Source organism: Rhizobium mulingense (assembly GCF_029194105.1).
Taxonomy (GTDB): domain Bacteria; phylum Pseudomonadota; class Alphaproteobacteria; order Rhizobiales; family Rhizobiaceae; genus Rhizobium; species Rhizobium mulingense.
In genome coordinates, this window is the sequence record NZ_JARFVE010000010.1 from 171,114 (window position 1) to 213,595 (window position 42,482).

Here is a 42,482-nt window from a genome sequence, read left to right on the forward strand (position 1 = left end):
GGCTTATTATGCGCCGCTCGTCTCGGTGCGCGGCGCCGAGTTCGAGTGGACACGGGGGAAGCGGAAAAAGTTCCGCTCTTCCAATTTCGTCGAGCGCGGCTTCTGTGGGGACTGCGGCACGCCGCTGACCTATGAAGCGCCAGACGGAATGGCGATTGCGGCGGGCGCCTTCGACGATCCGTCGTCCGTGCCGCCGACTATTCAATGGGGCGTGGAAGGCAAGATCGGCTTCGTCGATCACCTGCACGAACTGCCGGGAGAGCGGACCGAGGCCGATCCGACGGCAGGCTCCTTCCTGCACGAACTCGCTTCCTATCAACATCCCGACCATGACACGCAGGTCTGGCCACCGGAGGATCGCGCTTGAGCGAAACTACGAAGCAGACCGGCGGATGCCAATGTGGCGCGGTTCGTTATCGCGCCCGTGGCGAACTCGGCTATCCCCATATCTGCCACTGCCGCATGTGCCAGAAGGCGGCCGGCAACTATTTCCTGCCGCTTGCGGCCGCCATGCGCGAGGACTTCAAGCTGACGCGCGGCGCACCGAAATGGTTCCGATCCTCGGACCTAGTGCGGCGCGGTTTCTGCGGCGACTGCGGCACGCCGCTGTTTTACGACATCCCGGGCGCTGACTTCATCAATATCACGCTCGGCTCGCTTGATGAGCCCGATGCGGTCAAGCCCGTGATGCAATCGAGCACCGGCCGCAAGATGTCCTGGTTTCACGTGATCGACAATCTGCCGGTGGAGCCGCAGCCTGAAACGCCCGACCGCGAGAACGCGATCGCTGCAAGCAATCATCAGCACCCGGATCACGACACTGAAAGCTGGCCACTCGGAGAACGCCCATGACGGACAGGATAAGAACAGGCGGATGCCAGTGCGGCGCCGTGCGCTTCCGCATCTCAGGCAAGCTGGGGCGACCCTCGATCTGCCATTGCCGCATGTGCCAGAAGCAGTTCGGCGGCTTCTTTTCCGCGCTGGTCACGGCACCCGAAGAAGGAATGGAGTGGACGCGCGGCGAGCCGAGCTACTTTCAGTCCTCCGTTAATATCGCCCGCGGCTTCTGCAGCAATTGCGGCACGCCGATGACCTATCGTCATCCTGGTGGCCTGGAGCTTGCGATCGGCACGTTCGACGACCGCGGTGATCTCGCGCCGCAGATCCAGGTCAATTACGACGCCCGCCTGCCCTGGGTCGAGACGATCTTCGAGGCGCCGGTGCTGAAAGACCCGGATTTTTATGCCCGACAGGAGGCGATCATCTCCTTTCAGCATCCCGATCACGACACCCAAGTCTGGCCCGGAAAAGGCGTGAAGATATGACCGAAATCCTGCGCACTCTCTATCCCGAAATCGAAGCCTATGAATCCGGCCATCTCGATGTCGGCGACGGCCATGTCATCTATTGGGAGCGGTCGGGAACACCCGGCGCCAAGCCCGCCGTCTTCCTGCATGGCGGCCCGGGCGGGGGCTTCTCGCCGGCCCACCGCCGGCTGTTTGATCCGGCCCTCTACGACGTCATGCTGTTCGACCAGCGCGGCTGCGGCCGGTCGACGCCGCATGCCGAGCTGAATGCCAACACGACCTGGGACCTCGTCGCCGATATCGAGCGGCTGCGCGAGATGGCCGGCGTCGAGACCTGGCAGGTATTCGGCGGCTCCTGGGGATCGACGCTGGCGCTCGCCTATGCCGAAAAGCATCCGGAGCACGTCTCCGAGCTCATCCTGCGCGGCATCTATACGCTGACCAAAGCCGAACTCGACTGGTACTATCAGTTCGGCGTCTCGGAGATGTTCCCGGAAAAATGGGAGCGCTTCATCGCTCCGATCCCGCCGGAAGAGCGGCATGAGATGATGCATGCCTACCATCGCCGCCTGACGCATCCGGACAGAAACGTGCGCCTTTCGGCCGCGCAGGCCTGGAGCATCTGGGAAGGCGAAACGATCACGCTGCTGCCGGAACGTTCGACAAGCGGCAAATTCGAGGAGCCGGAATTCGCCTATGCCTTCGCCCGCATCGAGAACCACTTCTTCGTCAATGCCGGCTGGATGGACGAGGGACAGCTGATCCGCGACGCCGACAGGCTCAAAGATATTCCCGGCGTCATCGTGCATGGCCGCTACGACATGCCCTGCCCGGCCAAATATGCCTGGCTGCTGCACAAGGCCTGGCCGAAGGCGGAGTTCCACCTGATCGAAGGTGCCGGCCATGCCTATTCGGAACCCGGAATTCTCGATCGGCTGATCCGGGCGACTGACAAGTTCGCCGGGAAGTTGGATTGATGCGACACGCCGTGGCAATCCCCCTCTGCCCTGCCGGGCATCTTTCTCCTTATGGGCAGGGCCGAGGGGGAAAGCCCGGCATAAAAACAGTCAATGCCTGGGAGGCATTTTGGTGACCAAGGAAAAAATCTACCTCTTCGACACGACGCTCCGGGACGGGCAGCAGACGCCCGGCATCGATTTTTCCGTCGAGGACAAGATTGCGATCGCCGCCATGCTGGATGAGTTCGGCCTCGATTATATCGAGGGCGGTTATCCCGGCGCCAATCCGACCGACACCGCCTTTTTCGGCGAGAAGCGCACCAGCCAGGCGACCTTCGTCGCCTTCGGCATGACGAAGCGGGCGGGCGTTTCGGTCTCCAACGATCCGGGCCTTGCCGGGCTGCTGCAGGCGAAATCCGACGCCATCTGTTTCGTCGCCAAGAGCTGGGATTACCATGTCGCGGTGGCGCTCGGTTGCACCAATGAGGAAAACCTCGAAAGCATCGCCGAAAGCGTCAAGGCGGCGGTCGGCGCCGGCAAGGAGGCGATCGTCGATTGCGAGCACTTCTTCGATGGTTTCAAGGCCAATCCGGCCTATGCGCTCGCCTGCGCCAAGACCGCCTATGAGGGCGGCGCCCGCTGGGTCGTGCTCTGCGACACCAATGGCGGCACGCAGCCGCCGGAAATCCGTGCCATCGTCGAGGCGGTGATCGCAGCCGGCGTTCCCGGCCGCTATCTTGGTATCCATGCCCATAACGACACCGGCCAGGCCGTCGCCAATTCACTGGCAGCGGTCGAAGCCGGCGTCCGGCAGATCCAGGGCACGCTGAACGGCATCGGCGAACGCTGCGGCAATGCCAATCTGGTGACGCTGATCCCGACGCTGGCGCTGAAGAGTGCCTACAACACACGGTTCGAAACGGCGATCGACGAGGAGCGGCTGCTCAACCTCACCCGGCTGTCGCATGCCTTCGACGAGCTGCTCAACCGCTCGCCCGACCACCAGATGCCCTATGTCGGCGCTTCCGCCTTCGCCACCAAGGCCGGCATCCACGCATCGGCGCTGCTGAAGGACCCGAAGACCTATGAACATGTGCCGCCGGAAAGCGTCGGCAACTTCCGAAAGGTCATGGTCTCCGACCAGGGCGGCAAGGCGAACTTCATCAATGCGCTGAAGCGGCGCGGCATCACCGTTGCCAAGGACGATCCGAAGCTCGATCTCTTGATCTCGATCGTCAAGGAACGGGAATCCATCGGCTACGCCTATGAGGGCGCCGATGCGAGCTTCGAGCTCTTGGCGCATCGCACGCTCGGCACCATCCCGGAATTCTTCACCATCGAAGGCTTCCGGGTGATGATCGAGCGCCGCTTCGACAGTCTCGGCCGCGTGAAGATCGTCTCGGAGGCGGTGGTCAAGATCACCATCGACGGACAGACGCTGATGTCGGTTGCCGATGCCGAAGGCCCGGTCAACGCGCTCGACCTGGCGCTGCGCAAGGATTTCGGCAAATACCAGCACGAGATCGACGATCTAGTGCTCGCCGATTTCAAGGTGCGTATCCTCAATGGCGGCACGGAGGCGATCACCCGCGTGCTGATCGAATCCACCGACAGCGACGGCGTGCGCTGGTGGACGGTCGGCGTCTCGGAGAACATCATCGACGCCTCGTTCCAGGCGCTGATGGATTCCGTCATCTACAAGCTGATGAAGAACCGCCAGCTGGCGGGCAAGATCGCGGCGGAATAAATCTGTTCCGCCGGTTCTGCGAGGCGGCGGATGCCGTCATCTTCCGCCCATGCCGCGTTTCCGCTTCAAATCCTCTCACTCTTCATTCAACGAAATGAATTGGCCTATTCACGGCGCTTAAGCTAGGCCGGATCAGAAGAAGAACAAAGATGGAAACACGCCGATGTCGACCGATATATCCGTTCCGCTGGCCAAGAACGAAGACAGTCCGCGCGGTTTCGCCTTCGCGCTGACGGCCTATCTGCTCTGGGGCTTCCTGCCCTTCTACATGAAGGCGGTCGCGCATATCTCGCCGGCCGAGGTGATCGCGCATCGCATCATCTGGTCGCTGCCGCTGGCGGGCATCGTGCTGATCGTACTCGGGCGCACTGGGGATATCCGCGCAGCGCTCAGTTCGCCGCGCATGTTGGCGATGGCGGCGCTGACGGCGTCGCTGATCACCATCAACTGGGGCACCTATGTCTGGGCGATCGGCGCCGGCCATTCGCTCGACGCAGCCCTCGGTTATTTCATCAATCCGCTGTTCAGCATCTTCCTCGGCGCAGTGTTCCTCAAGGAAAAGCTGCAGCCGCTGCAGATCGCGGCGATCGCGCTTGCAGCACTTGCCGTCGCCATTCTCGCACTGGACAGCGGCGGCATCCCTTGGGTAGCGCTGACGCTGGCGATCAGCTGGGGTTTTTACGCCCTGCTGCGCAAGACGCTGCCGCTCGGGCCGAACCAGGGTTTCTTCCTCGAAGTGCTGATCCTCAGCGGGCCGGCCCTCCTTTACATCCTCTATCTCGAATTCGGCAGCGGCCAGGGCCACCTCTATCGCACCAGCCTTGCCGACACGATCCTGCTGCTCGGCTGCGGCGTCATCACCGCCGTGCCGCTGATGATCTATGCGAACGGCGCCAAGCTCTTGAAACTCTCGACGATCGGCATCATGCAGTATATCGCGCCGACGATGATCTTCCTGATCGCCGTCTTCGTCTTTCACGAGCCATTCGGCACGGCGCGCATGATCGCCTTCCCGCTGATCTGGGCGGGGCTGTTTCTCTATAGCTGGTCGATGCTGAAGGGAAGCCGAGGGCACTAGATGCGAGCTTTTCCTGGCCACAACCCGAAGCATGTAGTCGGTGATCCGTAACGATCGATCCATCAAAGCAGGAGCGCGTTGGCTCAAAGCCAGGACAGCAGCGCTGTGCGGACAAGGATTCCGGCCAATGCGCTCACGATGGCGATGGCTGCCACCGACCGGAGCGCTGGCACCGAAGCGATAAGGATGGAAAGACCGGGAAGGTCGAGAGGGTTTAGCAGAAATGCCGACCCGCGAATGATTTTCTCAGGCGGAATGCTCAGCTCCTTGTGGACGTCGAGTAACAGCGTGACCGCTGCACTTGATCCTGCCAGGCACTTTGTGAGGAAGAACAGGACATCCTGCTGCGAGGCGCCGAGCAACTGAAGCAAGGGCAGCGCGACGGACGTAAAGGCCGAAAGTGCACCTGTGCTTTGGATAAGCCTGACCATTGCAAGTGAGATCACCAGCACCGGCAAGATTGCAGAAATGACCCGAACGGCATCTACGCCACCGCGGTTGATCGCCGTCAGCAGATCGAGCCTTACGGCGACGGACTCATCCACCTTGTAACAGGAACAGATCTTTCCAGACAGGGAGCGGCGTCCAACCATCCAGCAGGCAAGAGTGGAGGCCACAAGCGCTCCGCAAATACCGTTCACGATGATCAAGCCGGGATCGACACCGAGACTTGCTAGCGGAAAACTGGCATTTGCCGGCGCGGCCGCAAGCACCGCGGCAAAGGCAGCGGCCAGGCATCTCTCCGACGTTCTTTTGTGTGCCATGAGCGACAGGGCCGAGACCGGGGCAGCCGAACTGACGAGGCTGAGCTGGATAACCGCCAAGGCTCCGAAACCGTCCAGACCGAACAATCTGAAGAGCGGATTGGCCTTCCCGCCGATCCATCGCAATGCGCTCATGCCTTCGAGATAGCGCATCAGCGAGAAGGTCACGATCATCAACGGCAGAAAGGTGAATATCGCTATGTCGACGGCACTTCGTCCGGCATCCAGAATGGCGGTGATCAGAATTGTCATGGGAACGAGTGGCTTGATGGCCGCGCCGGACTTGCGGCGGACTTAACGGAGGAAGCGGGCTCCGAAATCCGATCCCGGAGCCCGTTGGTTCGAATTCTATTCCGGTTGGAAGGATTCATCGAAAAAGCGGGCAACCTCGGAATAGGCCTGCATGCGGTTGGTTTCCATGAGAGCGAGGTGCGTCGCCTCCCCGATTTCCACCCATCGCCTGTAGGAGGCGCCGGTCAGCTGCTCGAAATAGGTCCGCGCCAGATCAAGCGGAACGTCGATGTCCCATTCGCCGTGCAACAGCAGCACCGGGGCGCAGATTTCGCTCGGCTGATAATAGGGATTTCCCGCTTTCCAGTAGGTGCGGATGTCCTGGATTGGCCCGTTGGTGGCTCGGAGTTTTCCTTGCTCCCTGTCAGCTTCCGAGGTCTCTTCTGAAAGCGTGAATTTTGCCCAAAGATCGAACCAGCCCTCGGGAACCAGACGTTCACGCGCGTATTCGGGTGCCGTGCTCAACCAACGCGCCAAGGCGGCATGAACTGGAACAAGCCGATAGGAACCCAGGGGGCCGCCTTGGTCGATCGGGATGGGAATGTCGCTAAGCCATTGCGGCGCGAGCAGCGCGAGCTTGACAACCTTGTCGCCGTTGCGCGCAGCATATGCGCCCGCCACGGTACCACCCCATGACATTGCGAAGACGTTGACGGCGTTGAGACCACGAAGTCGGAGGACGAAATCGACCGCCGTAGCGAAGTCCGCAACACCAGTGTCGGTGGCGACAAGCGGCGGGTTAAGATCGGGCTCCGCCTGCATTTCCGGCGGGCGGGTCGACTTTCCATAGCCCCGGACATCAACCGCAAAGACATCGAAGCCTTGATATGCAAGGAAGTCAATGAAGGAGATCCCGTTGAATGGAACATCGTAAAGACTTCCGGATGAGAAGGTCGCCCCGTGCACCATCACGATTGTTTTCTCCGCGAGAAAGGCTTTGTGATCTCTCCTTCGCTTATTGCGGAGATAGAGCTTGATGCCGTCGGTTCCGCTGTCGACGTAATGCTCGTCGAATACGATCTCGCCTGCGTCAAAAGCTGAAGATGCGAGTTTGTTCTCAGACATAGGACCACCTGAATTTTTCGCCGTCGCGGGTCACATAACCAGCAGACGAGCCGGGGAAATGCGTGGAGAAGTAAATGGCGCGATTATCGGCTGCGAACTCGAGGACACGCCGTCTGGACTGGGCAGCCTGATCCAGGAATTCGCAGAACACCGTGTTGAGGTCGGGACGCTCCACCTGGATCGGATGGTGCATAACATCGCCGGCAAAAATCGCCGCTTCATTGTCCGATTCCAGAAGAACGGACATATGGCCGATGCTGTGGCCAGGTGTCGGCAAGAAGGTGAATCGATCCAGGAAAGGACCGCCTGCGCTGTCGATGAAATCAGCAAGCCCTGCCTCGATCACGGGTCGCACGCTGTCTTCATAGACGCCGGAACTGGGAATGTTGACGTCGTTGTGGCTTGCCGTTGACGAGTAATATTCCTGCTCGGCGCGGGGGAAGATGTAGCGCGCATTTTTGAAAGTGGGGATCCATCTTCCGTCCTCAAGCACGGTATTCCAGCCGGAATGATCGACGTGGAGATGGGTATTTATGACGAAATCGACGTCTTCCGGCCCGACTCCGGCCTGGCGCAGCCTGTCGAGAAACGGGATGGTCTGATGGTGGAAGCTGGGATTACGTGGTCTTTCCTTGTCGTTGCCCGAGCCGGTATCGATGAGGATGATGTGGTCGGGCGTCCTTACGAGCCAAGTGTGTATACTCACCACAAGGGCATCGCGGCCCTCTTCCATATCGACGGCGGAAAGCCGCGGCTCGATCGCCCTGAGTTCCTCAGAAGCGGCAGCCGGATAGAGAAACGAGGGCGGGACGTTGTGCAGATACTGCTCCTGCACCTTCCTCACCGTCACGCCGGCAATACGATACTCCTTTCCAAGATCGCTCATGGAATTTCCTTTCAAGTTGAACTGGAACCGGGGACAGCGCTGTCTGATGCCTATGGACAATAGGGAGATTTCGTGCAACGATCAAATCGATGAATGAAATTGTCTCCATCGATCATTTCAATTTGTGGTCTTTTGACTTGAACCTGCTCGTCGCGTTCGATGCGCTGATGAAGGAGCGGAGCGTAACGAAAGCTGCTGTTCGTCTGAAAATCCAGCAGCCTGCCATGAGCCACAATCTCGGAACTCTTCGCACACTGCTTCAGGATGAACTGTTCGTGCGTGTCGGCCAGGTCATGCAGCCGACCCATCGCGCGCTGCGTTTCGCCGAGGCGGTGGAGCAGATACTCAGCCGTACGCAGCAGGCGATCGTAACGCCTGCTGCCTTTGAGCCCGGCCAGGCCGAGCAGATTTTCCGTATCGGCTTTTCCAGCGAGCTTGAGGTGCTGCTCGTGCCGCGTCTCGCCGCTATGTTGAACGAGGCGGCGCCTGGCATCAGAGTGCTCGCCCGTGCGGTCAATCCCGAGATGGTCCACAAGCTTCTGGACGACAACGTCATCGATCTCGGCGTCGGCTGCTACGATGACGGCAACAACAGGCATCGGCGCAGCCTGCTGTTCGAGCAATCACTGATGTGCTGCTACAATCCGAAGCTTCTCGATCTTCCCCAAACATTGGACCGCGACAGCTATGTCGGGCTGAAGCATGCACTGGTTTCACAGAAGGATGCCATCGAAGGCTGCATTGATGATGCGTTGAAGCGGATCAACGTGCGGCTCGACGTGTCGGTGGCAGCGCCGGAATTCCTGACTGTGCTGACTGCTGTCCTGGAAGCGCCCTTGATCGCGACGCTGCCGACCAGAATTGTGAAGCGGTATGCCGGCCTGTTTGGCTTGGCAGTCGCCGACGTTCCCCTCGATTTAACGGTAAGCCCAATATCGATGGTCTGGTCGGCGGCAAGCGACAATGATCCCGCCAATCGATGGATGCGATCTCAGGTGACGCAGCTTGTTTCGCCTATAGCTGAATTCGCTCGCAACATAGCTTGACCGCGCCAAGGCCGCCTGCCCCGCCTACATTTTCGAGATCACCTCGTCCTCGCCGTCGCGATCGGCGGCGAGTTGGGCTGCCTGGGCCATGATCGCCGGAATGATGCCGGACACGTCATCGACGATGAGCGGCTGCACCCGGTGGGCGGTGTGCAGGAAACCTTCTTCGGTCATATGGCGCAGCAGTTCCATCATCGGATCCCAGAAACCGTTGATGTTGGCAAAGACCATCGGCTTCTCGTGACGGCCGAGCTGCGCCCAGGTCATGATCTCGACGATCTCCTCCAGCGTGCCGATGCCGCCGGGCAGCGCGACGAAGGCATCGGAGCGCTCGAACATCGTATGTTTGCGCGCATGCATGTCAGGGGTTACAATGAGTTCGTTGAGCTGACCGAGCGAATGGCGAGTCGCTTCCATATCGATCAGGAACTCCGGGATGATGCCCGTGACCTGACCGCCGCCTGAAAGCACCCCGCTTGCAACCGCGCCCATGATGCCTTTGGTACCCCCGCCATAGACGAGGCGCAGGCCGTATTCGGCGATCTCTCTTCCGAGAGCGCGCCCGGCCGCCATGTGGGAAGGATCGCGTCCGGGCCTTGAGCCACAGTAAACGCAGATGGATCGAATCGATACAGATTGTTCGGTCATGGAGGCGAAACAACTATTTCATTTCAATGCAGTCAAGAAAATTGACTGAAAAGCACCGAGCCTAGCTTGCCTAATTGCTTTGAATGCTTGTGAAAAGCAACGGGAATCGCTAGCAATTTTGGATACTACGGCAAATTGCCGTCTTGGGAGACATAATGATGAAGAACCGTGCCGGCTTGCTGGCCCTTGCAGTGCTCGTATCCGCAATCCTACTGATGGTGCTCTTTGTCATGCCGCGCATCAGCGGCGATGCAAGCAAGGTCGGCGACGCCATCAATCAGGCTAGCACGGACCTCAAGAACACGGTTAATGAAGCGGCAAAGACATCACGCTCCCCGGCTGCGGTAGCTGATCAGCTGGGCCGTCTTACGGCCGATGCCGGCGTGGCGCTCGGCGAGCTCAAGGCGCTGTTTGCCGACGGCAAAGGCCCGGCCGTCGAAGTCTTCACCGCCGCCAAGACTAAGACGATCAATGCGCTCACCGCACTTGCCGGCTTCACCATTCCCGAGGGCGTCGATCCCGCAACTCAAGCCGCTGCCACGAAGGCCAAGGAAGGTGGCGCCAAGGCGCTCGCCATCGTGCAGTCGCTGCCTGAAAACATCACCGATGCGCTTGCCGCAATCGCCAGGGCCGAGGCTGCGCTGACCGGCGCGCCCGAGCCCGCCGCTGCGGCGGCGAATGCCGGCCCGAAACTTCCCGCCTTCGACGTCCTGCGCGTCGAGCCTGACGGTTCGACCGTCATCGCCGGTTCCGCCGAGCCGAACGGCAAGCTCGAAGTGCTCGACGGTGAAAAGGTGGTGACGACTGCCGATGTCGGTCCGAGCGGCGATTTCGCCGCCGTCCTCGACAATCCGCTTCCGGCGGGCGACCACCAGCTCGTGCTGAAGGTGACAGACAAGGATGGTAATACCACGCTTTCCGAAGAGGTCGCGACCGTTTCGGTGCCAAAGGACGGCAATGGCGCCAATCTGCTCGCCATGGTCTCCAAGCCGGGCACCGCAAGCCGCATCATCACGGCGCCGACGGGCGGAACCGAAGTCGCCGACGCCTCCAATCCGGCGCTGCCTGCGGACAAGCCGGCAGCGGGCGATGCTCCTGCCGGAACCGCTGCCCCGACCGGTGAGCTGGCGTTGCAGACGCCGGGCTTGCCCGATGCCTCCGCAGGCGGCGCGGACACAGCCGCGGCCGTTCCCGGCGCGGCACAAGCCGACAAGGCCACGGCGCCTGATGTGATGGTCAACGCCGTCGAGATCGAGGGCAACAAGATCTTCATCGCCGGCACGGCGCGCGCCAACGCCAAGGTCCTCGGTTATGCCGACGACAACCTCGTCGGCCAGGACACGGCCGGTGCCGACGGACATTTCATTATCGACGGCGTGATGGCCCTCTCGGTCGGCGACCATAAGATCCGCGTCGACGTCGTCGATCCCACGGGCAAGGTGATTGTTCGCGCCGCGGTGAACTTCAATCGCCCGACGGGCGACCAGGTGAGGGTTGCCGCTCAAGTCGGCCCCGCCGATCGAAATGGCGCTTCCTCGATGGTGCCGCTCGACGAAGGCGAACTCGGCAAGCTCAAGGCCGAAGCGGGCAAGGCGTTCGGCCTACTGAAGGGACTGTTTGCCGATGGCAAGCTGCCTAGCGCCGAACAGCTTGCGGCGGCGCGCTCGGCGACGGAATTCGCGCTGCGCTCACTCGTCGACTTCCGCCCGGCCGCCGATGCCTCCGACCCCCTCAAGCAAGCCTCCGGCGCTGCCTCTGAGACTGCTTCCAATGCGTTGAAAATCCTGCAGGTGCTGCCTCAGGACGCGAAGTCGGTCGGCGCCGCGCTCGACCGGCTCGGCGCGCTGATCGCCGAACTCACCGCAGCACCAGCGCCGGCCGCACCCGCATCCACGGCACCGGCTGCCAACGAGGCTGCCGGCAACCAGCCGAAGACGATCGAACAGGCGCCGCTGACAGCCGACAACGCCGCGGTCATCATTCGCCGCGGCGACACGCTGTGGCAGATCTCGCGCCGGACCTATGGCCTCGGCGTGCGCTACACGACGATCTACATCGCCAACGAGGACAAGATCATCGATCCCGACCGCATCCGCCCTGGCCAGATTTTCGGCCTGCCGAAGGATGCCTTGCCGAATGCCGAGGAACTGCACCGCAAACGTCTTTCCAACCGGCATCTCTAAACATGGCAGAACAACATGATCGGGCCGGGCGGGATAACCGCCCGGCCTAATGCATGTCCCCCGGAAGTGTGCAGCGGTTCCGGGACAACGACATGCATAAAAACAAAGGGCTCAAGCGCGTCGCATGAATCAAATTGATGCGACGCGCTTTAGCTTTTCCTGAACCCCGCATTTGTTGTATTCATCCGCCCGGCACCCTATCTGGCGGTGATTGGGAAGCGCTCGAGCACGTCCCGTTCGCACTTTGCCGGCATAGACAGACACGACCGCGGCAATCCCGACCGGGCTGGAGACACGCATGGCAAACGGCAAGACTGTCTCGGAATCCCACCTGCTGCGCACGCTTCTCAACCTCTGGCCCTATATGTGGCCGGCCGGCCGGCCCGACCTTAGGATGCGCGTCGTCTGGGCCTCGGTCTATCTGCTGATCTCCAAATTCGTCCTCCTGCTCGTCCCCTATTTCTTCAAATGGTCGACCGATGCACTAAACGGTAGGATGGATCTGGCCGGCACGGTGCCGCCGCTGCTTGCCGGCGCCATCGCGCTTGTCATCGCCTATAACGTCACCCGGCTGATCCAGCTTGGCCTCAACCAGCTGCGCGACGCGCTGTTTGCCAGCGTCGGGCAGCATGCGGTGCGCCAGCTCGCCTACAGGACCTTCGTGCACATGCACGAGCTGTCTCTACGCTTTCATTTGGAACGCAAGACCGGCGGTCTCTCGCGCATCATCGAGCGCGGCACCAAGGGCATCGAGACGATCGTGCGCTTCACGATCCTCAATTCGGTCCCGACCGTCATCGAATTCCTGCTGACGGCCGCGATCTTCTGGTGGGGTTACGGATTTTCCTATCTCGCCGTCACCGCCTTTACGGTCTGGGCCTATATCTGGTTCACGATCCGTGCATCCGATTGGCGCATTGCCATCCGCCGGTCGATGAACGACAGCGATACCGAGGCCAACACCAAGGCGATCGACTCTCTCCTCAACTTCGAGACCGTCAAATATTTCGGCAACGAGGAGATGGAAGCCAAGCGCTTCGATAAATCGATGGAACGCTACGAGAAGGCGGCGACCGATGTCTGGACCTCGCTCGGCTGGCTGAACTTCGGCCAGGGCGTTATTTTCGGCATCGGCACGACGATCATGCTGGTGCTGTCGGCGCTGGCCGTCCAGCGCGGCGAGCAGACGGTCGGCGATTTCGTCTTCGTCAATTCGATGCTGCTGCAGCTTTCCGCGCCGCTCAACTTCATCGGCTTCGTCTACCGCGAAATCCGCCAGGGGCTGACCGATATCGAGCAGATGTTCGATCTCCTGGAGGTGAAGGCCGAGGTCAACGACGCGCCCGATGCGACAGAACTTAGGATCGGCCAGGGCGCCATTTCCTTCAAGGATGTGCACTTCGCCTACGACCCGGCCCGTCCGATCCTCAAGGGGATTTCCTTCGAAGTGCCGGCCGGCAAGACGGTCGCCGTCGTCGGTCCGTCGGGTGCGGGCAAATCGACGCTGTCGCGGCTGCTCTATCGTTTCTACGATATCCAGAGCGGCACGATCACGGTCGACGGTCAGGATATCCGCACGGTGACGCAGAAGAGCCTGCGCTCTCTTATCGGCATGGTGCCTCAGGATACCGTGCTCTTCAACGACACCGTTGCCTACAACATCCGCTACGGCCGCACGTCGGCCAGCGACGGCGAGGTCTTTGCCGCGGCCGAGGTGGCGCAGATCGCCCATTTCATCGAGACGCTGCCCGAGGGATTCGAAACCAAGGTCGGCGAGCGCGGGCTCAAGCTTTCGGGCGGCGAGAAGCAGCGGGTGGCGATCGCCCGCACCATCCTGAAAGCGCCGCCGATCCTGATCCTCGACGAAGCGACATCAGCGCTCGACACGACGACGGAGCGGGAGATCCAGACGGCGCTCGACGTGGTTTCGAAGAACCGGACGACGCTGGTCATCGCCCACCGGCTGTCCACCGTCATCAGCGCCGACGAGATCATTGTGCTGAAAAGCGGCGAGATCGCCGAGCGCGGAACGCATGCCGCCTTGCTTGATAAAAACGGTCTCTATGCCTCGATGTGGAACCGCCAGCGCGAGGCCACACAGGCCGAGGAGCACTTGAAACAGGTGCGGGAAAGCGACGATATGGGCGTGATAACGCGGCTTGCGCCGGCGAACTGATTGGGGAACCAGACGCCGGTACTGGCTTTTGTTGTTCAGAACCCCGGCCGGCGAACCGGGGCCGAGGCCGCAGCATTGCCCCGGAGGCGGATTTTCGCTAACCAGCAAAAAACGACAACGCAAGGAGACCGGCAGCCATGAGCCTGTTCAACACGGTTCGCAACACGATCGTCCCCGTGCACAAGGAGGGTTATCCCTTCGTGGCCGCCTTCTTCGTCGCCTCGCTGATCCTCGGATGGATCTTCAAGCCGCTCTTCTGGATCGGCATGATCTTCACACTGTGGTGCGCCTATTTCTTCCGCGATCCCGAGCGCGTGACCCCGCAGGACGACGATCTGGTGATTTCTCCCGCCGACGGCAGGGTCTCGGCCATCCAGATGGTGACCCCGCCGGCCGAGCTCGACCTCGGCTCCGAGCCGATGCTGCGCATCTCGGTGTTCATGAACGTCTTCAATTGCCATGTGAACCGCGCGCCGGTGCGCGGGCGCATCGTCAGCATCAACTACCGCTCCGGCAGCTTCGTTAACGCCGAGCTCGACAAGGCCAGCGAAGACAATGAGCGCAACGGCCTGGTGATCGAAACCCGCCACGGCCAGATCGGCGTCGTCCAGATCGCCGGCCTGGTGGCGCGGCGTATCCTCTGCTGGGTAAACCCCAACGAGCCAGTGGATGCCGGCGAGCGCTTCGGGCTGATCCGTTTCGGCTCCAGGCTGGACGTCTTCCTGCCCGCCGGTGCGGCGCCACGTGTCTCGCTCGGCCAGACGGCGATCGCCGGAGAAACCGTCATTGCCGAATTCGCCTCGGCAAAGGGTCCCGTCATCAGCCGCCGCAGCTAGATTGGAACACGATATGGAAACGCCTTTTCCGCCTTTCGAGCCCAATGGTCCGGATGATTCCGCCCGTGGCCCGCGTCTGCGCGAAATCCCGCTCCGTCTCGTCTTTCCGAACCTCATCACCATTCTGGCGATCTGCGCCGGGCTGACCGGCATCCGGCTGGCTTTCGAGAATCGCTACGAGCTCGCCGTCTCCATGGTGCTCGTCGCCGCTTTCCTCGACGGGATCGACGGACGAGTGGCGCGTCTGATGAAGGCGACCTCGAAGTTCGGCGCACAGATGGATTCGCTTGCCGACATCGTCAATTTCGGCGTCGCACCCGCCCTCGTCGTCTATGTCTTCGCGCTCGACCAGGCCCGCTCGCTCGGCTGGATCGCGGCGCTGATCTATGCGATCGCCGCCGGACTGCGCCTTGCCCGTTTCAACGTCATGGCCGAACGCGAGAACAAGGCGAGCTGGCAGTCGGAATATTTCGTCGGCGTGCCGGCGCCGGCCGGCGCCATGCTCGTGCTGCTGCCGGTCTATCTCGGCTTCCTTGGGATCGCGACCGACCGCTCCTTCGCCTTCGCCTCGTCGATCTACACCGTGTTCATCGCCTTCCTATTGATCAGCCGGCTGCCGGTCTGGTCGGGCAAATCGGAGGGCAACCGGCTGCGGCGCGATCTCGTGCTGCCGATGATGCTCGGCGTCGTACTCTATGTGGCTCTGCTAATGAGCTACACCTGGGAGGTGATGGTGTTTACCGTTGCCGCCTACCTCGTATCGCTTCCCTTCGGCGCGCGGAAATGGCGGCGGAAATATGGGACGCTGACGATCGAGGAGCCCGGCATCGGTGACGACGATATCGGTCGTCACATCTGACCTTCCAGCATTTCCTGGTCTCTCTCCCCTGGAAATGCGCCTCCCCTTATTCTCGCACATTCCCGGAAAACGTGCGCTTCTTCCGGGGAAGCCATGAGCTTTCCCCGGGGAAAACGGCTGCGCATTTCTTTTGGAACCGCTTCCTTCAGTAAGTATTAACCAACGTAGGCTTCAGTTAAGCCTCGTTATGGTGGGCGTTCACAATTCCTGATAAGCGACGCCGCCGATTTGTCGCAATTTTCTGGCGAAACTGCAAAAATAAAATATTCAGGGAAGAACCACGTAAAGGAGAGTATCCGTGACTTCGAAGAAGAGCAGTACCGGCGAACAGCAGACGGCCAAGCCGGACCTCGCCGCCAACTATCGCCCCGTCGGCCTGAAGGCCGTTGCCGCGGCATCGCTGATGGCAAAGAACAAGCCGGATGGCGTCAAGAAATCCGCTTGAAGCGCCGAGCTTCGAACTGCCCGTCACCTGCGCTTCACCTTCCAGTTTCCGGCATGCCGTTGCCCCAAGACTGCGGCATGCTCCTAAGACGTCGTGATCTTTCGCAGTCTTCTTGCGCTACAGGTCTTTGTTCTCACGCATGTCGTCGCGGCAAAACCGCTGGACAGTTTTGCGCGACATGCACCTGAAATCGCTGTGACCCAAATAGGCCGCCGCGCCAGAAGCGTCCGACAGCGTTTCAGAAGAAGCTGAGCTGGCCGTTGTCCGGCCTTTGCTTCTCGGGTGACTTGAGCGGCCGTTCGATGACGACCGGCTCCTGCAGATCAGGCCCCATATTGGCAACCTTGTTGACCTTGTCGGAGACCGGTACGGCCTCGAAGAAATCGGCCTGAACGGGCTGCGTCAGATCGGCCACCTCACGCGGTTCATGCGTTCTGCAATCGAGCCAGCGGGAGAAGTCCTCCGGCTTGATGACGACAGGCATGCGATCATGGATCGCCGAGATGCCCGCATTGGCCGACGTCGTCAGGATCGCGCCGGTATCGACCTCCGAGCCATCGGCCGAGGACCAGGTTTCCATCAGTCCGGCAAAGGCGACGATCCCGCCGTTGCGCGGCCTGATCCAATAGGCCTGCGGCTTGCCGCCGCTTTCCTTCGGCGGACGATGCCATTCATAAAAACCCGAGGCCGGAATGAGCACGCGGCGGTGACGCATCGCCGCCCGAAACGAGGCTTTGCCGATCGCGGTCTCAGCGCGCGCATTGATCAGCAACGGAAATTCCTTCGGGTCCTTGACCCAGGCCGGGGTAAAACCCCAGCGCACCAGCACCGCGCGCCGGTCGGCAAGGTTGCTGCCTCGCTCCCTGCCCTCACCTGCTGTGACGACGAGGATCGGCTGCGTCGGGGCTATGTTGTAGCGCGCCGGAAAATCGTCGAGGTCTACACCGGAGAGGAAATTGCGCAGGTCTGCGCTGGAACTTGTCAGGGCGAAACGTCCACACATCGGCCTGTCTTTGCACCCGGTCCGAGTCCGGTCAAGGCACACTGAGCGTGCCGCGCAAGACTGTACAGGGGTTTAGGACAAGAACATGCCGCGACCATGCTTCAGCTCCTCGGCCCAAAAAGAATGACGCTCGCCCCGGCAAGGCAGATCAATCCGCCGCCGATATCATAACGATCGGGCACGCGGCCCTCGACCAGCCACAGCCAGAAGAGCGACGCGAGAATATAGATGCCGCCATAGGCTGCGAACGCTCGGCCGGCGGCTTCGCTCGGCACCAGCGTCAGAAGCCAGGCGAAAAGCGCGAGTGAGATCATGCCCGGCGCCAGCCACCAGACGGGCTTTTCAAGCTTCAGCCACGCCCAGAAGGCGAAGCAGCCGGCAAATCTCGAAAACGGCGGCAAAGGCGTAGATGATATAGGTCACGCAAAGCCCTTTCGAAAATCTGGAAGCTTTGTTGCATACATGTCGCCATCTCGGGAACCGCTGCGCCGCCTTTCGGGCCTTGTCTTCTGAGACGGGCCACACGAAAATTGCGGGAAGCCAGGCAGCGGCGGCATGCAACAATCGCTCCATGCGATAGAATCGATCGTCACAACGAGAGTAGTCTTATGATTTCCACCGCCAAAGCCGCCTCCTCCGCCATTCTCGAACGCGACGGGCGATTCCTGCTAGTGTTGCGACGCAACCCGCCTTCCGCCGACATGTATTCCTTTCCAGGTGGGCGCGCTGAGCCGGGCGAAACGCCGGAGCAGACGGCGCTGCGGGAATTCCGCGAGGAAACCGGCATCTCGGCACATAATCCGCGGCTGTTTTCGACCTATGACCTGAAGACGCATGGGCCGGACGGCAGCATCAAGAGCCATTTCTTCCTGTCGGTCTTTCGCGTCGAGGCCGACCGGGACGTGGTGGCGGAAGCCGCCGACGATGCAGCGGCGCTGGGCTGGTACACGGTGGATGAGATTCGGCGACTGCCCGTGCCGCAGAGCGTGCTCGAATGCGCAGAGCGGCTGGCATAGGATGATTATCGGCCAACCGGCCGATAATCATCCTGTTCTGAATTAAGTTTAGAGCATGATGTCATCCAAAAACGGCTGACACTTTTCGGCACGATGCTCTGGCGGGCGGCGAATAGAAGTGGAAACTTTCAAGCGCGCCTTGTTGCCGTCATGCTCAACGTATCAACTGGGAGCATGATTCCCGTTCGACGCGTTGTCCTGTCTCTCCTCGTGCTCGCCGGCCCCACCATGGCTCAGGGCAAGAACACGCCGCCTCCACAGGAGGCGGAGATTGCGCCGCCGGCCGCGATCGTACCCTATGACAACAAGCTGGCGCGGCTCGCTGAAGTGCTGGGTTCGGTGCATTATCTGAGAACCCTCTGCAAGGCGGCGGGCGGTGATGAGTGGCGAAAGGGCATGCAGCAGTTGCTCGATTCGGAGGCCGGCAACGAACCGCCACGCAAGGAAAGGCTCACGGCAGCCTTCAATCGCGGCTATCGCGCCTTCGCGTCGGTCTATACGGATTGCACCCCGGCAGCCATCGTGGCAGAAGAGCGCTACCGTAACGAAGGTGCAACACTTGCCACAGAAATTACCTCGCGCTTTGGAAATTGACGTTTAATTAACCTGTTTTCGCATGCGGACGTGTCGTTTTGGGAAAAGGCTGTTAGTGTTGTTAACGGTGCAGTAAGAGATGAGAAGTTCTGAGGAAAAGACAATGGAAGCAAGCCTCAACGAGATCGACGACATGATCGTCCACGAAAAGATGCAGGCGGCTCTGGAGTACCAGAACGAGGCTTGGGCCGACGGCATGGCCGACGGGATCGAGCCTGAGATCATTGCTGATGCCGCCATCGCGCATGCACTGCGCGAGACCATTAGATTGCATGGGGAAAGCAGCGCCGAAGCTCTGCTCGATTCGCTGCGCGACCGTATGCTTGCCGGCGAATTCTCCGCCAACCGCACCCTGCAATAATTATTATCAGAGAGTTCGATGCGCATCGGTAAAGAGAAAGTTTCGCGAATTCCGCTCGCGCCGGTGATGCTTGCATTCAGCCTTACCGCCGGCAGTCTCGCCCTTGCGCCCTCGGCCTATGCGCTTTCCGAACTGCACAAGATCCCCGGCCAGCCGAACGATCAGCCGGCACAGGGAAACGCCCAGGGGCAGAGCCAGCCGCAGGGCACCACCACCCCCGGCGTTCCCATGGGCGTTCCGCTGGTCAACAGCCAGACCAGCCAGGGTGTCGACAAGACGCCGGGCACGCAGGACAATTCCAAGCCCGTCGAGGTGATCTACGACATCAGCAAGGCGCCCGAGCCGGTGCGCAAGATGCGCCAGCAGATCGTCGAGGCGGCCGCCTCCGGCGATCTCGAACGGCTGCGGCCGCTGATGGGCGCCGGCGCAGAACAGACGCAGGTAACCGTCGGCGAGCCCACGGACGATCCGATCGGCACGCTGAAGGATCTCTCCGGCGATCCCGATGGGGATGAAATCCTCGCCATCATGCTCGACATCGTCTCGACCGGCTTCGTGCATGTCGGCCAGGGCACAGCCGAAGACATGTATGTCTGGCCCTATTTCGCCGAGAAAGACTTGAAGTCGCTGACGCCGCCGGAGCGCGTCGAATTGCTGCGCATTGTCACCGCCGGCGATCTCTCCGACATGCAGGAATTCGGCGGATATAATTTCTACCGCCTCGGCATTACGCCCGACGGCAAATGGAAATTCTTCACGGCAGGCGACTGACGCGCCGCGCAAGCCGCATGGCGCTTGCGATCCACCTTATGAAGTCATACCTCTGAGCGATGACCAACGCGACAGGTTCCGCCATGCCATTCGTATTCCTGAAAGACCGCTCATTGCTCTCCGTCGGCGGCGCGGACGTTCAATCCTTCCTGCAGAACCTGATCACCACCGATATCACCTCGCTTGCGCCCGACGAGGCGCGGCCTGGGGCGCTGCTGACGCCGCAGGGCAAAATCCTGTTCGACTTCATGATCTGGCAGGACGGCGACGGCTATACGATCGAAACGGATGCTGACCAGCGCGACGGGCTCATGAAGCGGCTGACAATGTACAGGCTGCGGGCCGCCGTCACGCTTGCGCCCATCGCCGAAGAAGGCATCAGCGTTTGCTGGGGCGAAGATGCCGATGGCAGCGGGGACGCCGAAGGTGTCCGGAACAGCCAGGACGTCCGCGACAGCCGGAGCGTCCGGGACAGCCGCTTCGCCAAGGCCGGCATCACGCTGACCCGCCGGCCGGGACGGCACGGTGACAGCGCTGAGGCGCTCTATGACGCGTTGCGCATCGCCCACGGCATTGCGATATCGGGATCGGACTTCGCGCTGCAGGATGCCTTTCCGCATGACGTGCTGATGGATCTGAACGGCGGCCTCTCCTTCAAAAAGGGCTGCTATGTCGGACAGGAAGTGGTTTCGCGCATGCAGCACCGCGGCACCGCGCGCCGTCGCGTCGTCACGCTATCCGCCGCAACGGCTCTGCCGGACACAGGCACCGCGATCACTGCTGCCGGCAAGCCAGTCGGCACACTCGGCTCCGTCGAGGGCGGCAGCGGACTTGCAATCGTGCGCATCGACCGCGCCGGCGCCGCGATGGCGGAAGGCACGCCCCTGCTGGCCGGCGAAATACCGGTTTCTCTCGCCCTGCCTCCATGGTCAGGCCTTGTCTTCCCCACCAGCGCCGACGAGGCCAGCGCGTGACGGCCAAAGCTCCGCGTGCCTGGCAACGCATGCTGTCCGGGCGCAGACTCGACCTGCTCGACCCCTCGCCGCTCGATGTCGAACTCGCCGACATCGCCCACGGGTTGGCGCGTGTCGCCCGCTGGAACGGCCAGACGTCGGGCGATTATGCTTTTTCTGTGGCGCAGCACAGTCTCGTCGTCGAAGATATTTTCCGCCGCTTCAACAATGCCCGGCCGGAGGAGTGCCTGATGGCGCTGCTGCATGACTCGCCGGAATATGTGATCGGAGACATGATCTCGCCGTTCAAATCGGTGGTCGGCGGCGGCTACAAGACTGTGGAAATGCGGCTGGAGGCGGCCATACACCTACGCTTCGGCCTGCCGCCGCATCCCACGCGCGAGCTCAAGGACCGGATCAAGAAGGCCGACGCGATTGCCGCCTATTTCGAGGCGACGGTGCTTGCCGGTTTCACGCCGGCCGAAGCGCAAAAATTCTTCGGCCAGCCGCGCGGCATCAGCAGGGAAATGTTGATGATCGAACCGCTTCCGGCAGTGGAAGCGCAGCGGTTGTTCTGCGAGCGCTTCGCGGCGATCGACGCCGAGCGGGAGATGGGATCGTGAGCTTCATCGTAGTCTCACCGCTGTCACGCATTGCCGAACTGGCGGTGCGCCACAAGGCGCGGGACATGATCAGTCTAATTGCCAAAGAACAGGCCTTTCACCGACCGGGCGTGATCGCGCCCGAGCGTCACCTGACGCTTGCAATGAACGACATCGCGTTCAAGAGCACCGGCGGTCTCGTGGCGCCCGATGAAACGCATGTGCAGGGGATTATCGAGTTTGCCGCATCGTGGCGGCAGGAGACGCCGCTGCTCATCCATTGCTGGATGGGTGTGTCGCGATCCCCGGCGGCCGCTCTTATCGCCGCATTGTCGCTCGCACCGGATCAGAGCGAGGAAGAGCTGGCCCTGCGGCTGCGCGCCGCCTCGCCCTTTGCGACGCCGAATACCCGGCTGATCGAGATCGGCGACGCCCTGCTTGGCCGCGGCGGCCGGCTGGTGGCCGCCGTCCGGGCCATCGGTCGTGGCGCCGATGCCGACGGCAATGCGCCCTTTTTGCTTGCAATCCGGGAGGCCGCTGGCGGTTGACGCTGCTGCGGCCTGCTCCATCTTGCCTTGGACCACGCAGAATACGCAGGGCCAAATCATGGAACAACAAGCAGCCGACGTCCTTCTTACCACCCGCACGGCGCTCAGCCAGGCAAGCGCGCTCGCAGTCCAGTATTCCTTTTCCATCCTCGGAGCGGTGATCCTGCTCCTCGTTGGCTGGACGCTGGCCGGCTTCGTCAGCCGCTGGGCCTATGAAGGACTGTCGCGCATCCATGGCATCGACGAGACATTGGCGCGCTTCTTCACCAATGTCATCCGCTACGCACTGCTGATCCTGGTGTTCATCACCGTGCTCGGCCAATTCGGCGTCCAGACCGCCTCGATCATCGCCGCCCTCGGCGCAGCAGGCTTGGCGATCGGGCTGGCGCTGCAAGGGACACTGCAGAATATTGCGGCCGGCATCATGCTGTTGATTCTCAGACCGTTCCGCGTCGGCGAATATATCGAGACCAGCAGCGTGGCCGGCACGGTGCGCGAGATCGGGCTGTTTGCGACAGAACTGAGGACCGGCGACGGGCTCTATCGGCTGGCGCCGAATTCGACGCTCTGGAACACACCGATTACCAACTTCAGCCGCGAACCTACGCGGCAGAACGACCTGAAGGTCAGCATTTCTCGTGAGGATGATCTTGATTTGGCGATGGAGACGTTGATGGGCATTGCCAAAGGGAATTCCAGGGTGCTGCCGTCACCGGCACCCAGCGTTTTCATCGACAGCCTCGGTGACAGCACGATATCGGTAACGCTGCGCTACTGGGCAAAGACCGGCGACTGGTGGCAGGTCAGCCGTGACATGGTGAAGCGGGTAAAACTTGCCTTCGACGAAAAGGACGATCCGGCCGCGTTGCGGGACGACTCAAATTCCCCGCCGGGAAAGAGGTCGAACGGAACCGCGACGACCGAAAAGCCGACGCGGCAGTGAGACACTGTTGCCCGGGGCGGTCGTCGGCCTATTGAATGACGCCGCAGGCAAGTCTCTCCCCGGCGTCACCGGAAGTCTGGCTGCGATAATCGTCGGAATTGGCGTGCACCATCAACGCGCGGCCTCGGATGCCGTCCTTCTTGCCGTCAAGCGTGACCATGCCGTCGAATATCTGGGCTCTCAACACGCCGTCCTGTCCGACATATTGATTGGGCATATCGCCGGCATGGGGTCCCTTGGCCGCAAGAATCCCGTGCTCGGCCGAGCCAGGGTTGAAATGGCCGCCAGCTGATTCGTAATGGGTTGCCGCGTCGCAGCGGCCGGTCTCGTGTACATGAAAGGCCACCCATTTATTGGCCGGCAGCCCCGGTATCTCCACTTCGATCAAGACGCCGCCATTGGCGGCGGCGGTTAGCTGGGCGCGGCCGGTTTCCTTGCCGTCCTTGCCGACGAAATTGGCAACCGCCGTCTGCTTGTCCTGAGCGCCTGCCGGCACGGCAATCGCAAGCAGGCTCGCGGCGGCGATGATGCGCATGGCTTTCATGGAGATCTCCTTCCCTCCGGTTGTCCTTCTGAACGTGTCAGACCGGAAGGTGTTCCTCTACGGACCATCCAACGAAAAAGCCGGCCAACGGGCCGGCTTGCAGATCACCTGGCTCTAGACGCCGTCAGGCGACGGCGTCAAAATCGAACTGGCCGTAGGTGTTGCGGTAAAGATCGTCGGATTGATCGCCGGTCGTCGGCGCAGTCTGCTGCAATGGATAGGGAACGGCGATGCTGCTCGTCGTGGCGGTGTCGCGCGTGTCCATCATCAGCGCAATCAGGTTGCCGGAAAATTTCGGCTGCGTGTCGCTGGCCGTGTCGTCTTCCAGCAGTTGTTTGATGATACCGGGCTTCTCATCGGCGGCACGTTCGCTGCGGCTGAGTACGCCGTCACCATTTGAATCGAGCCGCGAAAGCGTCGCAAGATATGCGTATGAAGTATCTGAAACGGATGTGGTGCGGGTCATACAAACCTCCATTCACCGCCTTTTGCCGGTGGTGTTTGTACGCAATACGAGAATGGGAAATCACTGTTGACTCGCTGGTTAAACTGATTTGCGCATTGCGTCAACAAGTTGTTAACTCCTCGTTAACGATGATTGACAGGTATTAACGGATCGCCCGCAAGCGGAGGTTTTGTGCGCAACAACCGAGCAGCCTTCCCGGTATTTCAGGAATTTTTCATATATAAAACAATTGTTTCTCCCAGCGAGACTTCTCCTGAGGTCAGCGCCGAACTCCTCATGATTGCGACTCGCTTGGCAAGCCGCTACAAAACCGCTCCGTGTTCTGCAACTGTTCGTAGGCGCGCCGCTTTCCGGAAGCCGCATTGCTTTCGGCCGGTGCGCTATGGACGATTTCCCCAACAACAGGTGCGCAATGTTCAAGGCCGAAGCCTTCTCCCCTCATGTGACGCTCGCAGCCTCGCTGATTGCGCATGCGGCCGAAGGCGACGACGGCTCACACGATCTCGCCCATATCCTGCGCGTCTTCAGAAACGCAATGCGCATCCACGCGGGCGAAGGCGGAGATGGACGCATCCTCGCCGCTGCGGTGCTGCTGCACGACTGCGTCGCGGTCGAGAAGAATTCCCCCTTGCGGGCCAAAGCATCGGCGCTGGCGGCGGAAAAAGCCTCAGTGATCCTGGCCGAACTCGGCTGGAGCGCGGCGGATATCGGCGCCGTGGCGCATGCCATCACCGCTCACAGTTTCTCAGCCGGGGTGACGCCACGGACGATCGAGGCGAAGATCCTGCAGGATGCCGACCGGCTGGACGCGATCGGCATGGTCGGCGTCGCACGCTGTTTCTATATCGGCGGGCGAATGGGATCCGGGCTCTATGATCCGTTCGACCCGGCGGCAACGAACCGTCCTCTCGACGACAAGCGTTATGCCATTGACCATTTCCAGACGAAGCTGTTCAAACTGGCGGAAGGTTTCCAGACGGAGACCGGCCGCCGGCTGGCAGCTGCGCGTGACCAAAGTCTGCGTGATTTTCTCTCGGCATTCATGGACGAAATTTAGGAGAACGGCATGCGTGTCAGCGACCTCTTCATCTACCCGCTCAAGAGCGCTCGCGCCATTGCGCTGCCCGCCGCCGATATTGACGCCTATGGGCTTCCCGGTGACCGGCGGGCGATGATCACCGACCCGCAGGGCCACTTCATCACTCAGCGCGAACTGCCGGACCTCGCGCGCATCGAAATACGGCCGGAGGCCGACGCCTTCCGGCTGCTGATGCAGGGCAAGCCTGAGATATCGGTGCCGCCACCCCAGCCTGAAATCCGCATGGATGTTAGGGTGTGGAAATCGACTGTCAGCGCCGCCGTCGCCGATGCAGCGAGCAATCACCAGCTGTCCGAATGGCTCGGCCGGGAAGTGCGACTGGTGTTTTTCGACGGACAGGCACAGCGGACGGCGAATGCCGAATGGGCCGGCGAAGGCACGCCGGTGAGCTTTACCGACGGCTACCAGATCCTGGTGACGACGACCGGTTCGCTGCAGGCGCTGAACGCCGATCTTGCCGCCCATGGCGAAGGCAGCGTCGGCATGGAGCGCTTCCGACCGAACGTCGTCATCGACACCGACGCAGCCTGGCCGGAGGATCGCTGGGCGGCGATCGAGATCGCCGGCATCCGCTTCGATCTCGTCAAACCCTGCTCGCGCTGCATCATGACGACGCAGGACCAGCTGACCGGGTCACGCGAGGTGGCAAATCCGATGCCGGCCATGGGCCGCATCCGCATGTCGGCCGACCGCCGCGTACCCGGCCCGCTGTTCGGCTGGAACGTCACGCCGCGCGGCAGCGGCAGGATCACGATCGGCGACACTGTCAAGGTCATCGAGGAAAGGCCGGAGGGTTGGGCCTTGAAGGTTCGTGGGCGAGGATAGGTCGAATATGGGAAGGCTAGTTGAACGGCGCCTTTCTTCCGAAACGCAGCAACGTTCTCCCTCATTCCTATGCCTGTCACAGGAATGAGGTGGCGTGGGTTGCGCCCGCCTCTTATCCGCGAGCGAGTGCAGCATCGATCTCCGCCATGACACCGGCCGGCAGCGGTCCCTTCTCCAGCGCGCCGGCATTTTCCTCCACCTGGGCGACGGTGCGGAAGCCCGGAATGGGAAAGGTGCGCGGCGACCTTGCCCAGAGCCAGGCGAGCGCGCCCTGTGTCAGCGTGCGGCCGCCTGATTTGAGAAGGTCGCGGACGGCATCAAGCCTTGCGGCAAATTCCGGGGCCATGCGCCCGTCCTTGAAGTAAACCATCCATTCGAGCGCTGCGCCGCGGACATCCTTGGCGCCGACGGCCTTGTCGGCAGTGAACTTGCCGGTCAACAGTCCCATGGCCAGGGGACCGCGATTGATGGAGATCAGGCCTTTCTGCTCGACCACCGCGATCATCTCCGGCACCGGCTCGAAGACATTCATCGTATGCTGGATCGAGACAAAGCCCTTGCGCCCGGCGTGGCGGGCGGCGCGATCGGGATGATCGGTGCTCCAGCCGAAGGCATCGATCTTGCCTTCGGCACGCAGCGCCTCCAGCGTATCGAAGACGACATCGGATTGTTCCAGCGGAAAATCGTTGATGTGGAATTGCAGCAGATCGAGGCGGTCGCGCTTGAGACGGCGCAGCGATGTCTCGACGGAGCGGCGGATGAAACCCTCATCGGCAAAGGCGCCGATTGCCTGCTTCGTTTCCGGATCGGTGGCAAAGCCGAATTTGGTGGCGACGATGATGTCGTCACGATTGCCGATCGCCCGGCCGAGCACTTCCTCGGAATGGCCGGCGCCGTAATTCGAGGCGGTGTCGAAGAAGCGGATGCCGAGCTCGACGGCGCGATGAATTGCTTCCACCGATTCGTCGTCATCGACCTCACCCCAGCCGAGCGGCGTGTCGCCGGCGAAGAAAGGGCCGCCGATCGCCCAGCAGCCCATGCCGAGTCGCGGAATTTTGCGGCCGTTCCAAAGCGTGATCGTCGTCGGTGATGCGGTCTTGGTCAGCATGGGTTACCTCCGTGGTTGGCAGCCCTTCAAGACATAGGAAGAGCTCCCAGGCGGGTAAACCGCCAAATCCGGAGGATGTTTTGCAACAGTAAAAAACGAGGTCAGGCGGAGACGTCGTTTGGACCGGAAAGCGTCCGCAAGGCTGGATTGAGCGCCTTGAGTGCGGCCTGGACGAAGCCATCACGCGCTGCCGCAGCCTCCATGCCGCGTGGCTCGTAGACATGGCGATGTAGGAAGAATCCCGTCAGATGGAACGCGGCTGCCAGGCTGTCGAAGTCCGCCGCGTGATTGCCTTCGGCGCCGAGAAAGGGTGGCAGGACCAGCATCTTGTCCGCCCACGGCGCGCCGGCGCTGCGGCTGACGGCGCGGCCGGATTTCGGCGAGACATAGGCGAGATCGGAACGGGCGCCGGTCGCCGCGCATTCGGCAAGATCGAGACCGAAGCCGAGATCGTTGAGTACCGCGAGTTCGAAACGCACGAAGAGTTCGCCGGCATCGGCCGGATTGTGCAGATGATCGAGAATGACCTCCAGCGCGTCGAAAAGGTGCGGATGCGGGTCGCGCTCCGGCAGCAGCCGCAGCAGCGCACCCATCGCCTGGACGCCGTAGACGGCGGTCGCCGTTTCCATGAGACGCGCGGCGCGCAGCATCACCGGCTCGACGCGGAACTCACCGAGATGCTCATCCAACCGTGCGCGCCACATGACCTCCACGGCATTACCCGGCTGCAGCACCGGCTGCATGGCGCGAGAGCGGCCGGAACGCACCAGGCCGAGATGGCGGCCGCGATCACGCGTCATCACCTCGGCGATGACGCTCGTCTCACCGTGGCGCTTGACACCCAGAATGATCGCGTGGTCCTGCCACTGCATCGAAAGAAATCCCTGCGGCTGACGATTCCATCCTACCGTATAATTCTCGCCATCGGAATCGAATTAGAGAATTATGCAGTAATTCAAAGCGTTACAGCGTGTTCTCGGCGTCCGGCCGGGTCAAGCCGCGGCCGGAAGGAGCCTCTGCAGGAATTCGCGCATCGCCTTCTCGTCGAATGGCTTCACCAGAAGCGGTATATGCTGCAGGTCGGGCGGGAAATCGCGTATATCGGAATAGCCGCTGACGAAGCCGAAGGGGATGCCGACATCGAGAAGATGGCGGGCAAATCCGAAACTCGTGCCCTCTCCGAGATTAATGTCGAGAAGGGCGAAATCATAGCTTTCCGCAGCAATCGCCGCCCTCGCCTGTTCCAGGCTGCCGACGATATCGATGCCGTCGACGCCAGCCAGGCGCAGAATATCCTCTGCCTCCATGGCGATGATCAGACTGTCCTCAAGAACCAGAACACGGTTTGCGCTCATGATTCCACGCCCCTCGTCGGGCGCCTGTCGCAGCGCCCCGGCCGTTCCGCCAACATCATTGCCCTCCGGTGCCCCGCATGGCACGCTATCGGTGAATTCCGCCACCACTTCTGAATAAACCATTTTTCTGTCCGGCCAATAAGAATCAAATCGGAGGAAAGACGAGGACCGACCTTATTTTGCGAAATGCTGATGCGCATTTAAAAAAGACATAGACAGGCCGGCTGTGCGTTGCCGCACGCCCATGCCGCATCTGTCCGATAGCCTTGGAGCGCACCGCAACCTTCAGCTCACACCTCGCGCTTCACGTCTTTTTTTCGCATGTGTCCGTATCGCAAGACGGGCCCACTTTTGCACGCCATGCTTCAGATGAAGGGGCGCTTGCCCTCTCCAAGCCCATCCCAGCCGGCGATCGCCATCAGTTCCTCACCGTTCAGCACCTCGCAGCCGCGCTCCTGCCAGCGGAGCAATCCCCGTTCGCTGAGCTTCTTCAAGGTTTTGTTGGTGTGAACGATGGAAAGACCAAGGGTGTCGGCGATGTGCTGCTGCGTTATGGGGATGAAATTGCGGCCGTTGAAGAGATCGAGCTTCCTGCCGCGCTCAAACAGGAACGCGAGCAGATAGGCCGCTCTTTCCAGTGCTGTGCGGCGGCCGATGCTGAGGAGATGTTCATCCAATATCCGCTCCTCGCGCGCGGCGATCCAGGTAATGTCGAAGGCGAGCGACGGGTGCTTGTTATAAAGCGTCATCAGCCTGTTGCGCTCGAAGACGCAGAGGGAAACCGGCGAAAGCGCTTCGATGGAATGCTGCATTTCGCCGGCGATCGTTCCCTGCAGGCCGATCAGGTCGCCCGGCATGATATAATTCAGGATCTGACGCCGTCCGTCTTCCAGCATCTTGTAGCGGAAGCCCCACCCGGAAAGCACCGTAAAGAGATGAGCGCTGTGGGCGCCCTCGACGAGGATTGTCGAGCCGGCGTCGACGGCAAGCTCACCCCTCTTGAAATGTGAAACGAATTCCAGCTCGTCGCGGCTGAATTCCCTGAAATGCGGCAGGGGCCGCAAAGGACACTGCTGGCAAGGCGTTTTGAAAGAATTGATCGATCTCGACGTCGCCATGTTTGCCCTTGCCGTCGCAAAACCGGCGCGCCATCGCCGGCGCGCCGTTCATCAAGGAATGCGCAAGCCGCAGATTTGTTCCGCGAGCGAGGCGGATTTTTTATGTATAAACAAGGGACTGGCCGGGGCCGATCAAATCCTTGCCATGCCTATCTCGGGAAATCGAGACCCATTTCGCGGAACCGCTCCGGATCATCACCCCAATTCTCGCGAACCTTGACGAACAGGAAGAGATGGACCGGCTGTTCCAGGATTTCCGACAATTCCTTGCGGGAAGCCGTCGAGATCGCCTTGATGGTTTCCCCACCCTTGCCGAGTGCGATCTTCTTCTGGCTGTCGCGCTCGACATAGATCACCTGCTCGATGCGCACCGAGCCGTCTTTGCGCTCTTCCCACTTCTCCGTTTCGACATGCGAGGAATAGGGAAGCTCCTGGTGCAGGCGCAGAAACAGCTTCTCGCGGGTGATCTCGGCGGCGAGCTGTCGCATGGGAAGATCTGAGATCTGGTCTTCCGGATAGTACCACGGCCCTTCAGGAAGGGTCTCGGCCAGATAGTCCATGACGTCGTCGCAGCCGGAACCGTTTTCGGCCGAGATCATGAAGGTGCGTTCGAAAGCGATCTTCTCGTTGGCGCTCGCGGCCAGCGCCAGCAGATCCTCGCGGTTGACGCGGTCGATCTTGTTCAGCACCAGGATCTTCGGCTGCTGGACCTCCTTGAGGCCTTCGAGGATGGCTTCGGCATCGCCGCGCAGGCCGCGCTCGCTGTCGATCAGCAGCATGATCAGATCGGCATCCTTGGCGCCGCCCCAGGCCGAGGTCACCATGGCGCGGTCGAGCCGGCGGCGCGGCTTGAAAATGCCCGGCGTATCCATGAAGACGATCTGGGCATTGTCGTGAATGGCAATGCCGCGCACGATCGCCCGGGTGGTCTGCACCTTGTGGCTGACGATCGAGACCTTAGCGCCGACGAGGCGATTGACCAGCGTCGACTTGCCGGCATTGGTCGGGCCGATCAGCGCGACGAAGCCCGAATGCGTCGGACGATGGGTTTCTGCAGCAGCTTCGGCCGCGATATCTTCTTCTCGTGTCATTGTCCCGTCAGTTTCCGGCAGGCGATTGCTGCCAAATGCCTTCGCGCTCGAGCATCTTGGTCGCCGCCACCTGTTCGGCGGCACGCTTCGACCGCTCTACGCCGGTTTCCGGCTTTATGCCAGCAACTTCCACCGTCACCTTGAAGCGCGGATCATGATCCGGTCCGCTGCGTTCATCAACCCGATAGATCGGCGTGACGCCAAATTTCGCATGCGACCATTCCTGCAGCTCGGTCTTGGCGTCGCGCTTGGCGCCGTCGGCCCTGACCGCCCTGCCCTGCCAATAACGCAGGATGAAGCGGCGCGCCACTTCAAGGCCGCCATCGAGATAGATCGCGGCGATCAGGCTTTCGACCACATCGGCGCGCACGTTCATCATGCGCTTGCCGGTCAGTTTCTTCACATCGGCGCCGGTGCGGATATAGAGGTGAAGGTCGAGTTCGTCGGCGACCGCAGCGCAGGTTTCGGCGCTGACGAGCTGGTTGAGACGGACCGAGAGCTCGCCTTCCCCCGCCGTGCCGAAGGTGCGGAACAGGAGCTCGGCGATGCAGAGCCCGAGGACCCTGTCGCCGAGGAACTCCAGCCGCTCGTAATTACCGCCCTTTTCCGTCCGAGCGCTGGCATGGGTCAGCGCGCGATCCAGGCGTTCCTTTTCGGCGAAGTCATGACCGATCAGGCTTTCAAGCTTTGCGCGGTCCGCCGCAGAAAGCGTCTGCGCCTTGCTCATTCAACGACCTTGAAAAGGCGGTCCCAGCGCATATTGGTCGGCCACTTCCAGATTTCGCGGAAAGACGTGTCGTTGCCGAGCGAGAAGAAGATGACGCTGGCGCGGCCGACGAGGTTTTCAGCCGGCACGAAGCCGACATCGAAGCGGCTGTCGAGCGAATTGTCGCGGTTGTCGCCCATCATGAAATAATGGCCTTCCGGCACGATGAATTCGCGGGTGTTGTCGCCGCGCGAGACCGGAGACTGGTCGAGGGTGTCGTAGGTCTTGCCATTGTCCAGCGTTTCGCGGAAGACCGGTACGTCCTCACCCGGATCGAGCTTGTAATCCGAGGTGAAGCTGCCGTCCGCAACCTTCGGAACCGGCTTGCCGTTGACGTAGAGCACGCCGTCGGTGACCTGGATGTGGTCGCCGGGAAGACCGATGCAGCGCTTGATGTAATCGATATCGGGATTGGGCGGGAAGCGGAAAACGACGATGTCACCACGCTTCGGATCGGAACCGAACAGGCGACCGTTGAAGATATCGGGAGAGAAGGGCAGCGAATATTTCGAATAGCCGTAAGCGAACTTATTGACGAAGATGTAGTCGCCGACGAGCAGCGTCGGCATCATCGAACCTGACGGAATGGTAAAGGGCTGGAACAGCACCGTTCGAATCACCATCGCCAAAATCAGCGCCTGGATGATGACTTTGATATTTTCCCAGAGGGCGTTCGGCTTGGCTTCGACTTTATCGGACACGCAGTCTTATTCCTTCAAGACGCCGCGACGGCGCAATTCTTTATGTCGTTCTCTCTAGCGGCTTCAGCCGGATGCGGCAATGGCGACAACATCAAAAGCGACGAGAGGTCGCGATCAGAGGCTCTCAGGCAACGCCTCGATGATAACAAAGGCCTGCGCCAAGGGATAATCATCGGTTATTGTCAAATGAATGGCGGCCCTGTGGCCGGCGGGCAGCATCGATTCGAGGATTGCGGCGGCACCGCCTGAGAGAACCATGGTCGGCTTGCCGCTCGGCAGGTTGACGACGCCCATGTCCTTCCAGAAGACACCCTGGGCGAGGCCCGTGCCGAGCGCCTTGGAACAGGCTTCCTTGGCGGCGAAACGCTTGGCATAGGATTCGGCGCGGTTTGCCCGGCGGTCGGAGCGTGCGCGCTCGATCTCGGTGAAACAGCGATGGGTGAAGCGCTCACCGAAGCGCTCGATCGATTTTTCGACACGGCGAATGTCGATCAGATCGCTGCCAATCCCGATGATCATGCCGGACCCTTCCGTCGCTTAAGCATTCTGCACGGGTTTCATACGCTCGGCATGTCGCTGACCGGCCCCGCCAGACGCAGGCGCGCCCGCTCCATCAGGCGCGTGCGGCGGCGCGTCTGAAACCCCTTCACGGTGTAGAACGTCAACGCATAGAGCGCAACGGAGGTCACGGCGGCCGGGGGAATGGCGCCGATCAGCATTGGCTCCAGCACCGGCTTCCATAATTCGGTGAAGTTCAGCTTGTGAAAGAGGGCGGCGAGATCCACCGCCTGACCCGCCAGATGATCCTCGCGGCTTAACAGCAGATGGCCGATCTCCCAGGTGATGCCCCAGATGAAGGGATAGGTCAGCGGATTTCCGAAGGCAGCGCAACCGAGGGCGGCCGCCACCATATTGCCAGAGAGGAAATAGCTGATGACGAAAGCCATGACGAAATGCACGCCGATGAAAGGCGTCCACGAGACGAAGACGCCCGCGGCGACCCCGGCCGCAACCGCATGCGGCGAAGCGCTCAGGCGCAGAATGCGCATTGTCAGATAACGGATCGGGCGAAGGAAACCTTTTCGGGGCCACAGAAGCTCCCGCATCTTTTCCTTGAAGCCCGCAGGCTTGCGACGGCGAAACAACATGGCGGCTATTTAGTGCAGCGCACAGGACCGTGACAAGAGCGGCAAATGATACCACCCGAAAAACAGCCGCTCAATTTTCTCTGCGGAGCAGCGGCTTCCTACCGAGGGGCGTTCGTAACGCAACGTCCCCCACTGATCCAAGTATAAATCTGCTATTAGCGGCTGCGGAACAGACCGCGGTCGACCTGGCGCTGACGAAACTCGAGATCGATACGATCGAACGAGCCGTTCAAATAGGCCATTTCACGTTCCTGTGTGGTCGGAGCGCGAAGAGCGCGAGCGATTTTCCTGATAGGGTCAAACATTTCCTTGTCTCATCTTCTGTTTACGTTTTCGATGACCAGAAGATAGTCCTGGCAGAGGTGAATTACCACCGCCCGCAACATGGGGACAGCCATGCACTGAGCGCATACACTGCCACTCCGATGCGCTATTCTGGTCTTGAAACGGTCATAAAATGTGCAAATTCTCGGTCAGCTGCCGTGCGGGCTTAACAAAAGCCTATTCGTAGAGCCGCCGGACCGTGGCGATGCAGTCGAGTTCCTTCATCTGGGCGAGCAGCTGGTTGAGCTGACGCAGATCCCAGACCTCGACCTCGAGCATCATTTCGGTGAAATCGGCTGCCACCCGTACGGTGTTCAGCAGGCGGATATTGACATCAAGACTTGCAACCGTCTGGGCGACCTTGGCGAGCGTGCCGGGCTCATTCAATCCGTTCACCATGATGCGCGCCATGAAACGCGACTTGTTGGCTTCGTCGAGGTCCCAGCGGACGTCAATCCAACGGTCGGGCTGATCATCGAAGCGCTGCAGGCTCGGCGACTGGATCGGATAGATGGTAATACCCTTGCTCTGATCCATGATGCCGACGATGCGGTCGCCGGGCACGGCGCCTGTCGAGGCGAACTTGACGTCGACATTGCCGGACAGGCCGCGGATCGGGCCGATATCGACATCGGCGTCGAGTTCGGAATGTCCGCTCTCAGCCCCGGCCCTGGTCTTGCCGGGGATCTTGAAGATCATGCCGGCCGCACTGCGGACATTGAACCAGCCGTCGTCGCCGGAAGGCTTGACGGTGACGCGCTCATCCTGGTGGTCGGGATAAACGGCGCGCAGCACGTCGAGCGAGGACATCTCGCCGCGGCCGACGGCGGCGATCGCATCCTCAACGTCCTTCTGGCCGAGACGGTGCAACGCCGGCTTCATCGCCTCCCGCGAGAAGATCTTGCCGGCCCTGTTGAATGTGCGCTCGAGAATGCGATGGCCGAGGCCGGCATATTGCTTGCGGATCGCCATGCGGGTGGCGCGGCGAATGGCGGCGCGCGCCTTGCCGGTGACGACAATCTCCTCCCATGCGGCCGGCGGAACCTGCACGCCAGAGCGGATGATTTCGACTTCGTCGCCATTGGCCAGCCGCGTCACCAGCGGCATGATGCGGCCGTTGATCTTGGCGCCGACCGTGGTGTCGCCGATATTGGTGTGAACGGCGTAGGCGAAGTCGATCGGCGTGGCGCCGCGCGGCAGGGCAATCAGCTTGCCCTTCGGCGTGAAGCAGAAGACCTGGTCCTGGAAAAGCTCAAGCTTGGTGTGTTCGAGGAATTCTTCCGGACTGTCGCCCTCGGCGAGCGCCTCGATCGTGTGACGCAACCAGGAATAGGCATTGGATTCGCGCGAAAGGATGTCGCCATCGGCATTGGTGGCGCCGTCCTTGTAGAGCGTATGGGCGGCGATGCCGAATTCGGCGATCTCGTGCATGCGCTTGGTGCGGATCTGCAGCTCGATGCGCTGGCTGGAGGGACCGACGATGGTGGTGTGCAGCGAGCGGTAATCGTTCTGCTTCGGCGTCGAGATGTAGTCCTTGAAGCGGCCGGGCACGACACGCCAGCGCGTATGGACGATGCCGAGCGCGCGATAGCAGGACGGGATGTCCTCGACGATCAGGCGGAAACCGTAGACATCCGAAAGCTGCTCGAAAGACAGCGACTTCGACTGCATCTTGCGGAAGACCGAATAGGGTTTCTTCTGCCGGCCCTTGACATAGGCGCTCGTCAGGCCGCTGGCGACCAGCAGGTCACGCAACTCGGCCTCGATCTTCTTGACGATGCCCTCGTTGCGCTTGGAGAGCTCTTCCAGCCTTTTCGTGACGGTCTCGTAGGCTTCCGGGTTCATGTGCCGGAAGGAAAGCTCCTCGAGTTCCTCGCGCATGTCCTGCATGCCCATGCGACCGGCGAGCGGCGCATAGATTTCCATCGTCTCCTCGGAGATGCGGGCACGCTTGTCGGCCGACATGTGATCGAGGGTGCGCATATTGTGCAGACGGTCGGCGAGCTTGACGAGCAGCACGCGCACATCGTCGGAAATGGCGAGCAGCAGCTTGCGCAGGTTCTCCGCCTGCTTTGCCTTCTTGGTGACGAGATCGAGCTTCTTGATCTTCGTCAGGCCCTCGACCAGCCGGCCGATATCCTCACCGAAGAGTTCGTCGATCTCGGCGCGCGTCGCCGTCGTATCCTCGATCGTGTCGTGCAGAAGAGCAACCGCGATCGTCGATTCGTCGAGATGCATGTCGGTGAGGATGGCGGCGACCTCGAGCGGATGGGAAATATAGGGATCGCCGCTCGCGCGCTTTTGCTGGCCATGTTTCTGCATGGCGTAGACATAGGCTTTGTTCAGCAGTGCTTCATTGGCATCGGGCTTGTATTGCTGAACCCGCTCCACGAGTTCGTACTGCCGCATCATTCCAAAGCCACTCCGGTAAAAATAAAAGCGCGCCAATCAACGATTGGCGCACACATGGGCAATAATATGCCTAAGCCATAAAGGCGCAAGATTGACGATTGGTAATCGTCGCTCTTTTCCGGTCGGATCCGGACGGCGGCTTAATAATCGTCGCTCTTTTCCGGCGGCACCAGGCCCTCGATGCCGGCAAGCAGCTCTTCTTCCGACATCTGGTCGAAGGTGATCGTCTCCGGCACGTCGTCCTGCTCCTCGCTGTCGGCTGCGGCAACACCGCCGGCAGCGATCATGCTGGCCGGATCGGGCTCGGGCTCGTCGACTTCGACATGCTTCTGCAGCGAATGGATCAGATCTTCCTTGAGGTCATCGGGCGAAAGCGTCTCGTCGGCAATTTCGCGCAGGGCGACGACAGGATTCTTGTCATTGTCGCGATCGATGGTGATCGAGGCACCCTGGGAAATCAGCCGGGCGCGGTGGCTGGCGAGCAGAACCAGCTCGAAGCGGTTCTCTACCTTGTCAATGCAATCTTCAACTGTGACACGGGCCATTGCCTGTCCTTTACGGTCGTCATTTCGGGATTAGCACGCCCGATACAATTAAAACCGGGCAAATACAAGTTTTTCATTCCGGCTCCCCTCGTCTTTATCCGTGGCTGAGCTAAATTTCCATGGAGAATGTCACAATTCCACCGAAGGTTGCTTGGAATATGACGAATCGTGCCCTAAATCTCTCTTATATGAACACTTGGTAAAGTAAGGATCAAATCAAAAATCACAACAAGCCATTGTATTTATTGAAATTTGATACCCTGCGAATTTCGATTTCTCTCATTAGGAATTGGTAAGGCGATGTTTGACCCACGCGAAAAAATTGCACTCTTTATTGACGGCGCCAACCTCTACGCTGCATCCAAGAGCCTCGGTTTCGACATAGACTACCGCAAGCTGTTGAAAGCGTTCCAGAAACGCGGCTATCTCCTGCGCGCCTACTATTATACCGCCTTGATCGAGGATCAGGAATATTCATCGATCCGTCCCCTGATCGACTGGCTCGATTACAACGGCTACAAGGTCGTCACCAAACCCGCCAAGGAGTTTACCGACTCCATGGGCCGGCGGAAGATCAAGGGCAACATGGACATCGAGCTTGCGATCGACGCCATGGAGCAATCCGAAACCGTCGACCATCTCGTCATCTTCTCCGGCGACGGCGACTTCACCAACCTGGTCGAGGCGCTGCAGCGCAGAGGCCGCAAGGTCTCGGTGATCTCGACGATGGCGACCCAGCCGCCGATGATCGCCGACGACCTGCGCCGCCAGGCCGATCATTTCATCGACCTCTTGTCTCTGAAGGCTGAGATCGGTCGCGATCCGTCGGAGCGGGCGCCGCGTCCGGCCGAGGTCGCCCCGGCCAGCGATTTCGAGGACTGATCGAAAGCGCCGCGAGCCGATCAGCTGCGGCATCATGGCTCAGCCATTATCCTTCAACAAGCGGCTCTTCTGCCGGTTCCAATCGCGCTCCTTCTCGGATTCACGCTTGTCATGTAGCTTCTTGCCCTTGGCGAGCGCCAGTTCCATCTTCGCCCGTCCCCGATCGTTGAAATAGATCTTCAGCGGGATCAGCGTCATGCCTTCGCGGTTGACTGCTGAGCGCAGGCGATGGATTTCGCGGCCCGACAGCAGAAGCTTGCGGCGCCGGCGCGGCTCGTGGTTGAAGCGGTTCGCCTGCAGATATTCCGGCAGGTAGGAATTGATCAGCCAGATCTCGCCGTCCTCGTCCGATGCGTAGGATTCGGCGATATTGGCCTTGCCTTCGCGCAGAGACTTGACCTCCGTACCCTTCAGCACGAGACCTGCCTCATAGGTGTCGATGATCTCATAGTTGAAGCGGGCCTTGCGGTTTTCGGCCACGACCTTGTTCACCACGCGCTGGCTGCCTTTGGGGGCCATGACGATATTTCCTTCGAGGCGCGCGAATAGCCGCGCCCTCATTGCTTGCCCTTTATGTAAGGGAACGATCCGGCCTTGTGAAGACGGCCGGTCTCCTCAGTTGAGCAGCCCGGCATGGCGCATGGCGGCGTCGATCGCTGCTTCGGTTGCCGGCTCCAGCGTCGACAGCAGCGGCGAGCGGACGTTGCGGCTCATGCGGCCGAGCTTGAAGAGGCCGTATTTGGCGCCGCAAAGACCGGGTTCAAGGAAGATCGCCTTGTGCAGCGGCATCAGCCGGTCCTGATATTCGAGCGCGCGGGCGTATTCGCCGGCCAACGTTGCCGCCTGAAAATCGGCGCAGAGGCGCGGGGCGACATTGGCCGTTACCGAGATGCAGCCGACGCCGCCATGGGCGTTGAAGCCGAGCGCTGTGGCGTCCTCGCCGGACAATTGCCTGAAGTCCTTGCCGCAGGTGATACGCTGCTCGGAGACACGCTCGATCTTGCCCGTCGCATCCTTGACGCCGACGATATTCCTGTGCGTCTTGACGAGCGCACCCATCGTTTCTGGCGTCATGTCGACCACCGAACGGCCGGGGATATTGTAGATATAGATCGGCAGAGCGACCGCCTCGGCGATCGCGGAAAAATGCGCGATCAGCCCCCTCTGCGTCGGCTTGTTGTAATAGGGCGTGACGACAAGCACGGCGTCGGCGCCGACCTTTTCGGCATGCTGGGCAAGCTCGATCGCCTCACGCGTGTTGTTCGAACCGGCGCCGGCCATGACGGGAACGCGTTTTGCGGCCACTTCGATGCAGAGTTCCACGACCCGCTTGTGTTCGGCATGCGACAGCGTCGGCGATTCGCCTGTCGTGCCGACCGGAACGAGACCGCCGCTGCCTTCCTTGATCTGCCAGTCTACATGGGCGGCGAAGCTGTCTTCGTCGATCGATCCGGCATCGGTGAAGGGGGTGACGAGGGCGGGAATGGACCCATTGAACATGCAAAGCTCCTCACGACCAAATCCTTGCTTCGGCCGCATTCCATGACTAAGAGTTGCGCACCATAGAGCGCCGAAATCATCGCGACAAGCGCGGAGAGTTCGGTTTAGGGCAAAATCCGATAGCAGATGTGAATGAATTTTACCTGGTACGGTAAGGTTTCGTTAAGATGCCTCCAGCCAAATGGGTAGGGCGTGTTTTCGTTGCGAGATCCCGGATGAAGAAAGCTGTCCTGATTCTGACCGCCTTCGGCTTCGTTGCCGCCGCGTGGGGCAGCGTTGCGTCGCCGCTTGCCGGCGAAAACCTTCCGGCGGCTGACGTCAAGCCGATCGGCTTCGTTCCCGAGACATCGATACCGGAGGCGCTGACCACCGGCGCCATCCCACGCAATCCGGCTGTCGCGCCGATCGGCAGTGATCTGAAAACCGGCCTCGACGCGCTTACCGCCAAGAATCCCCAACTGGCTCTGTCGATCCGCGACAGCATGCGGCAGGGGACACTCGACCGCCATATCCTCACCTGGGCGATCGCGATGTCCGGTTTGAAGGGCGTCCCCTCCTATGAGATCGCCAGCGCAGCGCAGGAGCTCAAGGGATGGCCCGGCCTTTCGCGGCTGCGCGCCTATTCCGAACGGGCGCTCTACGATGAAAACCCCGCCCCATCCGCCGTGCTCGCCGCCTTCGGCGACACCGCGCCCGAGACGATGCAGGGCACCGTCATTCTCGGGCGGGCGTTGGTTGCCTCAGGCAAGCAGGCGCAGGCGGCGAAATATATCCGCAAGCTCTGGCGCACGGAGGCGCTCGACAAGGCGGCTGAAGACAAGATCCTCGTCGAATTTTCCGCCCTGCTGATGCCGGCGGACCACAAGGCGCGGATGGACTATCTGATGTATCGCGGCCGGGTGGCGCAGGCCAAGCGGTTCGGCGACATGGGTGAGGCGCAATCGCTCTACAAGGCCTGGGCCGCCGTCGACGCCAAAGCCGCCAACGCCGGCGCGCTCATCAATAGCGTCGAGGCGAAATGGCGAGGCGATGCCGGCCTGCTGTTTGCGAAGATCGAATATCTGCGCAAGCAGGACAAATATGCCGAGGCGGCAGCCCTGCTGGAGAAGATGCCGCGCGAAGCTGGCGAACTCGTCAATTCCGGCGAATGGTGGAACGAGCAGCGGATCGTCAGCCGCGGCCTCGTCGACCAGGGACAGTTCAAACCGGCCTATCGTATCGTCGCAAACTCCGCGGCAACCAGCCCGACTGATATCGTCGAGGCCGAGTTCCACGCTGGATGGTATGCGCTTCGCGGCCTGCAGGACCCGACAACAGCGGAAAGACATTTCCGCAAGATTCTGGCGACGTCGAACGGACCGATCTCGGTGTCGCGTGCCTGGTATTGGCTCGGGCGGGCAGCCGAGGCCGGCGGCCCCGGCAATTCAGGCGAATTTTACGGCAAGGCCGCGAATTTTCCCGGCACCTTCTATGGGCAGCTCGCGGCCGAAAAGCTGGGACGGAAGACGCTCAATGTCACCTATCCGGCGCCGAGCACGGCCGACCGCCAGCACCTTCAGGCGCGCGAAGCCGTGCAGGCGATCACCCGTCTCGAGGCGGCAGGTCACGGCTGGCGCGCCGACATTCTCTATCTCGCGCTTGCCGACCAGTTGCAGAGCCCGGGGGAACTGGCTATCCTCGCAGCACAGGCCGAGCAATCTGGCAATCACCATCTGTCGCTGCAGATCGGCAAGATCGCCTATGGCCGCGGCATTGACGTCGCAGCGCTTGCCTTTCCCGTCGGGGTGATCCCGGCGAATGCCAATATATCAGGCTCCGGCAAGGCGCTCGCCTATGCCATCGCCCGGCAGGAAAGTGCCTTCAACCCGGCCGCCGTTTCGGCAGCAAACGCGCGCGGTCTGCTGCAGCTTCTGCCCGGCACGGCCCAGGCGGTGGCCAAGCGCCACAACATCACGTTTTCGAAGGACAAGCTGACGGCCGATGCCGGCTATAATGCGACGCTCGGCGCGCATTATCTCGGCGAGCAGATCGAGGCCTTCGGCGGCTCCTATATTCTCACTTTCGTCGCCTATAATGCCGGGCCGAAGCGGGTGCCGGAATGGATCGGCCGCTACGGCGACCCGCGCGGCAGGCCGATCGACGAGATCGTCGACTGGATCGAGCGCATCCCCTTCCCCGAGACGCGCAACTACGTGCAGCGGGTTATGGAGAATTACGAAGTTTACAAAGCTCGCCTCGGCCAGCCGACGGATATCGAGCGCGATCTGATCGGCGGACGCAGCGCCTCCTGAAGCCGTTTGGCGCGGCTTGAAAAGCAGGCTACATCTTCGGGTTCAGATAGCCTTGAAGGATGCGATGGCGGACATGGATGCAGGCGGTTTCCAGGAACGATATTATTCTTCTGCCGATGGGCTGACGCTTTATGCCCGCGACTACCGGCCGGACGGGGCGGCAGCCACCGGACGGCTGCCGGTGATCTGCCTGCCCGGCCTCACCCGCAATAGCCGGGATTTTCACCCGCTTGCGCTGCGTCTTTGCCGCGACGAGACGGGTCCACGCCGGGTGATCGCGCTCGATTCGCGGGGGCGCGGAAATTCCGCATGGGATGAGGACAAAACTAATTACACTCTCGCCGTTGAGACCGGCGACATTATTGCCGCCTGCGCGGCATTCGGCATCGAGCGGGCGGTTTTCATCGGCACATCGCGTGGCGGACTGATCCTGCATCTGATCGCGGCTACACGGCCTGATCTTCTCGAAGCCGTCATTCTGAACGACATCGGCCCAGCAATCGAGACCGGAGGGCTGGCACTCATTCGCGACTACTTGAACAGCGGCAGGAAGCCAGCCGATTGGAAAGAGGCGGCCGATATACTGCAGCAGAACCACGGCGCCTCGTTTACCGCGCTTGCGGGGGAAGACTGGCGCGAGATGGCGCTTGCGCTTTACCGCGACACCGACGGAAGACCGGTCGCCGACTTCGATCCGGCAATCGCCGAGGCGCTGCGATCGGTCGATTTCAGCCAGCCGCTGCCCGACCTCTGGGAGCAATTCGAAAGCCTGAGCCGTTTGCCGCTGATGCTGATCCGCGGCGAAAATACCGCTCTGCTCTCAAAGGAGGCGGTCGCGGAAATGGTCCGGCGGCATCCGAGCCTGATCCTGCATGCTGCTCAGGGACAAGGACATGCGCCCCTCCTCCATCTAGGCAATATACCAGCAGCAATTGGAGCTTTTCTCGCCAGCTGCCGATAGCTGACCGTTCAGCTGCAGCCGCGCGTCTTTTGAGACACGCGAAGGAGCCACAACCTTGCAAGCCGGCGTGCTTTCCGAAACCGGCTCCGATCTTCGGGCCGATGCGCCAGCTGCCTCCACGCCATTCGTGCAGATACAAAAAGCCCGGCTCGAGAGCCGGGCTTTCCTGATTGACCGAAGTCAGATCAGATTAGAACGAACGCTGCAGGCGGAAGTAGCCAGACGTCGAGTCGTCGCCGTTGTCCGGATCGAGGTACTGAACCGA

47 protein-coding genes and 1 pseudogene (1 of these 48 only partly in view) are annotated in these 42,482 nt (G+C 61.1%); 26 read left to right on the forward strand and 22 right to left on the reverse strand.

The features are described 5' to 3' along the window. The 6 genes from PYR71_RS22025 to rarD all read left to right on the forward strand — a co-directional run. Window positions 1-367, forward strand: the 3' portion of a protein-coding gene (locus PYR71_RS22025; RefSeq protein ID WP_275620820.1) for a GFA family protein. 110 nt of this gene lie to the left of the window's left edge; the window shows 367 of its 477 coding nt (coding positions 111-477); its start codon lies off the left edge, out of view; it ends in the stop codon at window positions 365-367. Next, window positions 364-852 carry a GFA family protein gene (locus PYR71_RS22030; protein ID WP_275620821.1) on the forward strand — a complete coding sequence of 163 codons (489 nt, stop codon included), beginning with the start codon at window positions 364-366 and terminating at the stop codon, window positions 850-852. The genes PYR71_RS22025 and PYR71_RS22030 overlap by 4 nt, the downstream gene beginning before the upstream one ends. Then, the gene (locus PYR71_RS22035; RefSeq protein WP_183915102.1) at window positions 849-1,325 is read left to right on the forward strand and encodes a GFA family protein; all 477 of its coding nucleotides are present in this window, start codon (window positions 849-851) and stop codon (window positions 1,323-1,325) included. Before PYR71_RS22030 ends, PYR71_RS22035 begins: the two co-directional genes overlap by 4 nt. Then, entirely contained in the window at window positions 1,322-2,284 is a 963-nt protein-coding gene (gene pip, locus PYR71_RS22040; protein WP_275620822.1) for a prolyl aminopeptidase, read from the forward strand. The genes PYR71_RS22035 and pip overlap by 4 nt, the downstream gene beginning before the upstream one ends. 112 nt (window positions 2,285-2,396) lie before the next feature. Beyond that, window positions 2,397-4,013, forward strand: a complete 1,617-nt coding sequence (gene cimA, locus PYR71_RS22045; protein ID WP_275620823.1) for a citramalate synthase — start codon at window positions 2,397-2,399, stop codon at window positions 4,011-4,013. Between the two features lie 163 nt (window positions 4,014-4,176). Further along, the gene (gene rarD / locus PYR71_RS22050) at window positions 4,177-5,091 is read left to right on the forward strand and encodes an EamA family transporter RarD (RefSeq protein WP_097580283.1); all 915 of its coding nucleotides are present in this window, start codon (window positions 4,177-4,179) and stop codon (window positions 5,089-5,091) included. Between the two features lie 83 nt (window positions 5,092-5,174). Here the strand turns inward: rarD and PYR71_RS22055 are convergent, their stop codons facing one another. The 3 genes from PYR71_RS22055 to PYR71_RS22065 all read right to left on the reverse strand — a co-directional run bounded on the left by PYR71_RS22055 (window position 5,175) and on the right by PYR71_RS22065 (window position 8,097). Further along, window positions 5,175-6,107 carry a hypothetical protein gene (locus PYR71_RS22055; RefSeq protein ID WP_275620824.1) on the reverse strand — a complete coding sequence of 311 codons (933 nt, stop codon included), beginning with the start codon at window positions 6,105-6,107 and terminating at the stop codon, window positions 5,175-5,177. A 96-nt stretch (window positions 6,108-6,203) separates the two neighbouring features. Further along, on the reverse strand, window positions 6,204-7,211 hold the full coding sequence (locus PYR71_RS22060) for an alpha/beta hydrolase (protein ID WP_275620825.1): 1,008 nt from the start codon (window positions 7,209-7,211) through the stop codon (window positions 6,204-6,206). Beyond that, window positions 7,204-8,097, reverse strand: a complete 894-nt coding sequence (locus PYR71_RS22065; RefSeq protein WP_275620826.1) for an MBL fold metallo-hydrolase — start codon at window positions 8,095-8,097, stop codon at window positions 7,204-7,206. The genes PYR71_RS22060 and PYR71_RS22065 overlap by 8 nt, the downstream gene beginning before the upstream one ends. A gap of 89 nt (window positions 8,098-8,186) precedes the next feature. Here PYR71_RS22065 and PYR71_RS22070 point away from each other — a divergent pair, with 89 nt between their 5' ends. Next, complete coding sequence (locus PYR71_RS22070) at window positions 8,187-9,143, forward strand: LysR family transcriptional regulator (RefSeq protein WP_097580279.1); 957 nt, start codon at window positions 8,187-8,189, stop codon at window positions 9,141-9,143. Window positions 9,144-9,167: 24 nt separating this feature from the next. Here the strand turns inward: PYR71_RS22070 and PYR71_RS22075 are convergent, their stop codons facing one another. Next, the gene (locus tag PYR71_RS22075) at window positions 9,168-9,791 is read right to left on the reverse strand and encodes an LOG family protein (RefSeq protein ID WP_126906535.1); all 624 of its coding nucleotides are present in this window, start codon (window positions 9,789-9,791) and stop codon (window positions 9,168-9,170) included. A 155-nt stretch (window positions 9,792-9,946) separates the two neighbouring features. On the opposite strand from PYR71_RS22075, the gene PYR71_RS22080 reads away from it, so the two are divergent. From PYR71_RS22080 to PYR71_RS22100, 5 genes are all read left to right on the forward strand, one after another. Then, window positions 9,947-11,974, forward strand: coding sequence for a LysM peptidoglycan-binding domain-containing protein (locus PYR71_RS22080; protein ID WP_275620827.1), 2,028 nt, complete (start codon window positions 9,947-9,949; stop codon window positions 11,972-11,974). A gap of 298 nt (window positions 11,975-12,272) precedes the next feature. After that, entirely contained in the window at window positions 12,273-14,150 is a 1,878-nt protein-coding gene (locus PYR71_RS22085; protein WP_275620828.1) for an ABCB family ABC transporter ATP-binding protein/permease, read from the forward strand. Between the two features lie 137 nt (window positions 14,151-14,287). Next, window positions 14,288-14,986, forward strand: a complete 699-nt coding sequence (locus PYR71_RS22090) for a phosphatidylserine decarboxylase (protein ID WP_183915117.1) — start codon at window positions 14,288-14,290, stop codon at window positions 14,984-14,986. Window positions 14,987-14,999: 13 nt separating this feature from the next. Next, window positions 15,000-15,845: a CDP-diacylglycerol--serine O-phosphatidyltransferase gene (pssA, locus tag PYR71_RS22095; protein ID WP_275620829.1), complete on the forward strand. Its 846-nt coding sequence runs from the start codon at window positions 15,000-15,002 to the stop codon at window positions 15,843-15,845. Between the two features lie 298 nt (window positions 15,846-16,143). Beyond that, complete coding sequence (locus tag PYR71_RS22100; RefSeq protein WP_183915121.1) at window positions 16,144-16,290, forward strand: hypothetical protein; 147 nt, start codon at window positions 16,144-16,146, stop codon at window positions 16,288-16,290. Between the two features lie 238 nt (window positions 16,291-16,528). On the opposite strand, the gene PYR71_RS22105 is transcribed toward PYR71_RS22100, so the two are convergent. Together PYR71_RS22105 and PYR71_RS22110 are read right to left on the reverse strand one after the other, a co-directional pair. Beyond that, window positions 16,529-17,293 (reverse strand): SOS response-associated peptidase, encoded by a 765-nt coding sequence (locus PYR71_RS22105; protein ID WP_275620830.1) that lies wholly within the window; start codon window positions 17,291-17,293, stop codon window positions 16,529-16,531. A gap of 101 nt (window positions 17,294-17,394) precedes the next feature. Next, window positions 17,395-17,716 (reverse strand): annotated as a pseudogene (locus PYR71_RS22110) (YnfA family protein). Window positions 17,717-17,901: 185 nt separating this feature from the next. On the opposite strand from PYR71_RS22110, the gene PYR71_RS22115 reads away from it, so the two are divergent. The 8 genes from PYR71_RS22115 to PYR71_RS22150 all read left to right on the forward strand — a co-directional run bounded on the left by PYR71_RS22115 (window position 17,902) and on the right by PYR71_RS22150 (window position 23,081). Continuing rightward, window positions 17,902-18,309, forward strand: coding sequence for an NUDIX hydrolase (locus PYR71_RS22115; protein WP_275620831.1), 408 nt, complete (start codon window positions 17,902-17,904; stop codon window positions 18,307-18,309). A 150-nt stretch (window positions 18,310-18,459) separates the two neighbouring features. Next, a complete protein-coding gene (locus PYR71_RS22120) occupies window positions 18,460-18,903 on the forward strand; it encodes a TIGR02301 family protein (RefSeq protein WP_275620832.1) in 444 nt (147 codons plus the stop codon). A 103-nt stretch (window positions 18,904-19,006) separates the two neighbouring features. Further along, a complete protein-coding gene (locus tag PYR71_RS22125) occupies window positions 19,007-19,264 on the forward strand; it encodes a hypothetical protein (RefSeq protein WP_004675135.1) in 258 nt (85 codons plus the stop codon). 18 nt (window positions 19,265-19,282) lie between these two features. Then, window positions 19,283-20,035, forward strand: a complete 753-nt coding sequence (locus PYR71_RS22130; protein WP_275620833.1) for a hypothetical protein — start codon at window positions 19,283-19,285, stop codon at window positions 20,033-20,035. An 83-nt stretch (window positions 20,036-20,118) separates the two neighbouring features. Beyond that, the gene (gene ygfZ / locus PYR71_RS22135; RefSeq protein ID WP_275620834.1) at window positions 20,119-21,009 is read left to right on the forward strand and encodes a CAF17-like 4Fe-4S cluster assembly/insertion protein YgfZ; all 891 of its coding nucleotides are present in this window, start codon (window positions 20,119-20,121) and stop codon (window positions 21,007-21,009) included. Window positions 21,010-21,038: 29 nt separating this feature from the next. Then, complete coding sequence (locus PYR71_RS22140; RefSeq protein ID WP_275620855.1) at window positions 21,039-21,611, forward strand: HD family hydrolase; 573 nt, start codon at window positions 21,039-21,041, stop codon at window positions 21,609-21,611. Then, window positions 21,608-22,138 (forward strand): tyrosine phosphatase family protein, encoded by a 531-nt coding sequence (locus PYR71_RS22145; RefSeq protein WP_275620835.1) that lies wholly within the window; start codon window positions 21,608-21,610, stop codon window positions 22,136-22,138. Before PYR71_RS22140 ends, PYR71_RS22145 begins: the two co-directional genes overlap by 4 nt. Before the next feature lie 58 nt (window positions 22,139-22,196). Then, window positions 22,197-23,081: a mechanosensitive ion channel family protein gene (locus tag PYR71_RS22150; RefSeq protein ID WP_275620836.1), complete on the forward strand. Its 885-nt coding sequence runs from the start codon at window positions 22,197-22,199 to the stop codon at window positions 23,079-23,081. A 28-nt stretch (window positions 23,082-23,109) separates the two neighbouring features. Here the strand turns inward: PYR71_RS22150 and PYR71_RS22155 are convergent, their stop codons facing one another. Continuing rightward, the gene (locus tag PYR71_RS22155) at window positions 23,110-23,625 is read right to left on the reverse strand and encodes a superoxide dismutase family protein (RefSeq protein ID WP_275620837.1); all 516 of its coding nucleotides are present in this window, start codon (window positions 23,623-23,625) and stop codon (window positions 23,110-23,112) included. A 124-nt stretch (window positions 23,626-23,749) separates the two neighbouring features. Beyond that, on the reverse strand, window positions 23,750-24,091 hold the full coding sequence (locus PYR71_RS22160; RefSeq protein WP_275620838.1) for a hypothetical protein: 342 nt from the start codon (window positions 24,089-24,091) through the stop codon (window positions 23,750-23,752). 412 nt (window positions 24,092-24,503) lie between these two features. On the opposite strand from PYR71_RS22160, the gene PYR71_RS22165 reads away from it, so the two are divergent. Both PYR71_RS22165 and PYR71_RS22170 read left to right on the forward strand, forming a co-directional pair. After that, window positions 24,504-25,148, forward strand: coding sequence for an HD domain-containing protein (locus PYR71_RS22165; RefSeq protein ID WP_275620839.1), 645 nt, complete (start codon window positions 24,504-24,506; stop codon window positions 25,146-25,148). Window positions 25,149-25,157: 9 nt separating this feature from the next. Further along, a complete protein-coding gene (locus PYR71_RS22170) occupies window positions 25,158-26,015 on the forward strand; it encodes an MOSC domain-containing protein (protein WP_275620840.1) in 858 nt (285 codons plus the stop codon). Between the two features lie 112 nt (window positions 26,016-26,127). On the opposite strand, the gene PYR71_RS22175 is transcribed toward PYR71_RS22170, so the two are convergent. From PYR71_RS22175 to rpoZ, 12 genes are all read right to left on the reverse strand, one after another. Next, window positions 26,128-27,123 carry an aldo/keto reductase gene (locus tag PYR71_RS22175; RefSeq protein WP_275620841.1) on the reverse strand — a complete coding sequence of 332 codons (996 nt, stop codon included), beginning with the start codon at window positions 27,121-27,123 and terminating at the stop codon, window positions 26,128-26,130. Window positions 27,124-27,224: 101 nt separating this feature from the next. After that, window positions 27,225-27,995, reverse strand: coding sequence for a DNA repair protein RecO (recO, locus tag PYR71_RS22180; protein WP_275620842.1), 771 nt, complete (start codon window positions 27,993-27,995; stop codon window positions 27,225-27,227). A gap of 120 nt (window positions 27,996-28,115) precedes the next feature. Then, window positions 28,116-28,601: a response regulator gene (locus PYR71_RS22185; RefSeq protein WP_183915151.1), complete on the reverse strand. Its 486-nt coding sequence runs from the start codon at window positions 28,599-28,601 to the stop codon at window positions 28,116-28,118. A 242-nt stretch (window positions 28,602-28,843) separates the two neighbouring features. Then, on the reverse strand, window positions 28,844-29,596 hold the full coding sequence (locus PYR71_RS22190; protein WP_183915153.1) for a Crp/Fnr family transcriptional regulator: 753 nt from the start codon (window positions 29,594-29,596) through the stop codon (window positions 28,844-28,846). Window positions 29,597-29,745: 149 nt separating this feature from the next. Next, a complete protein-coding gene (gene era / locus PYR71_RS22195) occupies window positions 29,746-30,687 on the reverse strand; it encodes a GTPase Era (protein ID WP_275620843.1) in 942 nt (313 codons plus the stop codon). 7 nt (window positions 30,688-30,694) lie between these two features. Next, the gene (gene rnc, locus PYR71_RS22200; protein WP_275620844.1) at window positions 30,695-31,414 is read right to left on the reverse strand and encodes a ribonuclease III; all 720 of its coding nucleotides are present in this window, start codon (window positions 31,412-31,414) and stop codon (window positions 30,695-30,697) included. After that, window positions 31,411-32,154, reverse strand: coding sequence for a signal peptidase I (lepB, locus tag PYR71_RS22205; protein ID WP_183915159.1), 744 nt, complete (start codon window positions 32,152-32,154; stop codon window positions 31,411-31,413). The genes rnc and lepB overlap by 4 nt, the downstream gene beginning before the upstream one ends. 114 nt (window positions 32,155-32,268) lie before the next feature. Beyond that, window positions 32,269-32,673 carry a holo-ACP synthase gene (gene acpS, locus PYR71_RS22210; RefSeq protein WP_010028627.1) on the reverse strand — a complete coding sequence of 135 codons (405 nt, stop codon included), beginning with the start codon at window positions 32,671-32,673 and terminating at the stop codon, window positions 32,269-32,271. 38 nt (window positions 32,674-32,711) lie between these two features. Continuing rightward, window positions 32,712-33,302, reverse strand: coding sequence for a DUF2062 domain-containing protein (locus PYR71_RS22215; RefSeq protein ID WP_183915161.1), 591 nt, complete (start codon window positions 33,300-33,302; stop codon window positions 32,712-32,714). 155 nt (window positions 33,303-33,457) lie between these two features. Beyond that, window positions 33,458-33,607 carry a DUF3563 family protein gene (locus PYR71_RS22220; protein ID WP_004675049.1) on the reverse strand — a complete coding sequence of 50 codons (150 nt, stop codon included), beginning with the start codon at window positions 33,605-33,607 and terminating at the stop codon, window positions 33,458-33,460. A gap of 196 nt (window positions 33,608-33,803) precedes the next feature. Continuing rightward, window positions 33,804-36,038 carry a RelA/SpoT family protein gene (locus PYR71_RS22225; protein ID WP_275620845.1) on the reverse strand — a complete coding sequence of 745 codons (2,235 nt, stop codon included), beginning with the start codon at window positions 36,036-36,038 and terminating at the stop codon, window positions 33,804-33,806. A 140-nt stretch (window positions 36,039-36,178) separates the two neighbouring features. Beyond that, on the reverse strand, window positions 36,179-36,583 hold the full coding sequence (gene rpoZ / locus PYR71_RS22230; protein WP_003558080.1) for a DNA-directed RNA polymerase subunit omega: 405 nt from the start codon (window positions 36,581-36,583) through the stop codon (window positions 36,179-36,181). A 300-nt stretch (window positions 36,584-36,883) separates the two neighbouring features. On the opposite strand from rpoZ, the gene PYR71_RS22235 reads away from it, so the two are divergent. Next, complete coding sequence (locus PYR71_RS22235) at window positions 36,884-37,465, forward strand: LabA-like NYN domain-containing protein (RefSeq protein WP_003546927.1); 582 nt, start codon at window positions 36,884-36,886, stop codon at window positions 37,463-37,465. A 39-nt stretch (window positions 37,466-37,504) separates the two neighbouring features. Here the strand turns inward: PYR71_RS22235 and smpB are convergent, their stop codons facing one another. Further along, window positions 37,505-37,984 (reverse strand): SsrA-binding protein SmpB, encoded by a 480-nt coding sequence (gene smpB, locus PYR71_RS22240; RefSeq protein ID WP_126830577.1) that lies wholly within the window; start codon window positions 37,982-37,984, stop codon window positions 37,505-37,507. Between the two features lie 96 nt (window positions 37,985-38,080). Next, entirely contained in the window at window positions 38,081-38,965 is an 885-nt protein-coding gene (gene dapA, locus PYR71_RS22245; RefSeq protein WP_275620846.1) for a 4-hydroxy-tetrahydrodipicolinate synthase, read from the reverse strand. 215 nt (window positions 38,966-39,180) lie between these two features. On the opposite strand from dapA, the gene PYR71_RS22250 reads away from it, so the two are divergent. The 3 genes from PYR71_RS22250 to PYR71_RS22260 all read left to right on the forward strand — a co-directional run. Continuing rightward, window positions 39,181-41,256 (forward strand): lytic transglycosylase domain-containing protein, encoded by a 2,076-nt coding sequence (locus PYR71_RS22250; protein ID WP_275620847.1) that lies wholly within the window; start codon window positions 39,181-39,183, stop codon window positions 41,254-41,256. 64 nt (window positions 41,257-41,320) lie between these two features. After that, window positions 41,321-42,217 carry an alpha/beta fold hydrolase gene (locus PYR71_RS22255; RefSeq protein ID WP_275620848.1) on the forward strand — a complete coding sequence of 299 codons (897 nt, stop codon included), beginning with the start codon at window positions 41,321-41,323 and terminating at the stop codon, window positions 42,215-42,217. Between the two features lie 55 nt (window positions 42,218-42,272). Continuing rightward, window positions 42,273-42,482, forward strand: a 210-nt coding sequence (locus PYR71_RS22260; RefSeq protein ID WP_275620849.1) for a hypothetical protein, incomplete at its 3' end; no start/stop codon positions are given.

Coding starts and splice junctions, on each gene's coding strand:
- PYR71_RS22035 (WP_183915102.1), top strand. CDS start 849: ATGACGGACAGGATAAGAACAGGCGGATGCCAGTGCGGCGCCGTGCGC.
- pip (WP_275620822.1), top strand. CDS start 1,322: ATGACCGAAATCCTGCGCACTCTCTATCCCGAAATCGAAGCCTATGAA.
- rarD (WP_097580283.1), top strand. CDS start 4,177: ATGTCGACCGATATATCCGTTCCGCTGGCCAAGAACGAAGACAGTCCG.
- PYR71_RS22055 (WP_275620824.1), bottom strand. CDS start 6,107: ATGACAATTCTGATCACCGCCATTCTGGATGCCGGACGAAGTGCCGTC.
- PYR71_RS22060 (WP_275620825.1), bottom strand. CDS start 7,211: ATGTCTGAGAACAAACTCGCATCTTCAGCTTTTGACGCAGGCGAGATC.
- PYR71_RS22065 (WP_275620826.1), bottom strand. CDS start 8,097: ATGAGCGATCTTGGAAAGGAGTATCGTATTGCCGGCGTGACGGTGAGG.
- PYR71_RS22070 (WP_097580279.1), top strand. CDS start 8,187: ATGAATGAAATTGTCTCCATCGATCATTTCAATTTGTGGTCTTTTGAC.
- PYR71_RS22075 (WP_126906535.1), bottom strand. CDS start 9,791: ATGACCGAACAATCTGTATCGATTCGATCCATCTGCGTTTACTGTGGC.
- PYR71_RS22080 (WP_275620827.1), top strand. CDS start 9,947: ATGATGAAGAACCGTGCCGGCTTGCTGGCCCTTGCAGTGCTCGTATCC.
- PYR71_RS22085 (WP_275620828.1), top strand. CDS start 12,273: ATGGCAAACGGCAAGACTGTCTCGGAATCCCACCTGCTGCGCACGCTT.
- PYR71_RS22090 (WP_183915117.1), top strand. CDS start 14,288: ATGAGCCTGTTCAACACGGTTCGCAACACGATCGTCCCCGTGCACAAG.
- pssA (WP_275620829.1), top strand. CDS start 15,000: ATGGAAACGCCTTTTCCGCCTTTCGAGCCCAATGGTCCGGATGATTCC.
- PYR71_RS22105 (WP_275620830.1), bottom strand. CDS start 17,293: ATGTGTGGACGTTTCGCCCTGACAAGTTCCAGCGCAGACCTGCGCAAT.
- PYR71_RS22115 (WP_275620831.1), top strand. CDS start 17,902: ATGATTTCCACCGCCAAAGCCGCCTCCTCCGCCATTCTCGAACGCGAC.
- PYR71_RS22120 (WP_275620832.1), top strand. CDS start 18,460: ATGCTCAACGTATCAACTGGGAGCATGATTCCCGTTCGACGCGTTGTC.
- PYR71_RS22125 (WP_004675135.1), top strand. CDS start 19,007: ATGGAAGCAAGCCTCAACGAGATCGACGACATGATCGTCCACGAAAAG.
- PYR71_RS22130 (WP_275620833.1), top strand. CDS start 19,283: ATGCGCATCGGTAAAGAGAAAGTTTCGCGAATTCCGCTCGCGCCGGTG.
- ygfZ (WP_275620834.1), top strand. CDS start 20,119: ATGCCATTCGTATTCCTGAAAGACCGCTCATTGCTCTCCGTCGGCGGC.
- PYR71_RS22140 (WP_275620855.1), top strand. CDS start 21,039: ATGCTGTCCGGGCGCAGACTCGACCTGCTCGACCCCTCGCCGCTCGAT.
- PYR71_RS22150 (WP_275620836.1), top strand. CDS start 22,197: ATGGAACAACAAGCAGCCGACGTCCTTCTTACCACCCGCACGGCGCTC.
- PYR71_RS22155 (WP_275620837.1), bottom strand. CDS start 23,625: ATGAAAGCCATGCGCATCATCGCCGCCGCGAGCCTGCTTGCGATTGCC.
- PYR71_RS22160 (WP_275620838.1), bottom strand. CDS start 24,091: ATGACCCGCACCACATCCGTTTCAGATACTTCATACGCATATCTTGCG.
- PYR71_RS22165 (WP_275620839.1), top strand. CDS start 24,504: ATGTTCAAGGCCGAAGCCTTCTCCCCTCATGTGACGCTCGCAGCCTCG.
- PYR71_RS22170 (WP_275620840.1), top strand. CDS start 25,158: ATGCGTGTCAGCGACCTCTTCATCTACCCGCTCAAGAGCGCTCGCGCC.
- PYR71_RS22175 (WP_275620841.1), bottom strand. CDS start 27,123: ATGCTGACCAAGACCGCATCACCGACGACGATCACGCTTTGGAACGGC.
- recO (WP_275620842.1), bottom strand. CDS start 27,995: ATGCAGTGGCAGGACCACGCGATCATTCTGGGTGTCAAGCGCCACGGT.
- PYR71_RS22185 (WP_183915151.1), bottom strand. CDS start 28,601: ATGGTTTATTCAGAAGTGGTGGCGGAATTCACCGATAGCGTGCCATGC.
- PYR71_RS22190 (WP_183915153.1), bottom strand. CDS start 29,596: ATGGCGACGTCGAGATCGATCAATTCTTTCAAAACGCCTTGCCAGCAG.
- era (WP_275620843.1), bottom strand. CDS start 30,687: ATGACACGAGAAGAAGATATCGCGGCCGAAGCTGCTGCAGAAACCCAT.
- rnc (WP_275620844.1), bottom strand. CDS start 31,414: ATGAGCAAGGCGCAGACGCTTTCTGCGGCGGACCGCGCAAAGCTTGAA.
- acpS (WP_010028627.1), bottom strand. CDS start 32,673: ATGATCATCGGGATTGGCAGCGATCTGATCGACATTCGCCGTGTCGAA.
- PYR71_RS22215 (WP_183915161.1), bottom strand. CDS start 33,302: ATGTTGTTTCGCCGTCGCAAGCCTGCGGGCTTCAAGGAAAAGATGCGG.
- PYR71_RS22220 (WP_004675049.1), bottom strand. CDS start 33,607: ATGTTTGACCCTATCAGGAAAATCGCTCGCGCTCTTCGCGCTCCGACC.
- PYR71_RS22225 (WP_275620845.1), bottom strand. CDS start 36,038: ATGATGCGGCAGTACGAACTCGTGGAGCGGGTTCAGCAATACAAGCCC.
- rpoZ (WP_003558080.1), bottom strand. CDS start 36,583: ATGGCCCGTGTCACAGTTGAAGATTGCATTGACAAGGTAGAGAACCGC.
- PYR71_RS22235 (WP_003546927.1), top strand. CDS start 36,884: ATGTTTGACCCACGCGAAAAAATTGCACTCTTTATTGACGGCGCCAAC.
- smpB (WP_126830577.1), bottom strand. CDS start 37,984: ATGGCCCCCAAAGGCAGCCAGCGCGTGGTGAACAAGGTCGTGGCCGAA.
- dapA (WP_275620846.1), bottom strand. CDS start 38,965: ATGTTCAATGGGTCCATTCCCGCCCTCGTCACCCCCTTCACCGATGCC.
- PYR71_RS22250 (WP_275620847.1), top strand. CDS start 39,181: ATGAAGAAAGCTGTCCTGATTCTGACCGCCTTCGGCTTCGTTGCCGCC.
- PYR71_RS22255 (WP_275620848.1), top strand. CDS start 41,321: ATGGCGGACATGGATGCAGGCGGTTTCCAGGAACGATATTATTCTTCT.